The sequence below is a fragment of the Mesorhizobium sp. M7A.F.Ce.TU.012.03.2.1 genome (assembly GCF_004006095.1).
In the GTDB taxonomy this organism is placed as follows: Bacteria; Pseudomonadota; Alphaproteobacteria; order Rhizobiales; family Rhizobiaceae; genus Mesorhizobium.
In genome coordinates, this window is the sequence record NZ_CP034779.1 from 3,932,044 (window position 1) to 3,988,546 (window position 56,503).

The 56,503-nt window shown below is 65.1% G+C and carries 52 protein-coding genes and 1 pseudogene (1 of these 53 cut by a window edge); 31 read left to right on the plus strand and 22 right to left on the minus strand.

The genetic code is table 11. The annotated features are described in order from the left end of the window. Window positions 1–165, plus strand: the 3' portion of a protein-coding gene (locus EJ079_RS19185) for a diguanylate cyclase (protein ID WP_127809800.1). The gene continues 2,040 nt to the left of window position 1, outside the view; only the last 165 of its 2,205 coding nucleotides appear in the window; its start codon lies off the left edge, out of view; its stop codon occupies window positions 163–165. Window positions 166–480: 315 nt separating this feature from the next. Further along, window positions 481–1,947 carry a hypothetical protein gene (locus tag EJ079_RS19190; protein ID WP_127809801.1) on the plus strand — a complete coding sequence of 489 codons (1,467 nt, stop codon included), beginning with the start codon at window positions 481–483 and terminating at the stop codon, window positions 1,945–1,947. 279 nt (window positions 1,948–2,226) lie between these two features. Here the strand turns inward: EJ079_RS19190 and EJ079_RS19195 are convergent, their stop codons facing one another. The 6 genes from EJ079_RS19195 to EJ079_RS19220 all read right to left on the minus strand — a co-directional run bounded on the left by EJ079_RS19195 (window position 2,227) and on the right by EJ079_RS19220 (window position 9,874). Then, on the minus strand, window positions 2,227–4,011 hold the full coding sequence (locus tag EJ079_RS19195; RefSeq protein ID WP_127809802.1) for an ABC transporter ATP-binding protein: 1,785 nt from the start codon (window positions 4,009–4,011) through the stop codon (window positions 2,227–2,229). 9 nt (window positions 4,012–4,020) lie between these two features. Further along, a complete protein-coding gene (locus tag EJ079_RS19200; protein WP_127809803.1) occupies window positions 4,021–5,055 on the minus strand; it encodes a glycosyltransferase in 1,035 nt (344 codons plus the stop codon). A 4-nt stretch (window positions 5,056–5,059) separates the two neighbouring features. Then, window positions 5,060–6,166: a glycosyltransferase family A protein gene (locus tag EJ079_RS19205; protein ID WP_127809804.1), complete on the minus strand. Its 1,107-nt coding sequence runs from the start codon at window positions 6,164–6,166 to the stop codon at window positions 5,060–5,062. Continuing rightward, on the minus strand, window positions 6,163–7,329 hold the full coding sequence (locus tag EJ079_RS19210) for an acyltransferase (RefSeq protein ID WP_127809805.1): 1,167 nt from the start codon (window positions 7,327–7,329) through the stop codon (window positions 6,163–6,165). Before EJ079_RS19210 ends, EJ079_RS19205 begins: the two co-directional genes overlap by 4 nt. A gap of 578 nt (window positions 7,330–7,907) precedes the next feature. After that, window positions 7,908–9,149, minus strand: coding sequence for an ATP-binding protein (locus tag EJ079_RS19215; protein WP_127809806.1), 1,242 nt, complete (start codon window positions 9,147–9,149; stop codon window positions 7,908–7,910). Continuing rightward, window positions 9,146–9,874, minus strand: coding sequence for a response regulator (locus EJ079_RS19220; protein WP_127809807.1), 729 nt, complete (start codon window positions 9,872–9,874; stop codon window positions 9,146–9,148). Before EJ079_RS19220 ends, EJ079_RS19215 begins: the two co-directional genes overlap by 4 nt. 211 nt (window positions 9,875–10,085) lie before the next feature. On the opposite strand from EJ079_RS19220, the gene EJ079_RS19225 reads away from it, so the two are divergent. The 10 genes and pseudogenes from EJ079_RS19225 (at window position 10,086) to EJ079_RS19265 (ending at window position 21,753) form a co-directional block, all read left to right on the plus strand. Then, window positions 10,086–10,760, plus strand: a complete 675-nt coding sequence (locus tag EJ079_RS19225) for a hypothetical protein (protein ID WP_127327739.1) — start codon at window positions 10,086–10,088, stop codon at window positions 10,758–10,760. A gap of 169 nt (window positions 10,761–10,929) precedes the next feature. After that, the gene (locus EJ079_RS19230; protein WP_127270464.1) at window positions 10,930–11,136 is read left to right on the plus strand and encodes a hypothetical protein; all 207 of its coding nucleotides are present in this window, start codon (window positions 10,930–10,932) and stop codon (window positions 11,134–11,136) included. Between the two features lie 303 nt (window positions 11,137–11,439). Next, entirely contained in the window at window positions 11,440–12,651 is a 1,212-nt protein-coding gene (locus EJ079_RS19235; protein WP_164873969.1) for an efflux RND transporter periplasmic adaptor subunit, read from the plus strand. A gap of 4 nt (window positions 12,652–12,655) precedes the next feature. Then, window positions 12,656–15,799 carry an efflux RND transporter permease subunit gene (locus EJ079_RS19240; protein WP_127809809.1) on the plus strand — a complete coding sequence of 1,048 codons (3,144 nt, stop codon included), beginning with the start codon at window positions 12,656–12,658 and terminating at the stop codon, window positions 15,797–15,799. Between the two features lie 12 nt (window positions 15,800–15,811). After that, window positions 15,812–17,301 (plus strand): annotated as a pseudogene (locus EJ079_RS19245) (efflux transporter outer membrane subunit). 166 nt (window positions 17,302–17,467) lie between these two features. Further along, window positions 17,468–18,550: a histidine kinase dimerization/phosphoacceptor domain -containing protein gene (locus EJ079_RS19250; RefSeq protein ID WP_127398128.1), complete on the plus strand. Its 1,083-nt coding sequence runs from the start codon at window positions 17,468–17,470 to the stop codon at window positions 18,548–18,550. A 221-nt stretch (window positions 18,551–18,771) separates the two neighbouring features. Further along, on the plus strand, window positions 18,772–19,653 hold the full coding sequence (locus EJ079_RS19255) for a DMT family transporter (RefSeq protein WP_127809810.1): 882 nt from the start codon (window positions 18,772–18,774) through the stop codon (window positions 19,651–19,653). Between the two features lie 207 nt (window positions 19,654–19,860). After that, window positions 19,861–20,712, plus strand: a complete 852-nt coding sequence (locus tag EJ079_RS19260) for an AraC family transcriptional regulator (protein WP_245481700.1) — start codon at window positions 19,861–19,863, stop codon at window positions 20,710–20,712. Further along, window positions 20,615–20,821: a helix-turn-helix transcriptional regulator gene (locus tag EJ079_RS33945; RefSeq protein WP_245481701.1), complete on the plus strand. Its 207-nt coding sequence runs from the start codon at window positions 20,615–20,617 to the stop codon at window positions 20,819–20,821. Before EJ079_RS19260 ends, EJ079_RS33945 begins: the two co-directional genes overlap by 98 nt. Before the next feature lie 221 nt (window positions 20,822–21,042). Beyond that, window positions 21,043–21,753 (plus strand): outer membrane protein, encoded by a 711-nt coding sequence (locus EJ079_RS19265; RefSeq protein WP_164762590.1) that lies wholly within the window; start codon window positions 21,043–21,045, stop codon window positions 21,751–21,753. Between the two features lie 158 nt (window positions 21,754–21,911). Here the strand turns inward: EJ079_RS19265 and EJ079_RS19270 are convergent, their stop codons facing one another. The 6 genes from EJ079_RS19270 to EJ079_RS19295 form a co-directional block, all read right to left on the minus strand. Next, window positions 21,912–24,209: a xanthine dehydrogenase family protein molybdopterin-binding subunit gene (locus EJ079_RS19270; protein ID WP_127809811.1), complete on the minus strand. Its 2,298-nt coding sequence runs from the start codon at window positions 24,207–24,209 to the stop codon at window positions 21,912–21,914. Beyond that, window positions 24,206–25,186 (minus strand): xanthine dehydrogenase family protein subunit M, encoded by a 981-nt coding sequence (locus tag EJ079_RS19275; RefSeq protein WP_127809812.1) that lies wholly within the window; start codon window positions 25,184–25,186, stop codon window positions 24,206–24,208. Before EJ079_RS19275 ends, EJ079_RS19270 begins: the two co-directional genes overlap by 4 nt. Beyond that, window positions 25,183–25,662, minus strand: a complete 480-nt coding sequence (locus EJ079_RS19280; protein WP_127327750.1) for a (2Fe-2S)-binding protein — start codon at window positions 25,660–25,662, stop codon at window positions 25,183–25,185. Before EJ079_RS19280 ends, EJ079_RS19275 begins: the two co-directional genes overlap by 4 nt. A 231-nt stretch (window positions 25,663–25,893) precedes the next feature. After that, a complete protein-coding gene (locus EJ079_RS19285) occupies window positions 25,894–28,152 on the minus strand; it encodes a xanthine dehydrogenase family protein molybdopterin-binding subunit (protein ID WP_127809813.1) in 2,259 nt (752 codons plus the stop codon). Further along, window positions 28,142–29,200: a xanthine dehydrogenase family protein subunit M gene (locus EJ079_RS19290; RefSeq protein ID WP_127809814.1), complete on the minus strand. Its 1,059-nt coding sequence runs from the start codon at window positions 29,198–29,200 to the stop codon at window positions 28,142–28,144. Before EJ079_RS19290 ends, EJ079_RS19285 begins: the two co-directional genes overlap by 11 nt. Continuing rightward, complete coding sequence (locus EJ079_RS19295; RefSeq protein WP_127322359.1) at window positions 29,197–29,694, minus strand: (2Fe-2S)-binding protein; 498 nt, start codon at window positions 29,692–29,694, stop codon at window positions 29,197–29,199. The genes EJ079_RS19290 and EJ079_RS19295 overlap by 4 nt, the downstream gene beginning before the upstream one ends. Window positions 29,695–29,984: 290 nt before the next feature. On the opposite strand from EJ079_RS19295, the gene EJ079_RS19300 reads away from it, so the two are divergent. Further along, a complete protein-coding gene (locus tag EJ079_RS19300) occupies window positions 29,985–30,605 on the plus strand; it encodes a TetR/AcrR family transcriptional regulator (RefSeq protein WP_127327753.1) in 621 nt (206 codons plus the stop codon). 56 nt (window positions 30,606–30,661) lie between these two features. Next, window positions 30,662–31,660 carry a bestrophin family ion channel gene (locus EJ079_RS19305; protein ID WP_127809815.1) on the plus strand — a complete coding sequence of 333 codons (999 nt, stop codon included), beginning with the start codon at window positions 30,662–30,664 and terminating at the stop codon, window positions 31,658–31,660. 63 nt (window positions 31,661–31,723) lie between these two features. Here EJ079_RS19305 and EJ079_RS19310 read toward each other — a convergent pair whose 3' ends face one another. From EJ079_RS19310 to EJ079_RS19320, 3 genes are all read right to left on the minus strand, one after another. Continuing rightward, window positions 31,724–32,728, minus strand: a complete 1,005-nt coding sequence (locus tag EJ079_RS19310; protein ID WP_127809816.1) for an NAD(P)-dependent alcohol dehydrogenase — start codon at window positions 32,726–32,728, stop codon at window positions 31,724–31,726. Window positions 32,729–32,777: 49 nt separating this feature from the next. Further along, window positions 32,778–33,038, minus strand: a complete 261-nt coding sequence (locus EJ079_RS19315; RefSeq protein ID WP_127267446.1) for a hypothetical protein — start codon at window positions 33,036–33,038, stop codon at window positions 32,778–32,780. A gap of 83 nt (window positions 33,039–33,121) precedes the next feature. Beyond that, entirely contained in the window at window positions 33,122–33,874 is a 753-nt protein-coding gene (locus EJ079_RS19320) for a thioredoxin family protein (RefSeq protein WP_013530710.1), read from the minus strand. A gap of 306 nt (window positions 33,875–34,180) precedes the next feature. Between EJ079_RS19320 and EJ079_RS19325 the strand changes: the two genes are divergently transcribed. From EJ079_RS19325 to EJ079_RS19335, 3 genes are all read left to right on the plus strand, one after another. Then, on the plus strand, window positions 34,181–35,401 hold the full coding sequence (locus EJ079_RS19325) for a helix-turn-helix domain-containing protein (protein ID WP_127809817.1): 1,221 nt from the start codon (window positions 34,181–34,183) through the stop codon (window positions 35,399–35,401). Window positions 35,402–35,437: 36 nt separating this feature from the next. Beyond that, complete coding sequence (locus tag EJ079_RS19330) at window positions 35,438–36,070, plus strand: PQQ-binding-like beta-propeller repeat protein (protein ID WP_127267443.1); 633 nt, start codon at window positions 35,438–35,440, stop codon at window positions 36,068–36,070. 162 nt (window positions 36,071–36,232) lie between these two features. Continuing rightward, window positions 36,233–37,063: an aldo/keto reductase gene (locus EJ079_RS19335; RefSeq protein WP_174800355.1), complete on the plus strand. Its 831-nt coding sequence runs from the start codon at window positions 36,233–36,235 to the stop codon at window positions 37,061–37,063. 73 nt (window positions 37,064–37,136) lie between these two features. Here the strand turns inward: EJ079_RS19335 and EJ079_RS19340 are convergent, their stop codons facing one another. Then, window positions 37,137–37,442, minus strand: a complete 306-nt coding sequence (locus EJ079_RS19340) for a hypothetical protein (RefSeq protein ID WP_013530714.1) — start codon at window positions 37,440–37,442, stop codon at window positions 37,137–37,139. A gap of 208 nt (window positions 37,443–37,650) precedes the next feature. On the opposite strand from EJ079_RS19340, the gene EJ079_RS19345 reads away from it, so the two are divergent. Then, window positions 37,651–39,153 carry an ATP-binding protein gene (locus tag EJ079_RS19345; RefSeq protein WP_127297074.1) on the plus strand — a complete coding sequence of 501 codons (1,503 nt, stop codon included), beginning with the start codon at window positions 37,651–37,653 and terminating at the stop codon, window positions 39,151–39,153. A 134-nt stretch (window positions 39,154–39,287) separates the two neighbouring features. Here EJ079_RS19345 and EJ079_RS19350 read toward each other — a convergent pair whose 3' ends face one another. After that, window positions 39,288–40,070, minus strand: a complete 783-nt coding sequence (locus tag EJ079_RS19350; RefSeq protein ID WP_127809819.1) for an SDR family oxidoreductase — start codon at window positions 40,068–40,070, stop codon at window positions 39,288–39,290. 188 nt (window positions 40,071–40,258) lie between these two features. Continuing rightward, a complete protein-coding gene (locus EJ079_RS19355; protein WP_127809820.1) occupies window positions 40,259–40,537 on the minus strand; it encodes an usg protein in 279 nt (92 codons plus the stop codon). A 332-nt stretch (window positions 40,538–40,869) separates the two neighbouring features. Here EJ079_RS19355 and EJ079_RS19360 point away from each other — a divergent pair, with 332 nt between their 5' ends. The 12 genes from EJ079_RS19360 to EJ079_RS19415 all read left to right on the plus strand — a co-directional run bounded on the left by EJ079_RS19360 (window position 40,870) and on the right by EJ079_RS19415 (window position 52,360). After that, on the plus strand, window positions 40,870–41,184 hold the full coding sequence (locus EJ079_RS19360) for a co-chaperone GroES (protein WP_127809821.1): 315 nt from the start codon (window positions 40,870–40,872) through the stop codon (window positions 41,182–41,184). Between the two features lie 56 nt (window positions 41,185–41,240). Next, window positions 41,241–42,872: a chaperonin GroEL gene (groL, locus tag EJ079_RS19365; protein ID WP_127809822.1), complete on the plus strand. Its 1,632-nt coding sequence runs from the start codon at window positions 41,241–41,243 to the stop codon at window positions 42,870–42,872. 69 nt (window positions 42,873–42,941) lie between these two features. Next, on the plus strand, window positions 42,942–43,169 hold the full coding sequence (locus EJ079_RS19370) for a hypothetical protein (protein ID WP_013530720.1): 228 nt from the start codon (window positions 42,942–42,944) through the stop codon (window positions 43,167–43,169). 92 nt (window positions 43,170–43,261) lie between these two features. Then, window positions 43,262–43,555: a DUF982 domain-containing protein gene (locus tag EJ079_RS19375; protein WP_127809823.1), complete on the plus strand. Its 294-nt coding sequence runs from the start codon at window positions 43,262–43,264 to the stop codon at window positions 43,553–43,555. 337 nt (window positions 43,556–43,892) lie between these two features. Further along, a complete protein-coding gene (locus tag EJ079_RS19380; RefSeq protein ID WP_127320456.1) occupies window positions 43,893–44,777 on the plus strand; it encodes an AraC family transcriptional regulator in 885 nt (294 codons plus the stop codon). A 252-nt stretch (window positions 44,778–45,029) separates the two neighbouring features. Next, window positions 45,030–46,109, plus strand: a complete 1,080-nt coding sequence (locus EJ079_RS19385; protein ID WP_127809824.1) for a sugar ABC transporter substrate-binding protein — start codon at window positions 45,030–45,032, stop codon at window positions 46,107–46,109. A 93-nt stretch (window positions 46,110–46,202) separates the two neighbouring features. Next, window positions 46,203–47,024: an ATP-binding cassette domain-containing protein gene (locus EJ079_RS19390; protein WP_127809825.1), complete on the plus strand. Its 822-nt coding sequence runs from the start codon at window positions 46,203–46,205 to the stop codon at window positions 47,022–47,024. Beyond that, window positions 47,021–48,280: a sugar ABC transporter permease gene (locus tag EJ079_RS19395; protein WP_127809826.1), complete on the plus strand. Its 1,260-nt coding sequence runs from the start codon at window positions 47,021–47,023 to the stop codon at window positions 48,278–48,280. Before EJ079_RS19390 ends, EJ079_RS19395 begins: the two co-directional genes overlap by 4 nt. Window positions 48,281–48,302: 22 nt before the next feature. Further along, complete coding sequence (locus EJ079_RS19400) at window positions 48,303–49,031, plus strand: SDR family oxidoreductase (RefSeq protein WP_127399316.1); 729 nt, start codon at window positions 48,303–48,305, stop codon at window positions 49,029–49,031. An 88-nt stretch (window positions 49,032–49,119) separates the two neighbouring features. Beyond that, window positions 49,120–50,721 (plus strand): FGGY-family carbohydrate kinase, encoded by a 1,602-nt coding sequence (locus EJ079_RS19405; protein ID WP_127809827.1) that lies wholly within the window; start codon window positions 49,120–49,122, stop codon window positions 50,719–50,721. A 146-nt stretch (window positions 50,722–50,867) separates the two neighbouring features. Further along, the gene (locus tag EJ079_RS19410) at window positions 50,868–51,890 is read left to right on the plus strand and encodes a cupin domain-containing protein (RefSeq protein WP_127398507.1); all 1,023 of its coding nucleotides are present in this window, start codon (window positions 50,868–50,870) and stop codon (window positions 51,888–51,890) included. Window positions 51,891–52,018: 128 nt separating this feature from the next. Further along, entirely contained in the window at window positions 52,019–52,360 is a 342-nt protein-coding gene (locus EJ079_RS19415; protein ID WP_127809828.1) for an excalibur calcium-binding domain-containing protein, read from the plus strand. Window positions 52,361–52,373: 13 nt separating this feature from the next. On the opposite strand, the gene dinB is transcribed toward EJ079_RS19415, so the two are convergent. Then, window positions 52,374–53,621, minus strand: a complete 1,248-nt coding sequence (dinB, locus tag EJ079_RS19420; RefSeq protein WP_127809829.1) for a DNA polymerase IV — start codon at window positions 53,619–53,621, stop codon at window positions 52,374–52,376. A 244-nt stretch (window positions 53,622–53,865) separates the two neighbouring features. Continuing rightward, on the minus strand, window positions 53,866–54,282 hold the full coding sequence (locus EJ079_RS19430; protein WP_127396726.1) for a helix-turn-helix domain-containing protein: 417 nt from the start codon (window positions 54,280–54,282) through the stop codon (window positions 53,866–53,868). Between the two features lie 103 nt (window positions 54,283–54,385). Between EJ079_RS19430 and EJ079_RS19435 the strand changes: the two genes are divergently transcribed. After that, on the plus strand, window positions 54,386–54,985 hold the full coding sequence (locus EJ079_RS19435; protein ID WP_127396727.1) for a dihydrofolate reductase family protein: 600 nt from the start codon (window positions 54,386–54,388) through the stop codon (window positions 54,983–54,985). 24 nt (window positions 54,986–55,009) lie between these two features. Here the strand turns inward: EJ079_RS19435 and EJ079_RS19440 are convergent, their stop codons facing one another. Together EJ079_RS19440 and EJ079_RS19445 are read right to left on the minus strand one after the other, a co-directional pair. Further along, window positions 55,010–55,753: a 2OG-Fe(II) oxygenase gene (locus EJ079_RS19440; RefSeq protein ID WP_127809831.1), complete on the minus strand. Its 744-nt coding sequence runs from the start codon at window positions 55,751–55,753 to the stop codon at window positions 55,010–55,012. Further along, window positions 55,750–56,304, minus strand: a complete 555-nt coding sequence (locus EJ079_RS19445) for a methylated-DNA--[protein]-cysteine S-methyltransferase (RefSeq protein WP_127809832.1) — start codon at window positions 56,302–56,304, stop codon at window positions 55,750–55,752. The genes EJ079_RS19440 and EJ079_RS19445 overlap by 4 nt, the downstream gene beginning before the upstream one ends. Window positions 56,305–56,503 lie beyond the last annotated feature (199 nt).

Consider the following 56,503-nt stretch of genomic DNA (forward strand, 5'->3'; position numbering starts at 1 on the left):
GCCTACCCCGAGCATGGCGTGGGCTGGGCCGAATTGACCAATGCCGCGGATCACGCGCTCTACGAAGCCAAGGGTAATGGGCGCGACCGGGTCGCCATCGCCCTGGGCAACGCGTCGGGCGAGCGACCTCCGATCCAGTTGGTACCAGTCCCGAAAAGCAGCTGAGACCGTTTGGGTTAGAGCACTCGGCCCGGCCCTGCGATAGTGATCTTGCGCCTGCCAAGAGATCAGGCGAGCTTCTCCGCTGCCCTCGAGGTCTCGCGCGGGCTCTTCTGAGCGGCCACGGTCTTGCCGTCCTTCAGACCTCCACACCGTCAGAGGAATCCGGCTCTTCCCGGCTGCGGCATTGGTTGTTCGGCCCCCAAATGTCCCAAATTTACCTTTGTGCCGACGGGGCTTCCCCTGCGCAAGCAGCGGATGTAAGGATATATTAGCAATTTGTTAAGTTCGAAGCGAGGTATGCGTAAGGGGAGTTTGGTGATGAACTTCAGAGGCCTGATCAAGCGTGCTGAAGACGTGGATAAAGCGATCCAGGACCTGCAGATCGATCTGGCGGACGCGCTGGATGCAAGTCTCGATGCCGACGACCTGGTGCCGCCAGAGAGCGACGATGTGCCGGATGCCCAGGCGGCAGCCGATGGCGGGCCACCCCAGGCCGACGCGGCAAATGACGACAATGCCGGGAAGGCCGACGCCGCGGGCGATGCGGACAGTTCCGAAACCGCGCCACGGCTGACCGCCCATACACAGACCCGGCTGGCTGCATTGAGCGCCTTCGAGGGTCTCTTCCATGACGCCAGGGACTATCTGGAGGAGATCAACGACAAGCTGTCGGAGATCGGCACCTCGCACCATCTGACGCGCGAATTCCTCAACATCCTCCACAGCGACATCCTGCGCGCCAACGAGCTGGAGGTTGCCAATGCGGCCCTGGCCGCCGAACAGAGGGCGCTGTCGGAGAAGCTGCACGATGCGACGAGAAAATTGCGCGAGCGTGAAGGCGCTTTCGAAGCGCTGCAGCAGCGCGAGACAAGCCTGGTCCAGGACCGGGAGACGCTTCGTGCGGCACTGGCCGCGGTGAGGCTGGAACTCGTGGAGACAGCCAATGCGAGCGCCAAACGCGAAGCGGAGTTCGGCGACATCGCCAAGCGGCTGACCGCCAGGACGGTCGAGGCCAACAGGCGCTTGCGCGAAAGCAAGATGCTGCGCGAAAAGCACGTCAACCTCTCGATCGAACTCGACAAGGCGCTGAAGCGGGAATCGCAGGCGCGCCACAGGCTCGACGAGCTGTCGACGATCCATGCCAGCGAAGCAGCGCGGCTGGCGGAGCTGCTGGCGGCGCTCGGCAAGAGCGAGAAAGAGGAGATGCGGCTGCAGAAGTCGCTCGAGGCCGCACAGGCGAAGCTGTCGGAGACGAACGAAGCGGCACGCATGATGGAAGGCGACAAGGAAGCCGAGCTGGCTCGCGGCCAGGCGGAAATGCGCGGGTTGAGCTCGGAGATTCAGAACCTGCAATCGCGGCTGGAGCAAACCTCGACCGAAAACAGCGAAGCCGCAGGCGAGATCGCCAGGCTCAAGAGCGAACTGAACGACGCCCTGGCCGAAAAGAAGATCGCCGATGAAAGATTGTCCGCGCTGAGCCAGGAGAGCGAAGGCGACAAGATGAGTCTTTCCAAGGTGAACGCCAACCTTTCTCAACTGACGCTGCAACAGGCGTCCGAACAGATACAGTTCGACGTGCAGAGGCAGGAATGCGAGGACCTCAAAGCAGAAATCGCCTCGCTCAATGCCCGGATCAAGGAACTGCTGCCCTACGAGCGGCTCCACAAGGCCACCAATGGCAGGCCGCGCGAGGACGGCGTGGTCGAGATAGCCGGGGCGATGGCGAAGAAAGCACGGACGACGGGCAGGCGGCGCATGCGCAGGAATGTCGGCGCCGCTAGCTGAAGTGTGGCGCTGAAGGGCTTCAGGCGACCCGCTTCAGCTCTTTGTGCATGGGAGGCCGGCACCTCACCCGGAGAGTAAGCCCAATGGGGCACCGGCCAGGCGGATCGACAGGTCCGCCGCACAGGTAAGGTAGCGCGCCTCGGTCCCGCACGGCATTGGTGCGATCACGGAAGGTGCCAGCGGCAATTCCCCAAGCTTCTGATTCGAACCTTTGCGATGACCCGCCGGCGGAGGCTTCAAACACGCCTGGGAAACGATCGCGGCCGTCGCGGTGCCTTCTCAGTCGAGCGGCTCGTGCTGATAAAGCTCGTCCATGCTGAGCGAGGCCAGGGCGCCGAAAGGGGCCTGCTTTTTCACGCGGCCGCCGCTCAGGATGACCACGTCGTCGCAGAACGAGATGGTGCTGTGGTGGTGGCTGATGACGATGGTCGTGCGGCGGCCGGCTCTCGACTTCAGGGTCTCGACGATGGCCGCTTCCGACAGCCCGTCCACCGCATTGGTGGCTTCGTCCAGGATGAGGAGATCGGGATCGCGGACCAGGGCTCTGGCCAAGGCGATCCGCTGCCTCTGTCCCGCCGACAGGTTGACGCCCCTGTAGCCGACCAGGGTCTCGTAGCCCTGAGGCAGCCTTTCGATGAATTCATGCGCTTCGGCCAGTCTTGCGGCAGCCTCGGCGTCGCCGGCAGTCGCGGCATCCTGGCCGTAGGTTATGTTGTCGAAAATGCTGCCATCGACCAGCTCCAGCTCCTGGCTGGCCAGGGCGATCTGCCGTCGCCACTGGCTGGCGTCGATCCGGTCGAGCGGCGATCCATCGACGAGGATGCTGCCGGTGTCCGGTTCGACGAAGCGGCACAGGAGATTGACGATCGTCGTCTTGCCGGCGCCCGAGCGGCCGATCAGCGCCGTCGAGCGGCCGCCGCGGATTTCGAATGTCGCCGCATGCAGCACCACCTCGCGCCGGTCCGTGCCGGAATAGGTGAACGTCACCTCGTCGAACTTGATGCCCTGGCGCAGACCGTGGAACGGCCCGTCGCCTTGCGGCGGTTGCGGCTTGCCGGCGGGATCCAGCAGCCATGTCACCTCTTCAAGCGATCCGCTCAGGCCCTGCAGTTGGCTCCACGACCCCTGCAGGGCCCGCATATGCGGCTGCAGCCTGTAGAGCAGGATGACGAACGCGATGATCAGCGGGAAACTCACCTGCGCCAGCCAGGCGCCGATCACCACCGCCAGGAACAGCATGGCGTGGAGAACCTCCGTCAGCGGCGGCAGCGCTCCCTGGCGCACGAGCAGCGTGAAGGAAGCGCGGCGAACCGCATCCGACGCCGTGTCGAATATCGCCTTTTCCCGGTTCTCCTGTCCGAAGATGCGGATCAGCCGTCCGGCATGCACAAGGTGAAGCATCTGCGAGGCGAGGTGGCCGTTGCGCGAAGCGACGCTGCGGCTGGGTTCCTTCAGGTTGGCCGAGAGGATGGCGTGCGCGATCTGGACGAGCGCCAGTCCGAGCGTGACCAGAAGCGTCATGCGCCACGAAAGCAGCAACAGGAAAGCCAGGAGGATGATGGCGGCCGATGCGCTGACGATGGCCGACAGCATGATCTGGATTGCATCGGAGGCCCGCCAGGATTCGTTGGAGATGATGTTGAGCAGGCGTCCGGGGCTTTGCCGCAGGAAGAACGGATAGCCGACCCGCAACAGCTGCTCCGACAGGGCGCTGCGGATGGAATGGCTTGCCTTGCCGGAGATGAAGGTCGTCAGCAGCGTGTTGGCGAAGGCGAAGACGTTCTTCAGGATGATCGAGCCGAGGATGGCGACCGAAATGACGATCAGCCGGTCGCGCTCGCTCAAGCCCGATCCGACATGCTGGAGGACGGCGGAGAAGCCGCCCATGCCGGCCGCATCCCCATGTCCCATGATGATGCCGAGCAACGGGATGATCAGGCCGATGCCGAACCCTTCGAGGACGGCGCTGACCAGGCCGAGTACCACCACCGCCGGAAGCAGGCGCAGTTGCCGCTTTCCGAACGCCCGGAACAGCATCGGCAGGCTTGGCGGCAGCATCGGCATTATAGCGTTTCACCTCGCCTGGGCATTGGCTTGCTGATCTTGCCGCACCGGCTCGGCCCGCGGCCGTCTGGCCAGCAGGAGAACCGCGAACCTGGCCGCGCCGAGCAAATTCATGGCGACGATCGGCCAGTGCGGCAGGTTGAGTTCACGATCGAAGGCGGGTCCTCCCGCCAATTCCCGGAAAGCCCCTCTTGCGGCCCAGTAGAAATGGCGAAGCAGCCAGGGCGCGTGGCGAACATGCTTCAGGCAGAGCCCGCCATTGCCCAGGCTGTAGTCGCGGTGCAGCTTTTCGATGGCTTTGCGATCCCGCCGGCCATGATGATGGAATATCGTCATATCAGGCACATACTCGACCGCGATGCCGAGCAGCATCGCGCGCACGAGATAATCGGTATCCTCTGCCGACCGCAATGGTCCGCCGGCGCCGAAGCGTTCGTCGAAATAGCCGATGCGGGCCGCGACGTCGCGGTGCATCGTCATGTTGCAGCCCAGCACGAAACCGCCGGGATGAACATCCGGCGTCAGCCGCTCGCGCGCCCACGACCGCTTGATGGTGAACGGCAAATCCCTGGCATCGCCAAGCTCGACACGGCCGCCCCGGATGAGCCATTGTTCCCCGGACGCATAGTGTCGCTCCAGATCGCGCAAATAGTCGCGATGGAGCGCGCAGTCATCGTCGACGAAGACCAGCACACGGCCGCGCGCGCGCCGCAGCCCGGCGTTGCGGGCGGCCGCCAGTCCGGGGCGCGGCTCGCAGACGGGCGTGAACGGAATGTCCGACGCAGTGGCGATGCTGGCCAGGCGTTCGGCCGTGCGGTCGCTCGAACCGTTGTCGACGACCACGAGTTCGGCGGCGAAGCCGGCATGTGCGCGGCAAGCGGCTTGCACCGACTTGATGCAGGCATCGAGCACGGCGACGCGGTTGCGGGTGCAGATGATGAAGCTGACTTCCGGCGCCGATCGGTCACGGCCGCGACCGGTCGGGGCAGGGTCAAGCGCCGTCGAACGATCGCGCTGCAGAGCTTGGTGGGCTTTGACGATCATGCCTTTAACTCAACCGATGAGACGCCAGAACCGCCGCGGCGGGCGCGGATTTGAAGAAGTACGCCATGGCATCGGCTTGTCTGGCGGCCGACAGCGAGGCGAGGCTGAGCCAGGGCGCCCAGGCGCCGGGCCGCAGCGCATATTGCTCGCGGCGCCGGATGGCGTTCCATTTCGCGGTCCGCGTCAGCAATTCATGCGTCAGCGCCGGCTGCTTTTCGTCGGCGACGAGCTGGTAGAGGAAATAGAACAGGTTCAGCGCGCCAGCCTCGAAGCTCGGCCGCGTCGCCGCCGGCAGCGAGCGGATTTCCTCCTCCAGCGCGACGATGAAGCTGGCCGCACGGGCGACCGTGTCGTGGCTGACCGCATCGCCGATGTCGCGCAGGTCCCGCGTGGCCTGCGCCAGGCCCTCGCGCTCAAGGTTCTCGGCCACGATGCGCAAATGCGTCCTGCGCATCTCCTTGACGTGCCGGCTGGTCACGCTTGCCTCATGGACGCGGTAGACGACCAGGTTTTCGGGCATCATGGCTGCCGGGTAACGGCCGGCCAGCCGCCTGAAAAGATCGAAATCCTCGGCGTGCCTGTAGATCGGGTCGTAGTGGAGAACGCTGTCGTCGATGACCTTCCTGTTGTAGACGACCGTCGGGTGCATGAAGATCGTGAAGAACATCGCCAATACAGGGATGCGGCCGAATTTGAACACCGGATCGGGCCTGCCGATGGCGATGCGGCCGCGGATCAACATGTCGACGCCGGCGCCGCAGAAGCCCAGTTCGGGCCGCCGCTCGAACAGCGCCACCTGGCGCGACAGACGCCAGGGATAGGCGACGTCGTCGGCATCCATCCGTGCGACCAGTTCGCCCCGGGCGAGCGCCAGCCCTTCGTTGAGCGTCGCGACGAGGCCGCGGTTTTCGCGCGAGACGATCGAAATGCGGCTATCGGCCTTTTGGCATCGCTCGAGTATCTCGAGCGAATTGTCGGTCGAGCCGTCATCGATCGCGATGATCTCCAGGCGACTGTGATCCTGCCGCAGGATGCTTCCCAGCGCGGCGGCGAGATAGGGGCCGGCATTGTAGACCGGCAACAGGACGGAGACGAGCGGCGCTGCGGTCATCGTCTTGCATCCGTGCGCTGGAGTTCGAGCGCCGGTGTGCGGCCATCGGGCGGTCCGACGGCCGCCGTCGCGAGCCAGCCGCCATGGCTGCCCTGTGCAGAGCGGGTGCGCGCGACATAGCGGAAGTGGCGCTTCAGGCTGTTGAGCGGCCTCTCGAAAACCACCCAGGAAATCCAGGCCGCGACAATCGTGGCCGTGCCCGCAACCAGGAATCGCCCTGGCCCTTGCTCCGAGACGTTGAGCGGAATCCAGGGCTGCGCCTTGACGGCGAGCGACAGCAATATCGGATGATAGAGATAGACGCCGTAGCTGATGCGGCCGAGGCCAAGCAGCGGCGGCAGTTCGGCAAGCTTGCCCAGGATGCCGCCAAGGCCGCGCGAACAGGTGGCGACGATGACCATCAGCGGCACCAGGGGCAGGACTTCCCGCAGCAGCCAGCGGGCCCATTCCAGTGTCGGATCGGCGGGCTCCGGGACTAACCACTCGATGGCAAGGAATGCGGCCGCGAAGGCAGGCCAGCCCAGCCGCATCCAGTGCGGCAGGCCGGCGCCCCTAAAATGCCAGCAGGCAAGCAGCGCGCCCGACGCCAGCGCATCCATGGATGCCGGCGGCAGCAGGTCGCGCGCCAGCGCCGGCGTGGCGGTGATCGGCCAATAGAAGCGATAGGCCAGCGACAGCGCGATGACAGCGATGCAGATGGCCTCGAAGCGGCGGCGTGGGGCCAGCAGGACGACCAGCGGCCAGGCAAGATAGAACTGCTCCTCGATGCTCAGGCTCCAGAAATGGCCCAGCACCCAAGGGTTCCAGTTATTGTGCTGCGCATACCAGAAGTTCGACAGATAAAGCGCATGCCAGACCAGCGACCCCCTGGACTGATCCAGGTCGACCAGCCAGACGAAACCCAGGACGGCAAAATAGGGCGGGAATATCCGCAACATCCGCCTGATGTAGAAGGAGCGCAGTGCAGGGCCGGTTTCGAATTCGGTGGCCGAGCGCGCCTCCAGGAGCAGGCGCGTGATCAGGAAGCCGCTCAGCACGAAGAACAGCCGCACACCAATATGGCCCCAGAACGAAGGTCCCTCCGCGAAGAAATGGGAATACAACACCATCGTTACGGCGATAGCTCTCAACGCATCAAGTTGGATGTCACGGGCGCTTCCCATCAGCGGCTTCCGCCGGCGTGATATCCGCGATGAGGCCGCCAGCCGGCCGTTTCGAGCGGCAGGCTAAGGCGGACGAGACCCGCCAAGGCACCCGCAAATCTGCGCATTGCGAGCACGGCCGGGCCGGGCTCGAAATCGACGGACGGACAACTCAAGCTGGTCAACCTGGCGGAATCCTCCACGGCGTATGTCCAGTCGCAAACGAGTCCCCCCAGGACATCGTTCGGCTACGGCATTGTGCAGCGCAACACAAAATATCTACCCGGCTGAAATACTTATGTGAGCAAGTGCTAAAAACTGACAAAACCGACCCGTTCTCGCCATTCCTGGCGAGTTTCCTCAGAATTAAACCCTGGGGTTTAAGCTGTGCCGATATTCCCGCCTCGGTTGATTGAGGAGAGCTCTTGGCTTGAGAGCCTAGTTCTTTGTTGGATCACAAGAAATTTTGCGATCTATATTTTGGCTATATGGGTTCGGTCCTGGCTCCGTGGAGATATGATTTGGAACATTGGCTTTGCGCGGTGCAGCATCGTCTCTGTTTTTTCGTCAACGCCGATTACTCGGCTGACCGCTAACCGTTACACCGCGTCGAACACCACCGTCTGTTCCAGCCCGCCGCCCCGGCGGTTTTCCAGCGTTATCGTGCCCCCGTAGCGCTCGACGATCTCCTTGGCGATGGCGAGGCCAAGACCGGCTCCGGGGACGGATTGCAGGCGGCCGGGGTTGACGCGGAAGAAGGGCTCGAACGCCTTGTTCAGGAGTTCCGTGGGTATGCCCGGGCCGTGGTCAGATATGGTCAGAACGGCGCGATTGTCGGCTGCGGCCAGGTCGATGCGGCACGCCTTGCCATGGGTGGCGGCGTTGACGATCAGGTTGCGCAAGGCGCGGCGCAGGCCAAGCGCGCCGGCCCGCACGCAAACCTTGTCCAGGTGCCCGATCGACACGGCATGGCCGAGCGATGCCATCTCGGCTTCGATATCGCGCACCGTCTTTGCCAGGTCGACCGGTTCGACGGCGTCCTGGTTCACCTCTTCGCGCACCAGACGGATGGCGCTGTCGGCGATGCGGTCGAGTTCGTCGAGGTCGTGAAGCCATTTGTCGCGTTCGTCGTCGAGGAATTCGGCGCGCAGCCGCATGCGCGTCATCGGCGTTCGCAGATCATGGCCGGCGGCGGCGACCAGCCGCATGCGGCTTTCCATGGCGGTCCGCAGCCGCGACGAGAGTTGGTTCAGCGCATGCGCGGTGGCCTTGACCTCGGCCGAGCCCACTTCCGGCACCGCCGCCAGCACGCCGTCCGATCCGATCTTGGAGACGGCGGCCTCCAGCATCTCGAGCGGGCGGATCAGCACCGAGGTGAAATAGACCGACACCGCCGTGGCGCCGGCGACGATCAGCGAGATCCAGCCGGCCAGAACCAGCCATTCGCGACGCGGCGGCTTGAGGTGCGGCACCTCCATGATCGCCCAGCGGCTGTCAGGCAGGTGCATCGATGCGATCTGGCCGGGTTCGTCCGCCTTCTCGTTGACGACCGCCGGGAAGTCGAGGCCACGGCGGTGCAGGATGTGGTTGAGCATCGCCGTTTCCGCACGAGCCACCTTGCCGCCCGCCGGATGGTCGGCGAATTGCACCCGCAGGACGTCGGGGACCGGCCCCGGCAAAAGCCGCACCACCAGTTCCATCTGTTGGGCAATCCAGGGCACGGTCAGTTCCGGCGGCGGTCCGCCGCCGCGCACGCTGATGACGGCGGCCGTCGCCAGGCCGACGACGCCGACGATCGAGGCGACCAGCAGCAGGATGAGACGGCGGCGCAGCGAATTCACGCGTGGCTCTCCACGGTCTCGACGCGCGCGGTGAGCTGGTAGCCGCCATTGCGCACGGTCTTGAACAGCGGCCCGTCGCCGGTGTCGGAAAATTTGCGGCGTAGCCGGCTCACCAGCACATCGACCGAACGCTCGAGCGGGTCGCGCTCGCGGCCTTGCGTCAGGTCGAGAAGCTGGTCACGCGACAAAAGCCGGCCGGGGCGGTCGAGAAACACCTGCAAGAGGTCGAACTCGGCGCCCGTAAGGTCGACGGCCACGCCTTGTGCATCCGTCACCTTGCGGGTGTCCGGCTCCAGCCTGTAGCCGGCGAAGCGGTAGGTACGCGCGCACGGGGAGGCGGGCGCCTCCTCGGGCGCCGAGCGCCGGAGCACGGCACGGATGCGGGCAATGAGCTCACGCGGGTTGAACGGCTTGCCGAGATAGTCGTCGGCGCCGAGTTCCAGGCCGATGATGCGGTCGACATCTTCCTTCAGCGCAGTCAGCAGGATGATCGGGGTGTGCGGCTTGCGGTCGCGCAAGCCGCGGCAGATATCGAGCCCCGAGCCGTCCGGCAGCATCACGTCGAGCACGATCAGGTCGAATTGGCCCGCACCAAGCCGTTGCTCGCATTCGCGCCGGTCCGCCGCCGCCGTGACGCGAAAGCCCTGGCTGTCGAGATAGCGCTGGAGAAGCGTCCTGATCTCGCGGTCGTCGTCAACGACGAGGATATGGGGTTGTGACTGCATCAATCGTGCCCTTGCCTTGGCCACGATTATAGGAGGAGCCGCGCCCGAGCGGCATGGAAAATTGCAACCGAACGTTTCCGGGGGCCCGAGGGAAACATTCGGAAACAAATTGCCCTTTTGCGGAAACCTTCGGCAACACGCCGACGCGAAGCGGACAAAGACGCTTCCTATCCTCTGAACTGTCCGAAGCATGAGAGAAAGGAACATCTTTATGCGAAGCAGACTTCTTGCGCTCGGCCTGTTTTCCGTCGCCGCAATTCACCCCGCGCTGGCAGCGCAGCCCGATCCCGGCGCCGGACCCGGCGAGCCGCCACCTGTCATGGCCATTCAGGACGGCCTGGATCACGGCCCGATGGCTGGACCCGGCCCGCATGGACCAATGCGGCCTGGCTCACAGGGTTTTGGCCCGCAGGGCTTTGGCCCCCGCCGCATGGGTCCGCCGCCGGAATTCATGCTGGCCGCCCGGCTCGCCGCGCTGGAGACCCGCGTTGGCATCCGCACCGAACAACTCGACGCCTGGCGCGACTACACCAGCGCGCTGCAGGCGGTGCTTTCGCCGCCTCAGCCTGACCACGGGCGGCCCGGTAGTGCTGAAGCGAAGGGTCCCGACGCGGCGGGTCCCGGCGGCAAGCCTGATCCTTTCGCGTTCCAGGAAAAGCTGGCCGACGATGTCACCGCCCGCGCGGTTTCGGCCGGTAAACTGAAGGACGCGATCGCGGAACTGCGTGCCAAGCTGACGCCCGAACAACTCGAAGTCCTCGCTTCGGCGGAACGCCCCCATGGATCACCCCCCGGTCCCTGGGGCGGGCCGCCGAACGATGCAGCCGGCCCCAGAGGCCTGCCCAACGATGGCAGGCAGCTCTCGCCCCAGCCCGGGAACGACTGACAACTCTGACCGACTGCACCGGCCGGCCCGGTACCCAACCCGTTCTCGGGCCGGCCGGTTCTCCGGGGGATGGCGGGCGTATCCCTGCCATCCCTCGTTTCAATCATCCAGTTCGAATGACGCCAATTCGAACCATGCCCAATTCGAACCATGCAATGGAAGCACGACAATGTGGGAAGCCATGATCATGCTGCGGCTGCTCGCGTCCGCCAGCCCGAGGCTCTCGTTCGGTCCTGCCGGGCGCGATATGCCGCTGGCCCTCCCGGTCGACACGCTGAAGGGCGCGATCCGCCTGCGCTTCGCCGCCTGGCGGCTGTCGCTTCCGCTCTCGCAGCCGCTCGACAACCATGGACATCATGACCGCAAGATCGCGTGAACTCCGGCAAGGCGCTTGGCATGTCCTCGCTGATCGGCATAATAATGTTGGTGGGCATCGCGGCCAGCTACTCGACCTTCGAGCAGCTCCGGCCGACGAGAAGGAGCGCGACATGAGCCGCTTCCAAGCATTGCTCGTCGCCGCCCGCCGACGGGTGCGGCCTATCATCATATGGATCGGCATGCCCCTCGACCAAGCGGTCCATTGCCAGCGCGTACGCAACTCCAGGGAAAGATCCAGGCCATGATTTCCAATCCTAGCCAGCCTCGTTTTTCGGCACGCCATCTGGCGCCCTGGGCCGCGATGTTCGCCGCTACCTTTCTGCTGGCGTCCTGCTCGCAGGAGGGCAGCGCCCCCACCGGCATGGGCGCGCCCGGCAAACCGGAAGTCGGCGTCGTCACCTTGCATCCGCAATCGGTGGCGATCACCGCCGAACTGTCGGGGCGCACGGCGGCTTCGCTGGTTGCCGAGGTGCGCCCGCAAGTGAACGGCATCATCCAGCAGCGCCTGTTCAAAGAGGGCAGCGAAGTTGCTGCGGGACAGCCGCTCTACCTGATCGATCCGGCAAGCTACAAGGCAGCCTATGACAGCGCGGTCGCCGCCCAGCAGAAGGCGCAAGCGGCGGTGCCGACTGCGCAGGCCAAGTTCGACCGTTATGCAGGGCTTTTGAAACAGAACGTTGTTTCCAAACAGGATTATGACGATGCCGCCGCCACGCTGGCGCAGGCTCAAGCCGATGTCGCCTCGGCCAAGGCCAGCGCCGAGACGGCGCGCATCAGTCTCGACCGCACCTCGATCACGGCGCCGATCGCCGGCCGCATCGACAAGTCCACGCTGACGCCCGGCGCGTTGGTGACCGCCAACCAGGACACTGTGCTGACCACCATCCGTGCCCTCGATCCGATCAATGTCGACGTCACGCAATCGAGCACCAACCTGCTCAATCTGCGCCAGGCGATCTCGGAAGGGCGGCTGAAGTTCAGCGGCCCCAATGTCAGCGTCAAGCTGAAGCTCGAGAACGGCACCATCTACACGCAGACCGGCAAGCTGGAATTCGCCGGCGCCAATGTCGACCAGACCACCGGCACCTTCGCGCTCAGGGCCGAATTCCCCAATCCCGATCGCTTGCTGCTGCCCGGCATGTATGTGCGGGCGCTGGTCGAGGAGGGCGTTGCCCAGAACAGTTTCCTGGTGCCGCAGCGCGCCGTCAGCCGCAACACCAAGGGTGAGGCCACGGCCATGGTCATCAATGCGCAGGGCAAGGTCGAGACGCGGGTGCTCGCGGTGCGCAACAGCGTCGGCAACAACTGGCTGGTGGATTCGGGTGTCGGCGACGGCGATCGTGTCATTGTCGAGGGCATGCAGCTGGTGCGCCCCGGCGGCGATGCGACGGGCGTTGAGGTGACGATCGACGAGACGACCGGCGAGGTCAAGGATCGCGGGCAGGGCACGTCCGCCGCACCGGCCGCGTCCAACGCTGCCAAACCGGCGCCTGCCGCCGCGGCCGGGAACTGAGGCGATGTCCGTATTCTTCATCAACCGGCCGATCTTCGCCTGGGTGATCGCCATCGTGATCATGCTGGGCGGGCTTCTGGCGCTCACCTCACTGCCGATCTCGCAATATCCGCAGATCGCGCCGACGACAGTCAACATCAGCGCCACCTATCCGGGCGCCGACGCGCAGACGGTCGAGAACTCGGTGACCAAGGTCATCGAGCAAGGCATGACCGGCATCGACAATCTGGACTACATGACGGCGACGTCGACCTCGACCGGTTCGGCCTCGATCACGCTGACCTTCACCACCGCAGCCGATCCCGACACCGCCCAGGTGCAGACGCAAAACAAGCTTCAGCTGGTGCAGTCGCAGCTGCCGCAGGTGGTGCAGAGCAATGGCATCACCGTCTCCAAATCCTCGACCGGCTTCCTTATGGTCATCGGCTTCGTCTCGACCGACGGCAAGATGAACTCGACCGATCTCGCCGACTATGTCGACGCCACCGTCAACGACACGCTGAAGCGCGTCGAAGGCGTCGGCTCGACGCAGCTGTTCGGCTCCGGCTATGCCATGCGCATCTGGCTCGATCCGGACCAGCTCGCCAAGTATGCCCTGATGCCGAGCGACGTGGCGACCGCCATCGAGGCGCAGAACACGCAGGTTTCTGCCGGCCAGCTCGGCGGCCTGCCGGCGCGCAAGGGCCAGCAGCTCAATGCCACGGTGACGGCCACGAGCCGGCTGCAGACCGCCGAACAGTTCCGCAACATCATCCTGAAGAGCCAAACCGATGGCTCGCTGGTTCGCCTCAACGATGTCGCCACCGTCGAACTCGGCGCCGAAAGCTACACGACGCAGGCCAACTACAACGGCAAGCCCGCGGCCGGCGTGGCCGTCAATTTGGCGACCGGCGCCAACGCCATCAACACCGCCGAAGCGGTGCGCTCGACGATCGCCCGGCTGAGCTCGACCTTCCCGCAAGGCGTCGAGGTCGTCTATCCCTACGACACTTCGCCTTTCGTGCGGCTGTCGATCGAGGAGGTGGTCAAAACGCTGGCCGAGGCGATCGTGCTGGTGTTCCTGGTGATGTTCATCTTCCTCCAGAATCTGCGCGCCACCATCATCCCGACGATCGCCGTGCCAGTGGTGCTGCTCGGCACGTTCGGCGTGCTGTCGCTGTTCGGCTATTCCGTCAACACGCTGACGATGTTCGCCATGGTGCTCGCCATCGGCCTTTTGGTCGACGACGCCATCGTCGTCGTCGAGAATGTCGAGCGCGTGATGCAGGAGGAAGGCCTGCCGCCGAAGGAGGCGACGCGCAAGTCGATGCACGAAATCACCGGAGCGCTGATCGGCATCGCCACCGTGCTTTCGGCCGTGTTCGTGCCGATGGCTTTCTTCGGCGGCTCGACCGGCATCATCTACCGGCAATTCTCGGTGACCATCGTCTCGGCGATGGTGTTGTCCGTGCTGGTCGCCCTTGTGCTGACGCCCGCACTTTGCGCCACGATCCTGCGACCGCCCAAGGACCATGCGACGCAAACGGGCCCGTTCGGCTGGTTCAACCGGGTCTTCGATCGCGGCACGCTTGCCTATCGCGACGGCTCGCACGGCATTATCAACCGGTCCTGGCGCTTCCTCGCCGTCTTCCTGGCCATCGTCGTTGCCGTGGGCTGGATGTTTGCCCGGCTGCCAAGTTCGTTCCTGCCGGAAGAAGACCAAGGCATCCTGATCACCAGCGTGTCGCTGCCGGTCGGCGCGACGCAGGATCGCACGGAGCGGGTGCTGGCAGAGGTGACCGACCATTATCTCAATCAGGAGAAGGACGTCGTCGACGGGGTGTTCACCGCTTCCGGCTTCGGCTTCGGCGGCGCAGGGCAGAATGTCGGCATTGCTTTCGTGCGGCTGAAGGACTTCGACCTGCGGAAATCGCCGGCTTCTGCCGCGCAGGCAATCGCCGGCCGGGCGATGGGCGCGTTTTCGAAGATCAGGGATGCGCAGGTCTTCGCGCTTGCGCCTCCCGCCATCCAGGGCTTCGGCAACACCAACGGCTTCGATTTCTACCTGCAGGACGTCAACGGTGCGGGCCATGACGCGCTGATCCAGACGCGCAACCAGCTTCTGAACCTGGCCGGGCAGAACAAGCTGCTCGCCAACACGAGGCCCAACGGGCAGGAAGACCAGCCGCAATTCTCGGTCGACATCGATCAGGAAAAAGCCAGCGCGCTGGGCGTCAGCCTGGCCGACATCAACAACACGCTTTCGACCGCCTGGGGCAGCGATTACGTCAACGACTTCATCGATCGCGGGCGGGTGAAACCGGTCTATCTGCAGTCGGACCCGAACTTCCGCATGCAGCCGGAAGATCTGGACAAATGGCAGGTCCGCAACGCCAGCGGGGCGATGGTGCCGTTCTCGGCCTTTGCTTCCAGCCATTGGACATTCGGTTCGCCCAGGCTCGAACGCTACAATGGATCGGCGGCTGTCGAGATCCAGGGCGCGGCGGCCACGGGCATCAGCTCGGGTGCCGCCATGGACGAGATCGACAAGCTGGTGGCGCAGCTGCCGGCCGGCTATTCCCACGAATGGACAGGGCTGTCGCACCAGGAGAAGCTTTCCGGCAACCAGGCGCTGTCGCTCTATGCGATCTCGGCCCTTGTGGTGTTCCTTTGCCTGGCAGCACTCTATGAGAGCTGGTCGATCCCGTTCGCGGTCATGCTGTCGGTGCCGATCGGCATCTTCGGCGCGCTGCTGGCGGCAAGCCTGTTCGGCCAGTCCAACGACGTCTATTTCAAGGTCGGCCTGCTGACCACGATCGGTCTCGCGGCCAAGAATGCCATCCTCATCGTCGAGTTCGCCATCGAGCGGCAGACCGCCGGGATGGGGCTCGTCGAGGCGACACTTGAGGCAGCACGACAGCGGCTGCGGCCGATCCTGATGACGTCGCTGGCCTTCATCCTCGGCGTGTTGCCGCTGGCGATTGCCAGCGGTGCTGGCTCGGGCGCGCAGAACTCGGTCGGCATCGGCGTGATGGGCGGCATGATCGCGGCGACCGTGATCGGCGTCTTCCTGGTGCCGCTGTTGTTCGTCACCGTGCGGCGCATCTTCAAGGGCAGGGCGGCCAAACCAGATACGGGCGAGACGCCGGTGACGGCCAACCAGCAATAAGGAAAACTTCACATGACAGGTTTGGAACGTGGCTCGGTGGCCGCGAGGCGGCTTCTTGCGCCTATGATTACCGCTGTCCTGCTCGCTGGATGCGTCGTCGGTCCGGATTATCAGACGCCCATATTGGCGATGCCAGCAAGCTGGAGCGGCCACAAGCCGACAAAGCCTGCCCAGCCGGCGCAACTGTCAAAATGGTGGCAGCGGCTGCGCGATCCCGAGCTGAACACGCTTGTCGAGGAAGCGGTTGCCGGCAATCTCGATGTCGCCACCGCCAAGGCAAAAATCCGCGAGGCGCGCGCCAGCTACCGCCAGAGTGCCGGCACGTTGCTGCCGTCGGTCGACGGCTCCGGCTCGGCCACCCGCAACAAGTCAGCCGAGACCACATCAGGCTCTGACGCCACCTACAGCGAGTACCAGGCCGGCTTCGATGCAAGCTGGGAACTCGACCTGTTCGGCGCCAACCGCAGAGGCGTCGAGGCCGCGCGCTACGGGCTGGACGCCTCGCAGGAGGAACTGCGCTCGACGCTTCTTACCCTGGTCGGCGATGTCGCTTCCTATTATACCCAGGCGCGCGGCTACCAGGCCCGCACGCGCTCGCCCGGCGCTCGGCCGCGTCGCAAAGGCAGACCGCCGAACTTACCCGCACCATGGCGCAGGCGGGCACGGCGACCGCCGCCGATGTCGCCAAGGCGATGGGGCAGGCAGCGAGCACCGAAGCCGCGGTGCCGACGCTGGAGGCAAGCTATGCCCAGGCCGTGCATCGTCTCGCCGTGCTGGCCGGCCGGCCGCCTGCCTCGCTCAGCGAGCGGCTGAAGCGGGTCGCCCCGATCCCTGCACCACGCCTGCCGATGCCCACCGGAATTCCCGCCGACCTCTTGCTTTCGCGACCCGATTTGCGCATGGCGGAACGCCAATATGCGCAATACACCGCCAAGATCGGCCAGGCAGAGGCCGCCCGCTATCCCTCGGTCAGCCTGACGGGAGACATCAGCACGGCGGCGCTGAAGCTTGGCGATCTCGGCAAGAATTCGTCGATCGGCTGGTCGTTCGGGCCGACGCTCAGCGTGCCGGTGTTCAATGCCGGTCAATTGCAGGCGGCCGTCGAGGTCGCCAAGGCGCAGCGCGATCAATATTTCATCGCATACCGGTCTTCGGTGCTGACGGCGCTCGAGGATGTCGAGAACGCGCTGGTGCTGTTGTCGCAGGAGCGCATCCGGATCGCCAAGCTCGCCTCTTCGGCGAAATCCTATGGCGATGCGGCGCGGCTCGAAGGCACGCTCTACAAGGCCGGCGAGACAAGCCTGCTCGATGTGCTCGACGCCCAGCGCTCGCTCTACTCGGCCGAGGACTCGCTGCTGCAAAGCCGCGTCCTGCTGGCGACCAACTACATCGCCCTCAACAAGGCGCTCGGTGGCGGCTGGGATGGCACGGTGGACAGTGCCAAGCCTGAGATCGTCGACGTCAAGACCGCGCCAAGGCTGGCGTCGAAGCCGGCCTCGTGAGCGGTTCCCAGAGCTCGGTCAAGTATTCCGAGGCGGCTACGCAGATTTCGAGATTGTGCGAACACACCGCTCGTGAGGGCGTGTGAAATGCCGCCTCGTGCTTTGGCGATGGCGGGGTGATCGCATCGCTGTTATTGATGGTGACCACACAGCACAGGCGCCGCAGATGACATCCGATACACAGAAGGCCGAAGCGGTCGGGCAGTTGCTCGAAACGCCGGACCTTGCCAGCGCGCTCGAAAGCGAACAGTTCAAGAAATTCCTCGACCAGGTACCGATCGCCATTGCCGTTTCGGACCTGGGTTCGAAGGAGCGTGTCGTCTATGCCAATCCGGAATTCGAGAAACTGTCCGGCCTCAAGGCGGCGACGCTCGCCCGGCAACACTGGGCGGCGCTTTCCGGCACCGGCCTGCACAAGCAGAAGGACCGGCCGCTGTTTGAGGCCGTGGTCGAGGACACCGATTTCATCGGCACGTTCCGGCTGGAGCGGACAGACGGCCAGCCGGCGATCGTCGACGTCTATTCCAACGTCATCGAGGACGACAATGGCAAGGCCTGCTTCCGGCTGGTGGCGCTGGTCGACGTCTCGGCCCATGGCGAAACGGAGGATCCGCGATCGATCGATGAGCGCATCCGCGAAAAGGACACGCTGCTGCGCGAATTGCAGCATCGGGTGAAGAACAATCTGCAGATGATCACCGCACTGATCCGGATGGAGACGCGCAACGCGGCCGAACCGGATCAGAAGCGTTTCGAGAGGCTGGCAGGTCGCGTCGATGCGCTGGCAATCCTCTACCAGACGCTGTCGGGGGACGATGAAAAGGATGAGGTCGATCTTGGTGTCTATCTCAGCCAGATCGCGTCGGCGGTGATGAACTCGCATGCGGTCGAGGGCATCCGCCTCGACATGAAGGTCGACACCTATCCGGTGTCGATCAATGTCGCCATGCCGACCGGGCTGGTGGTGAACGAACTTTTGACCAATGCGCTCAAGCATGCCTTCCAAGGGCGAGACGGCGGCACGATCACGCTGCACAGCATCGTCGACGGTGATGGCTGCCGCATCGTGATCGCCGATGACGGCATCGGCCTGCCGGACGGCGAGACCTGGCCCAAGAGCGGCAAGCTCGGCGCGCTGATCGCCCGCTCGCTGACCGAGAATGCCAAGGCGCAGTTCGACGTGAAGTCGAGCGCCGGCGAGGGCACTCAGGTGATCATCGTGTTCAAGCGCTCGGCTGCCACCGCCTGAAGCGTATCGTTGTCGTCGCGCTCTCGCATCTACAGGATCATCTCCAGCTATTCCTTGTGCACTGCGGCAATGAACGCTTCGCGGGCTGGGAGGCTCATGGCGTGCCAACAGTCCGTGCCCCAGCAGCCAGTCCGCCGCTGCCTCACGACAGGTTGGCCGGTTCGCCCTATCTCCATGCCGCCGGTCGGGTTTGGACCCGGCGGCATGGAGGATGGGATCACGTGACATCGACGCCGATTGCCAGTCGCGAAGCGGCGCCCTTGCCGGTCGCGGCACTGATGGGCGCCATGGTGTCGATCCAGATCGGCGCCACCTTCGCCAAGGGCCTGTTCCCGCAGATCGGCGCGCAAGGGACGACGACGCTGCGGCTGGTCATCGGTGCGCTGATGCTGATCGCGGTGCTGCGGCCCTGGCAGATGCGGCCCTCGCGTGCCACTCTGCCGTGGCTGGTCGCCTATGGGGTGACGCTTTGCGCGCTCAACCTCCTGTTCTACGCAGCGCTCGCCAGGATTCCGCTCGGCATCGCGGTGGCGCTGGAGTTTACCGGCCCGCTTCTGGTGGCGACCTTGAGCTCGCGGCGCGCCAGCGACTTTGCCTGGATCGCGCTGGCAGTGGCCGGCATCCTGCTGTTGTCGCCCTTCGTTCATTCCCTCGCGCCGCTTGATCCGATAGGGGTGATGCTGGCGCTGGCTGCCGGTGGCTTCTGGGCGCTTTATATCGTGCTTGCCCAGAAGGCCGGCGCGGAGCTTGGCACCCGCACCACTGCCTACGGCATGGCCATCGCCGCTGTGCTCGTGCTGCCCTTCGGTATCGCGCAGGCGGGATCCGCGCTGCTGTCGCCGTCGATCCTGGTCAGCGCGCTGCTGGTCGGGCTGTTTTCCAGCGCGTTGCCGTTCTTCCTGGAGATGGTGGCGCTGACCCGCATGCCGGCGCGCATCTACGGCACGCTGACCTGCCTGGAGCCGGGGCTGGGTGCGCTGGCCGGCTTCCTGTTCCTGCATGAAAGCCTGACCGCAACACAGTTGGCCGGGATCGCAGCCGTCGTTGTCGCCGCCTTCGGCACGGCGCTGACATCACGGCCGCCGGTGCCGTCGCCGGAGTAGGGTGGCGCGATTCGTCGGCACTGGGCATTTTCGAGTAATCCGAAATTCAACCAGCCCAATCCACGAAATTAAGCCAATCCTTGTCCAGGACGGCACTGGAATTGTCACCTGGCGCACAAGTATTTCCGGCTCTGGACAGACCGTGATCTGGTCCCATACGGTGCGTGTCGAAATGAAGACGCGATTGTAGAAAAGGCCGGTTGCCCCTTGCAAAAGAACGTCTTCTCATCGGCGGATCTGCCGCCGCATCTGGATCATCGCGCACGCTTCGCGCTCTGGCAGGACATCCATGTCGCCGAGATATGGTCGGTCGAATACACGATTTCGGAGAGACTGTCGTTCGAAGCCGCGATCGAAGCCACCGCTGTCGGCTCGCTGGTGCTTGGGCAGATGGCCGGGACGATCCGTCATGCCAGCCGCAAGGCGGGCAATATCGCCGCCGATGGTCGCGACGGCTATCTGCTGCTGGTGAACAATGGCGATACGGTGCTCAGCGGCACGCAGATTGGCCGCGATTATCACGTCGGCAAAGGCGAGGCCGCACTGGTCTCGGCTTCGGAAGCGTTGCAGATGACCGGCGGCGACAGCAATGTCTGGGCCAATGTGGTGCTCCCTCGTGCCGTGCTGGAAAATGCCTTCGCTCATATAGAGGATCGGCTGGCGTTGACCGTTGGAGCCGACAATGAGGCGCTCGGCATGCTCAAGCGCTATTGCAGCTTCCTGGAAGCAGGCCCGGCGCTGGTCTCGCCCGACCTCATCGGCCACGCCACCGAAACGATCGTCGACCTGATCGGCCTTGCGACCGGCGCCAAGGGCGAAGCGGCCGAACTGGCGGGCCTGCGCGGCCTGCGCGCGGCAAGGCTGCAGGCCATACTGCAGAAGATGCGGGATAATTTCGCCGATCCCGCCATTTCGGCGCAGGGCGTTGCCGGGCAATTGCGGCTCTCCGTTCGCTATGTCCATGACCTGCTGCAGGAAAACCGGGGTGAGCTTTGCCGAGCGCATTCTCGAACTGCGCTTGCAAAGGGCGCATCGCATGCTCCGCGACAGGCACAATGACCGCATGCGGATCAGCGAGATCGCGCTGCTCAGCGGCTTCTCCGACGTCTCCTATTTCAACCGCTGCTTCCGCCGCCGATTCGGCTCGACACCGGGCAGTGCCAGGTAGTTTCGTCGCCGCTAACCCCGCCGGATACACGACACGCCAATCGACTGAGGCCGAATGGCCACACCAGCCGGGAAAGCGCTGCTATGCTTTCCCCGACAATTCGGGTGCGGCCCAGCCCAAGACGCGGCGGGCGGACAATGCAACACCGGATTTCTCGACAACAGCTGGATCTCCGCAGCTCATTTGTGCGGTGGGGAAGCAACATGGGGCAGCAGACAACAATGAAAACTCTTCTTCTCGCAACGGCCTTCATTCTCGCGCCGCTCGGTGTGGCGTGTGCGGCTGATATCAATGAGGTTTCGCCTGTTGCATCCGGCTACGACTGGTCCGGACTCTATGCCGGCGTCGACATCGGCTACGCGGCCGGAAAATCCAATCTGTTCATCGCCGGCGGCGGACTGGGCGGGGCCACCGATCTCAATGTCTCCACCGATCCGAACGGATTTATCGGCGGTGTCCATATCGGCGCCAATTACCAGATGGAGAACAGCTTCGTGATCGGCGCCGAGGCCGACATCATGTACAGCAATATAGATGGGCTGACGGCCCTCGACGCCGGCGGCGGCGGTGTCACCACGTTGCTCAAGAGCGAACTCAAATGGTCGGGGTCGGCGCGGCTGCGCGCCGGCTATGCTTTCGATCGGACCTTGCCCTACATCACTGCCGGTGTCGCCGCGGCCAAGTATGAACTAATTGCGGTCAGCGCCGGTGGCCCTGCCGCCGAAGTAACGCTCCACAGCGACAGCCATGTCGGCTGGACCGTTGGCGCCGGCATCGAGCACGCCTTCACCGACAAGTGGATCGCTCGAGCCGAATATCGTTACTCCGACTTCGGCAGCCAGGATCTCTCGGTGGCAGCCGGTCTGCCTACGGAAACCCATGTCGACCTCCAGACGCAGGATATCCGGGTCGGGCTAAGCTACAAGTTCTGATTGCTGGTGCTACAGGTCTCCCTCGGGAGATGGCCGGCAGGCCAGGGGGCCGGCGGGGCTCGGCCTGCTGCCGCAGACGGGGGTCGGCGCTCTATACGCGACGACCCCCTCTGTTGCCTTTGGCGACATCTCCCCTCGAGTGGGAGATCAGCCGCTCTTCAGATCAGCTTCTCCAGCGTGATCGGCAAATCCCGCACCCTCTTTCCCGTCGCATGGAACACCGCGTTGGCAATCGCCGGCGCCACGCCGACAATGGCCAGCTCACCAACGCCCTTGCCGCCGAGCACCGAGGAATGCAGGTCGGGGATGCCGACCGAGATCACTTCGAAGTCCGGGATGTCGGCGTTGGTCGGCACGAGGTAATCGGCGAGGTTGTCATTGACGATGCGGCCGTGGCGGCGGTCGACGATGCCTTCTTCCAATAGCGCCTGGCCGATGCCCATGATGATGCCGCCCTTCCATTGGCTTTCGGCAAGTTTCGGGTTGTAGAGCCGCCCCGAATCCAGCGCCGACACCACACGCGATACACGCACCGTGCCGAAATCCTCGTCGACGCGCACCTCGATGAAATGCGCGCACCAGGAGTGGCGGGAATAGTCGCCCTCGGTGTGCGGCAGCGCCATGGCGATGGTGGTGTAGTTCTTGTAGCGCTCCTCTGACGTCGAGTTTTCCGGCATGGTGTCGCCGGTGGCTTCGATGTGGTCGCGGCCGACGCTTTTGAGCAGTTCGGCGATCGAGACATCGGGGCCGTCGCCACGCGGCGAAGTGATACGGCCATTGGCGACGACCAGTGTGTTGGCCTGCAACGCGTAGAAGGGCGAGCGCGGATCGCCGATGGCAAGGCCCACCAGCTGGTCGAGCGCTGAGCTCGCGGCCTTGTAGACGGCGCCGGTCATGACGCCGGCCAGCCGCGAGCCGCCGGTGACGCCGGCACGCGGAAAGCGGGAGTCTCCGAGCTTCACCACCACGTCGTCAGCTCGCACGCCGACCGTTTCGGCGGCGGTCTGCGCCAGAATGGTGTAGGTGCCCTGGCCCATGTCGATCGACGAGCTTTCGACCTCGACCGAGCCGTCGGCCAGGATACGCACGATCGCCTCGCCATAGGCGCGCCGAACCGGATAGGTGCCGGCCGCGACGCCCCAGCCGATCAACTGGGTGCCGTCGCGCATCGAGCGCGGTTCGGGCGAGCGCCTGGCCCAGCCGAAACGCTCCGCACCTGCGGCAAAAGCCTCGCGCAACTGCCGGGTAGACCAAGCCTTTTTGGCATGCGGATCCTGCTCGGCATAGTTCCGGAGCCGGATTTCCAGCGGATCGATGCCGACCTCGTAGGCGAGCTCGTCGATGGCGCTTTCGATGCCGAAGGCCGAGGGGTTTTCGCCCGGTGCGCGCATGGCGCCCGGCACCACCGAATTGACCCGCACGACATTCTGCTTCGAGGAGAAATTCGGCGTCGCATACATGATCGAGGTGACCGATCCCAGCGGCTCGACCCACATGCCGTCGATGGAGGTCTCATTGACGCCGCGATGCACGATCGACTGGATCTTTCCGTCAGCGTCGGCGCCGATCGTCACCGTCTGCCGCGTCGCGGCGCGACCACCGTAACCGGTGAAGGTCTGGGGCCGCGTCATCACCAGCCGCACCGGCCGGCCGAGCATTCTGGCCGCACATGCGGCCACCGCGCCATGGCTGAGCGCCAGTGCCTTGGAGCCGAAGCCGCCGCCAATATAGGGCGAGACCAGCCGCACGTTCTCGAACGGCACGTCGAACCATTCGGCATAGGTGCGCGCCATGCCATCCAGCCACTGGCTTGGCTCCCACACGGTGAGCTTGTCGCCCTCCCAGCGGGCGATCAGGCCATGCGGCTCCATCGGCGCCTGGTACTCGCGCGGCGTGTTGTAGGCGGCGCAGATGCGGACCGGTGCCGAGGCGAACGCACCTTGCGCATCGCCCCATTCCTTGGTCATGGCGTCGATCGGGATGCCGTCGCCAGCCTTGCCGTCGCTGAGGTCGACGATGGAAGGCGTCTCGTCATAGCTGACCTTTACCAGGGCCGCCGCCGCCACCGCCTGTTCGAAGGTCTCGGCGGCCACGGCAGCGACATGTTGACCCGAGAACGTGATGTCGCGCGCGAGCGGGCAATAGGGCTTGTCGGGCGGCGGTGTGCCGAACCAGTCCGCCGCGGTCTTCAGGCTGATGATGGTGTCCGGCGTCAGCACCTGCAGCACGCCGGGAGCGGCCTCGGCTGCCTTGGTGTCGATCGCGCGCACCTTGCCGGATGCAATCGTGCTCCCGACCAGCACGGCGTAAGCGAGGCCTTCGAGCTGCTGCTCGATGGCGTAATTCGCCGCGCCGGTGATTTTGGCCGGGCCGTCGACGCGCGACAGCCGGCCGCCGACGGCTTCGGCAAAAGCGCCGTCGGACGCATCCCCATGCCTGATGTTGTGAACGGTCATGCCGTCTCTCCCAATTTGAGGATGGCGCGGGCGACGACGCGCGGCGCCAGTTCGACCTTGTAGTGGTTGGCGCCATGGTCGACAGCGCCTTCGACGGCGAGCAGGCTGGCGGCGCGGACTGCGTCCGGCTCCAGCACCTCGCCTATCAAGGCCGCCTCGACGGCCCGCGCACGCCACGGCTTGGTCGCGACGCCGCCAAGCGCCACGCGCAGATCGCGGATCGTTCGGCCGTCGGGTTCGAACTCTATGCCGACAGCGGCACTGGCGGCGGCAAACTCATAGGATTGCCGGTCGCGGATCTTCAGGTAGGTCGAACGCCGGGCGGCCGAGCCGGGGATTTCAATGGCGGTGATCATCTCGCCCGGTTCGATCGCGTGTTCCTTATCCGGCGTGGTGCCGGGCAACAGGAAAAAGTCGTCGACCGGGATCTGGCGCTCGCCGAGATGAACTGTTGCGTCGAAGGCGACCAGCGCCACGGCGAGGTCGCCTGGATACATGGCGATGCAGGCGTCGCTGGCGCCGAGCACGGCGTGGCCCCTGGTGACGCCGCCTATGGCCGAACAGCCGCTGCCGGGCTCCCGCTTGTTGCAAGCGGAGAAATTCCCGGGATCACGGAAATAGGGGCAGCGCGTGCGCTGCATCAGATTGCCGCCGATGGTCGCCATGTTGCGGATCTGCGCGGAAGCCGCCTGCCACAGGGCTTCCGACACCGCAGGAAAGCGGCTCTTGATGTCGGCATGGTCGGCGACATGGCTCATCCTGCACAGCGCGCCGATGGTGGCGCCGCGTTCGTTCACCTCGATGCTGTCCAACCCCTTGAGATGAGCGATGTCGACCAGCGTCTCGGGCTCGGCGACGCCGCATTTGGCGAGATCGACCAGCGTGGTGCCGCCGGCCAAGAGCATGGCGCCGGGCAGGGCGGCCGCTTGGCGTGCCGCATCGACCGAGTTGGCGCGCACATACGAAAAATCCCTCATGATGCGACCTCCAAGGCGGCTTGGCGAATGGCGGCGACGATGTGCGGATAGGCGCCGCAGCGGCAGAGATTGCCGGCCATGTATTCGCGGATCTCGCCGTCGGAGCCGGCATGGCCCTCACGGATGCAGGCGACCGCCGACATGATCTGGCCCGGCGTGCAATAGCCGCACTGGAAGGCGTCCTGTTCGAGGAAGGCAGCCTGCACGGGATGCATTTCGCCCTCCCGTGCAAGCCCCTCTATGGTGGTGACGGTGCGGCCTTCGGCTTGGGCGGCCAGCGTCAGGCAGGCCAGCACGCGCTCGCCGTCGATATGCACGGTGCAGGCGCCACACTGGCCGTGGTCGCAGCCCTTCTTGGTGCCGGTCAGGCCGAGCCGGTCGCGCAAGGCGTCGAGCAGCGTCACACGCGGCTCGATGTCGAGCCCGTGAAGGTCGCCGTTGATGTCGAGATGGACCGGGATCGTTGTTTTCGTCATGGGCATCTGGCTCCAGTTGCTTGACGCGAAGTCGTTGATCTGATGTTGGGCCGGCGAGGAGCTAGCGCCCGCTGTCCGGCCCTTCGCTGTCGCTCCGGACCGTTCGGGCGTTCGGCCCTTTAAAAAGGTCCACTGGACCTTTTGATCCGCCCGAAGGCGGACCGGGCCTTCACCGTTCGACGGACGGGAAAGCCAAGCAATTGGCTTCCCGTCCGCTAGGCGGACCACTCCTCACCCCAGCAGGTCCTCGATGCGGATCGGAAAGCGCCGGGGTCGCACCCCGGTCGCATGCCAGACCGCATTGGCGACGGCGCCGGCCGTGCCGGTGATGCCGATTTCGCCGACACCCTTGATGCCAAGCGCGTTGACGTGAGGGTCGTCCTCGTGGACCAGCAGCGCCTCGACCGACGGAACGTCGGCATTCACCGGGACATGATATTCGGCGAGGTTGGCATTCTGGATCCGGCCCGAGCGCCGGTCGGTGATGGCTTCCTCATGCAGCGCGAACGAGACGCCCCAGATCATGCCGCCATAATACTGGCTGCGCACCAGCCTGGGATTGATGACCCGCCCGGCGGCGAACGCGCCGACCAGCCTTGTGACGCGGATTTGGCCGAAATCCGGATCGACCTTCACCTCGGCGAACACGGCGCCATGCGCGTGCTTGGCATAGGTCTCCTGGGACGCCGGGTCGGGGGCACCTTTGCCATGGCCCTCGATCTCGGTCAGGCCTGCACGTGTGAGGATCTCGGCATAGCTTTCACCGCGGCTTTCATCGTCGCGCCGATAGAGGCGGCCACCGCGCGCCAGCACGCCTTCATTGCCGGCGCCGTAGAGCGGTGAGTGCTCGTCACCGGTGGCGAGATCGGCGAGCCTGGCGATGACGGCGGCACCCGCATTGTGGATCGCCATGCCGGCCGTCGCCGTGTGGCCGGAGCCGCCGGCAATGCCTGCATTGGGCAGATCGGAACTGCCGGCCCTGAAATCGACCTGGTCGATATCCAGTCCCAGTCCGTCGGCGGCGATCTGGGCGAAGGCGGTCCAGGCGCCTTGCCCCATGTCCTGCGCGCCGGTCTCCATCAGGCCGCTGCCATCGCTTCTCAGCACGGCGCGGGCCTCGGCGTGGAACATCAGGGCCGGAAACGTCGCCGTGCCCATGCCCCAGCCGGTCAGGAAACCGTCCGCGTCGCGCATCAGCCGCGGCTGAAGCGGGCGGCTTGCCCAGCCGAACGTCTCGGCCGCTTGCCTGTAGCATTCGCGCAGCGCCTTGGAGGAAAACGGCTTGCCGGTCATCGGCTCGACCTCGGCATAGTTCCGCAGCCGGAACTCCAGCGGGTCCATGCCACAGGCGTGAGCCGCCTCGTCGATGGCGCTCTCCAGCGCGATCGAGCCGGTCGCTTCGCCGGGCGCCCGCATGAACAGCGGGGTACCGGTGTCCAACCGCACCGCATCGTGCGAGGTGGCGATGGCCGGGCTGGCGTAGAGCGTGTGCGAGGCATCCGCCGCCGGTTCGAAGAAATCGTCGAACGTGCTCGACGCAGTCTTGGCGTGATGGTCGAGTGCCGTCAGCCGCCCTTCGCCATCCATGCCCAAGCGCAGCGTCTGGCGCGTCGGCGCACGGTGGCCGACCGGGCCGTACATCTGCTCACGCCGCAGCACCAGCTTGACCGGACGGCCGACGAGACGCGCCGCCAGGATGCCGAGCACCTGCGGTCCGGAGATCATGCCTTTCGAGCCAAAGCCGCCACCCAGGAACGGGCTGCGGATGTGGACGTTTTCCGGTGCGATGCCGAACAGGCCGGCGATGCGGCCCTGCGCCATGGCAAGGCCCTGGCTCGGCGTGTCGATCGACAGTGTGTCGCCATTCCAGGCGACGACGATCGCATGCGGCTCCATGGCGTTGTGGTACTGGGCCGGCGTCTCGTAGGTGGCTTCGATCCGTGTCTTTGCCGATTTGAGGCCGGCCTCGACATCGCCCTTGTGCTGCACGGCCGGACCGCCGACGCCGACGCCACGCGGCACGAAGCTTTCAGCGCCGTCCAGGCCAACGCGCGCCGGCAGCACTTCATAGCGCGGCGACAGCAAAGCCGCCCCCTCGGTTGCCGCCTCCAGCGTCTCGGCGATTACCACGGCGATGCTCTGGTTGGGGTAGCGGACCTGATCGTTCTGCAGCAGGTCGAGCCGGAACATGAAGGGGTGGTCCTTGGCGTCCGGGTCAGCGGCGAGCGCCGGCCGGTTCTTGGGCGTCATCACCTCGACCACGCCCTGGTGCGCCTTTGCCGCCTCGATATCCAGAGCGGCAACGCGGCCGCGCGCGATGCTGCTGACCGCCAGCACGGCGTAGAGCATGCCGGGCGGGTGGTTGTCGGCGGCATAGCGCGCGGCTCCGATGACTTTCAGAAAGCCGTCGCGGCGGGTCAGCGGCTGGCCGATGCTGGAGCCCTGCCGGGCATGGGCGGGTTGCTGGTTGAGGCTGAGTTCAAGCGTCATGGCGCGCTCCGGGAATGTTCGAGAACGGGGAGGCAGGAAGGGCTGGCAGACGCTCGGGCGTTCCCGAAAGCGCAGATATCAGCGCCCTGACCACGATGCGGCGGGCAAGCTCGATCTTGAAGGCATTGTCGCCGGAGGGGCTGGCATCGGCCAAGGCAGCGTCCGCGGCGCTGGAGAAGGTCGCCTCGCTGGCGTCCGCGCCAAGCAGGACGGCTTCCGCCGTTCGGGCTCGCCACGGCTTGGCCGCGACGCCGCCCAGTGCCAGCCTTGCGGCGCGGATCTTGCCGCCATCGACGACGAGCGCTGCCGCGGCCGATACGACGGCAAAAGCATAAGAGGTGCGTTCGCGGACTTTCAGGTAACGGGCATTGGCGGAGAAGGAGGCCGCCTCCGCCGGCAGGCGCACCGCCACGATCAGGTCGCCGGGCTCCAGCGCATTCTCCCGCTGCGGCGTTTCGCCGGGAAGCCGGTGGAATTCCTCCAGTGTCACATGACGCCGGCCCTTCTTGCCCTCGATCTCGACCACGGCGTCGAGCGCCACCAGCGGCACGCAGAAGTCCGACGGGTGGGTGGCGATGCAGGCGTCGCTCCAGCCTAGCACGGCGTGCAGGCGGTTCTCGCCGCCCAGCGCATCGCAGCCGGCGCCTGGCTCGCGCCTGTTGCAGGCGCTGGCGGTGTCGTAGAAATAGCTGCAGCGCGTGCGCTGCAACAGATTGCCGCCGACGGTGGCGGCGTTGCGAAGCTGCGCCGAAGCACCCGACAGCAGCGCCTCGGCCACCGCCGGATAGGATTTCGCGAACGCCGGATCGTAGGCAAGGTCGGCATTACGGACCAGCGCGCCGATGCGCAGGCCACCATCGTCCAGCCGTTCGATGCGGTTGAGCTCCGGCAGCCGGGAAATGTCGACGATACGCTCGGGACTGGTGATGCCGCCTTTCATCAGGTCGAGCAGATTGGTGCCGCCGGCGAGATAGGCCGAACCCGGCTCGGCTGCCGCGGCGATGGCGTCGGGGATGGTGGCTGGCCTGATGTAATCGAAATCTCTCATGCCGCGGTCCTCCGGTCGGCTTTGACAAGCTGTTGCTGGGCTTCCAGGACCGCCTCGACGATGCCGCCATAGGCCGCGCATCGGCATATGTTACCGCTCAGCCCCTCACGGATGCGTTCGGGATCGTCGCCGGCCTGTGCCTCGGCGATCAGGCCGAGCGTGCTCATGATCTGGCCGGGTGTGCAGAACCCGCACTGGAAGCCGTCATGGGCGATGAAGGCGGCCTGCACCGGATGCAGTTCCTCGCCGTGGGCGACGCCTTCGATGGTCAAGACTTGGGCGCCGTCATGACTGACCGCCAGCGCCAGGCATGAGTTGATGCGCTTGCCGTCGACCAGCACCGTGCAGGCGCCGCACTGGCCGCGGTCGCACCCCTTCTTGGTGCCGGTGAGATCGAGCCGCTCGCGCAGCAGGTCGAGCAGGGTTACGCGTGGATCGACCTCCAGTTCGTGTCGGTGGCCGTTGATGGTGAGGGTGATGGGAAGGCTGGTCATGGGCGTCTGGCTCCAGTTGCTTGACGCGGATGGGATTGAACTGGTGCCTTGCCGCGGAAGGGCAAGGTAACCGTTCGGTCAGGTCTTGACGGCGAAAGCGGAGATGGCAGCGGATCTCCCGCGAGACAGGCGGGCAGGGGAGATGTCGGCTTGCGTGTTCGAAAGACGTGACATACCGGTTCCCCTGATTATATGATAAAGGTGCTCCACTAAAACGGAGGCGCCTCCGTTTAATACGTGGTGGCTGAACCGGCCGGGTTCAAGCCCCCTGACACGATGTGGAGAAAAAATTGGCCAGCGAGCCGTCCGCCATTGCTGAACAGAAGGCCGAGGCTGTAGACGCAAAGCCGTTGCGCGCCGATGCGCGGCGCAACCGCGACCGGCTGGTCGAGGTGGCGGTGTCGGTCTTTGCCGAGCGCGGCATCGATGGCTCGCTGGAGGAGATCGCGCGCCGCGCCGGCGTCGGCATCGGCACGCTCTACCGGCATTTCCCGACGCGCGAGCATCTGGTCGAGGTGGTCTATCGCCGCGAGGTGGAGGCGCTGTGCGCGGCCGCCGGCGAGCTTGCCCAGAAACATCCGTCCGATGTCGCGCTGGAACAGTGGATGCAGCGCTTCGTCGACTACATCGCAACCAAGCGCGGCCTGGCGACCAGCCTGCGCATCGTGCTCACCACCAATTCGACGCTGTTTTCCGACACGTTCGGCCGGGTGTCGCAAGCCTTGCGACAGCTGGTCGAAGCGGCGGTGGCCGACGGCACCATCCGCGGCGACGTCGACGCTTCCGACGTGCTGCACGCGCTGGGCGGCATCTACTCAGCGCCCGACACCCCCGAATGGCGCGACCGCTCCCGCCGGCTGGTCAAGCTGTTGATGGACGGGTTGCGGTTCGGGGCTGCAAAGGCACAATGAGGCGACGAGATTCCGCCCGTGCAAAACCACACCTGTCGATAAATTGAGGGGACCCGATGTATGTAGGCCGTTCCTACAAAATAGTGGATTTCGCGCTGTGGTCGCGGCGCAGCGTCATCTACATGGTGGTGGTGAGTGGACTGGCCGTGGCGGCCTACCGTCTTCCAGGCATCGCCGGGTTTTCGGTGCCATGGTCGGTGGTGCTGGTGCTTGGTACCACCGTGTCACTCGTTGCCGGGTTCAAGAATTCGCAGGTGTTCACCCGCAGCAGCGACGCGCTGCAGGCTTTTACGCAAATTACGGCCAGCAGCCGGTTGTGGTCCAATTTCTGCAGGGATTTCCTCGACGCGCCGACGGCCAGACAGCTCATCTATCGCCACATCGCCTGGATGACGGCGTTGCGTTTTTCCCTGCGCCGGCCAATGCCATGGGAATCCATGGCGCGGGCCGCCAATATCGAATACCGGCGGCGCTACCGCATCCATGAGGATGCGAGCTCGATCGCCGACGAATTGCGTCCGCTGCTCGCCGAACAGGCCGAGGACGTCCTGAAATCGCCCCAGCCGGCGATCGCCCTGCTCGAACGGCAATCTGCCCAGGTCAATGCGCTGTTCAAGGACACAAAGCTCCCTCCTCAGATCTATGGCGAACTGACCAAGCTGATCCGCGACTTCCATGACCAGCAGGCGCGCTGCGATCGCATCAAGAACAATCCCTATCCTCGGCAATACGCCATCGTCAGTTCGATGTTCGTGATGATCTTCTGCACGCTGTTGCCGTTCGGGGTCGTTCCCGTCTTTGCCGATATGGGCAAATTGGGTGGGGCGCTCGGGTCGATCGCGATCTGGTTGACGATCCCGTTCAGCACGCTGCTGGGCTGGGCCTACGTGTCCCTCGACCAGGTCGGCGAAAGCAGCGCCAACCCGTTCGAGGGCAACGCCAACGACGTCCCGATCTCGCAGATATGCCGCGACATCGAGATCGAGTTGCGCAGCGGGCTCGGCGAGGCCGATCTTCCCAAGCCCCTGCTGCCGGTCAACGACATCGCGACCTAGGCAGGATCAAGACGAAGGCGCGGACCCGAAGGTCCCCTTCATCGTGCTGCTGGCGGAGGCCGCTCAAACGTCGAGGCAGACCTTGCCGAAATGCTTTTGCGTTTCGTAATGCGCGAAGGCGGTGGCGATGTCCTGCAGCGGAAAATGGCGGTCTATGACGGGCTTCAGCCTGATAGTCTCTATCGCCCGGATCATATCCTCCTGGTCGGCCCGGCTGCCGATGGAAATGCCGCTGATGCGGATCTGGTTGGAAAACAGGGCAGGGATAGACACTTCCGCCGCAAAACCGGTCAGGACGCCGACCAGGGCGATGTGACCGCCCGTTCTGCAGGCCGCAATGGACTGCGCCAGCGTGGCGGGTCCGCCGACCTCGATCACGTGATCGACACCGCGTCCGCCCGTCAGATCCCTGGCCTTGCGACCCCAGTCCGGGACGGACTTGTAGTTGATGACGGCGTCGGCTCCGAGGCGCGTGAGCCTTTCCAGCTTCTGCTCGTCGGATGAGGTGGCGATGACCCGGGCGCCGGCGGCTTTGGCGAATTGTAGCGCGAACAGCGATACGCTGCCCGAACCGAGGACCAGCACCGCGTCGCCCGGCTTCACCTTGCCGCACACAACCAGGCCGCGCCAGGCCGTAACGCCCGTGCAGGTGAGCGACGCCGCCTCGACATGCGTATAGCCTGCCGGTGCCTTGGTGAAAGCGTGCGCCGGCATGCAGACATACTCGCTGGCGAAGCCGTCGAAACTGTCTCCCGGAATATCGCGCCGGGTGCAGGGCGTCATGTCACTGCCCAGCCACCAGGGATAGAAGACGCTGACGACACTGTCTCCGGGCTTGAGTGCATCGACACCGTCGCCGAGGGCAATCACTTCGCCGGCGCCGTCGGAGAGCGGAACGCGGCCGTCGGCGAGAGGCATCTTGCCTTGCACGGCAAAGTCGTCGCGCATGTTCAACGCGCAGGCCCGGATCCTGACCAGAACCTCGCCCGGCCCTGGCTGGGGCGAATTTTCCTCGACCAGGTCGAGATTGCCCAAGCCGCCCGGCGCTCTCAGCCTGACCAGTCTCATTGTCTTCTCCGATGTGTGGGGTGTCTGGAATTGCAATGGCGCGCTGCGCCTAGCGGGCCTGCCGGCCTGAGATCACCCGCAGCCAGGGCGCCAGATGAAAGGCGCTCATCAGCAGATACATCGCGGCCATGCCCGTGAGGGGCGAGGCGTCGATGCCCATGCACTGCATGGCCGCATCGCCGCTGAAGATGCAGGTGAGCAGCGCCATCACGGCGAAAGTCGGTGCCGCGGCAAGGCAAAGCCAGTCGGCCAGCCCGAGGGTGGCGGCTTCCGGGATCGTGCTGCCGGCACCGGTATGGATATCGCTCATCGCCTTGATCCTTGATGATCATGCCAGCCACGACAGGTTCCTCTCTCCACGGAGTGGGGAGAGGAACCCAGACTGAACAACCGTTACTGCTCGCCCTTGTCGCGGAATGCAGCCTCGCCGGCAGCAGACACTTCTTCCCATTTCTTGTCGGCCCCGGCGTCGTAATTGTCGTGCCAGTTCCACCAGGAATAGAGCGGGGTCTGCGGATAGCCTTCGGGCGAGTCTTCCCAGATTTCCTGGCGGCCGAGCGGCGTCGCGTCGAGATAGCTCCAGACGGTGCCCATCGCCTCGTCGCCGCGGCTGTTGATGAGATAGGTGCGGAAGATGCGGTCGCCGTCACGGATGAAGACGTTGTGGCCGTGCCATTCGTCGACGCCGAAGTCCTTGTCGAAACTGTCAGTGATTGTGTACCAGGGCATCTGCCAGCCCATCCGCTGCTTCAGCCGCGCAATGTCGGCTTGCGGGGCACGTGAAGCGTAGGCAAGCGTGGTGTTGCGGGCGTTGAGATGGGCGAGGTGGCCGACCTGGTCGGCGCCCAGCGAACAGCCGCGGCAGGCGTGATCGGGCCAGCCATGCACGCCGGGCTCGAAAAAGGCGCGGTAGACGATCAGCTGGCGGCGGCCTTCGAACAGATCGAGCAGGCTCGCTCTGCCGTTCGGCCCCTCGAACACATAGGCCTTGTCGACTTCCATCCACGGCATGCGCCGGCGCTCGGCGGCCAATGCGTCCTTGGCCCGCAGCGTTGCCTTTTCCTTCACCAGCATCTGTTCGCGGGCGGCTTCCCAGTCCTGCCTCGAAACGATCGGCGGGGTCTTCATTGCGATGTGCTTGGTCATTGGTCGTCTCCTTTGCCAGTCTGTTGTCGCTTGCTGTCAGCCAGAATAGGGCGGTGAAGCGCGGGGGTGGGAGTTACAAGTGTGACGGGATTTGCAGGAGCCGGCCCGTCGCAGCAGGGGTGGCGCATCCTCACGGTGCCTTCGGCCGCGTCATGGAGAGGAGTGTCGGTTGGCATTGTCGGTTCTCCCTTGGCGTGCCGCACGTTGCCGATAGAGTTGGCCGATGCGGCTTGCCGGTTCATGGTACGGATTTAAGTTAGGGCGGCGACGCACAAGGGTGGGAGTTACAAGTGTGACGGGATTTGAATGGATTCGCTGATCACCGCCGCGGCGCTGGCGCTGGCCGGAGGCGATCCGCTCGGCGCGCTGGATCGCGTCGCACTGCGCGAGGATCCGCCGGCGCTGGCGCTGCGCGGCATCGCCATGGCGCAACTTGGCGATCTTGATCGCGCCAAGGCGCTGCTGCGGCGTGCCGCGCGTGGCTTCGGCCCGAAAGAAGCGGTAGCGCGTGCGAGATGCGTCGTTGCCGAGGCCGAGATCGCGCTGGTCTCACGCGATCTCGGCTGGCCGGCCAAGGCTTTGGATGCGGCGCGGGCGATGCTGGAAAAGCATGGCGACCGGCTGAACGCAGCGCATGCCGGCCACCTCAAGGTGCGCCGCCTGCTATTGATCGGCCGTCTCGACGAGGCCGAAGACGTGCTGCGCGGGCTCGATCCGATGCCGCTTCCGCCGGCCTCGCGCGCCGCCCACGAGCTGGCCGTCGCCGGCATCGCGATGCGGCGCCTCAAGACGAAGCGGGCGCGCAGGGCGTTGGAGTGGGCACGCCACGCCGCCCGCCAGGCCGGCATTGCGGGGCTCATCGCTGAAGTCGATCGCGCATTCCTGGCGCTGGACACACCGGCGGCGCGGCTGATCGCGGCTGGCGAGCAGCGCTCGTTGCTGCTTGAGGACGTCGAGGCGTTGCAGGCGTCGCCGGCATTGCTGGTCGATAGCTTTCGCTATGTCGTGCGCCAACAGGAGAAAAGGGTCTCGCTGGCAACGCGCCCGGTGCTGTTTGCGCTGGCCCGTACGCTCGCCGAAGCGTGGCCAGGCGATGTGTCGAGGGCGAGGCTGATCGCTGAAGCCTTCGGCGGCAGGCACGCCGATGAATCGCACCGGGCACGGCTGCGGGTCGAGATCGGCCGGCTGCGCACCGAATTGCGCGGCCTGGCCGACATCGGCGCGACCAGCCAGGGCTTCGCGCTGGCGCCGCGCCAGGCACGCGAGGTGCTGGTGCTGGCGCGGCCGATCGAGGAGCGGCACGCGGCGGTGCTGGCTTTCCTTGCCGATGGTGAATCCTGGGCGAGTTCGGCGTTGGCGCTGGCGCTTGGCACCGGCCAACGCAGTGTGCAACGGGCGCTCGAGCAGCTTGGCGAGGCCGGCAAGGTGCAGTTTTTCGGTCACGGCCGGGCGCGCCGCTGGATGACGCCGCCGGTGGCGGGATTCACGACCACCTTGTTACTCCCGGCGCCGCTGCCGAGTGGTTAGTAAGGGACATCAGACCATCTCAGTGAGGACAAGGACATGAAACAGTCAGCGGCCGAAATTCTGCGCGAATACGGACCCTTTCCAGATGTGGAGAGGGTGCATGGGGTGAGTTTTGACGGCAACAATGTCTGGTTCGCCTCGGGCGAGAAGCTGAACGCCTTCGACCCGGAAAACGGCCAAGCGCTGCGCTCGATCGACGTCGCGGCGCATGCCGGCACCGCCTGGGACGGCCAGCACTTCTTCCAGCTTGCCGACGACCTGATACAGAAGATCGACCCTGATACCGGCCAGGTGCTGGCGACCATTCCGGCACCGGGCGGCGGCGGCGATTCCGGGCTGACCTGGGCCGAAGGGACGCTCTGGGTGGGGCAATATCGCGAACGCAAGATCCACCAGATCGACCCGGAGACAGGGGCGATCCTGCGCACCATCGAATCCAACCGTTTCGTCACCGGGGTGACATGGGTCGAGGGCGAGCTGTGGCACGCCACCTGGGAAGGCGACCAGAGCGACCTGCGCCGCGTCGACCCGCGATCAGGCAAGGTTCTGGAGAAGCTCGACATGCCGGCCGGCATGGGCGTGTCGGGACTGGAATCCGATGGCGGCGACCGCCTCTATTGCGGCAGCACATCCGCCGGGGTGGTGAGGGCGGTGCGCCGGCCGCGGTGAGGATGCGGCCGACGCCGAAGTCACACTTGCAGGCGCACTTCACACGGCAATTTGTCCGCTGTCGGCTGGTCGTCGCATCCTGTCGGACCTAGATAGGCTGTGCACCGGGCAGACCGCCCGGACCCGCTTTGCAAAGGATTCCCCGTGCCTGAACAGCCCATCATGCCCGAACAGATTGCATTGAACGACGGCTCCGCCATTCCCCAGCTCGGCCTCGGTGTGTGGCAGGTCGACCAAGACATCACAGCCGACGTGGTGGGTTGGGGCATCGAGGCCGGCTATCGCCTGATCGACACCGCCGAAGGCTATCAGAACGAGGAAGGGGTCGGAGAGGCGATCCGCAGCGCGGGCGTGCCGCGGGCCGAGCTGTTCATCACCTCGAAACTGCGCAACGGCGCGCACCAGCGCGACGCGGCTTTGCGCGCCTTCGACGAGACGATGGAGAAGCTCGGCGTCGAACAGATCGACCTGTTCCTGATCCACTGGCCTGTGCCCAGCCAGGACAAATATGTCGAGGCCTGGAAGATGCTGGTCGAACTCCGGCAGGCCGGCCGCATCAAGTCGATCGGCGTTTCGAACTTCAACCAGGACCATCTGGAGCGGATCATCGCGGAGACCGGCGTGACGCCCGTCGTCAACCAGATCGAGCTGCATCCCCAGTTCCAGCAGCGCGGTGTCAGGGACTTTCACGCCAAGCACGACATCCGTATCGAAAGCTGGAGCCCGTTGGGCAGCGGCCGGCTGCTCGGCGATCCGACCATTGCAGGCATCGCCAAGAAACATGGCAAGTCCGTCGCCCAGGCGATCGTCCGCTGGCATCTCCAAGAGGGGCTGATCGTCATTCCAAAGTCGATCCGCAGGGATCGCATCGCCGCCAATTTCGATGTCTTCGATTTTGAACTGGATGCCCAGGACCTGCAGACGATCCGCGGCATGGATTCGCCCGAAGGCCGCAACGGGCCCAACCCCGCCACGGCCGCGTTCCTGTTCTGAGGACTGCCGACCGCGAAGCTGCCAATCTCCCGCACGAGGGGGAGATTGGCCAATCTCCGGCCTCTCCGCGCGCTTAAATCCCGGACCCATCCAGCTGCTGGGCGTCTTCGCCTTCCCAGGGCGCTGGCATGGACGCGCGGCTGAGGTTAGCCGTCGGCAACGGCATCCAGCACTTCAGTTCCGGGTCGGCATATTCGATGACGCGCCCGGGCGAGGAGTCCGACGCGCGCCAGCCTTCCGAGGCGAACTGGTCAGCACGCGACCAATAGGCAAGGTCTACTTCCGCCGGTCCCTGTTCGGACGGACGCACCGTGACCAGGATGCGGCTGCCATCCTTCGGGGCCGTCGACATGTGGCGCCACCGTTCGGGCTCGTCCATCGCATTCCTCCTCGCACTCGTAGCGTTGGGTGGAGTGTCGCCTCGTGGTCCGAAGGGGTCAACCCAAAGTTTGCGCCAGGCATCGGCTGATGACCCCTCCAGGCGGTGCCTGCACAGTTGTGCGCAACACGCCGCAGGCGGTCATGCACGCTCGACGGGCTGTGACCCAGTTGATAAGCCCGTCTGCGAAAGGAGCGCCTGAGTCGAGATGACCGTTGCGATCGAGATGGGACAGACGACCGCGGGCGCCCCGGCGAAGCTGGATCTTGAGGAACTGCTCGCGACTCGCCTTTTGGTGCAGGGCAATTCAGGCTCCGGCAAGTCGCATCTGCTGCGGCGCCTGCTGGAGCAGAGCGCACCCTGGGTGCAGCAGACCATCATCGATCCCGAGGGCGACTTCGTCTCGCTGGGCGATCGTTACGGCCATCTGGTGATCGATGCCGAGCAGCATACCGAGCGCGGCCTGCAGGCGGCCGGCGAGCGGGCGCGCATGCATCGCGTCTCCACCGTGCTCAATCTCGAAGGACTCGACGCCGAGAACCAGATGCGACGTGCGGCCGCCTTCCTCGGCGGACTGTTCGAGGTCGCCCGTGACCACTGGTACCCGATGCTGGTGGTGGTGGACGAGGCGCAGCTGTTCGCGCCGGCGGTGGCCGGAGAGGTGTCGGACGAAGCGCGAAAGCTCTCGCTCGGCGCCATGACCAATTTGATGTGTCGTGGCCGCAAGCGCGGGCTGGCCGGCATCATTGCCACCCAGCGGCTGGCCAAGCTCGCCAAGAACGTCGCAGCCGAGGCGTCCAATTTCCTCATGGGCCGCACCTTCCTCGATATCGACATGGCGCGTGCCGCCGATCTTTTGGGCATGGAGAGACGCCAGGCGGAAGCGTTCCGTGATCTGGAACGCGGGCAGTTCATGGCGCTCGGTCCGGCGCTGTCGCGCCGTCCGCTGGGGCTGCGCATCGGCCCGACCGACACCAGCCCGCGCAACGGCACGCCGCGGCTCATGGCAATGCCGGAATCCGCGCTGGAAGACGCACGCGCGATCATCCTGGCGGCGCCGCCACCCGAGACGGTGCGCACGCCGCGCCGCCCGGCGTCGCCGGACCTGCTCGACCAACTGATGGCGGCCAAATCGGCGGCACTGGAAATGCGCCCCGAGCCGGCGGAGCCGCAAATCAGCGCCGAGGATCTGGCCGAGCGTCGTGAGCGCGTCGACCGTGTGCTGCGCGCCATCCTGGCGCAACCCGACGCCGGTTTTCGCGTGATCGGCGTGCTCTATCAGGAGTTCGTGGTCCGCTGCCGCATCGAAGGCCTGGCCTCGGTCGTGCCGGACCTGCCGGAGTTCCGCCGCATGCTGACGCGCGCCCGTGCCGGCCTTGGTTCCGAGACGACGCAGGATGACGCGTGGCGGGACGTTTCCGTCCGCGCGTCGCTGCTGCCCGACGACATGCAGGGCGTGTTCATGATGATCGCCCGTGCGGCGAAAGAGGGCTGGCCGTGCCCGAGCGACGCCGCGATCGCCCGCGCCTACGGCTCGCACTCGCTGCGCCGCGCCCGGCGCCTCTTGACTTATATCGAGGAGCAGGGGCTCATCGTCTGCCAACTCGACGGGACAGGCCGGCGCACCGTGACGCTGGTCGAATTGGCCTGGGCCACCGCACCGGGAGATCCGAATGCCGAGGAGGTGGAGCAGGGGAGCCTGGCGCTGTGAGGCGGCGCGGGTGCTTTGAGCGAATGGGGCGATAGGCTTTTTCAGTCACCGTCATCGTGACCAACTTCTGACGGCAACGGTGAAAGCGCCGACGCCGAAATGCGTCATGCAGGGCGCATGCGTTTCGATGGCGCTCACCGATTCGCCCCGATCACCCACTGTTCCTGGTCGACGAGCGTGCCGGTTATCGGCCCGGCAGCATCCGAAAGCAGGAAGACGGCGAGGTTGGCGATGTCGCTCGTCGAGAACAGGCGGCCGAAGGGTTGCGAGGCGTTGGCGGCATCGAGCCAGCCCGGCCCGTTGCCCAACGTGTCGGCCTGCATGACACGTTCGGCCGGCGTGTCGGTCCAGCCGACATTGATGCCGTTGACGCGGATGCGATCGAAGCGATGGGCATTGGCGGCGTTTTTGGTAAGCGTGGCCAGCGCGCCCTTGCTGGCGGAATAGACGGCGAGTTCCGGCGAGCCGCAATGGGCGTTGATCGACAGGATGTTGACGATGGCGCCGCCCTGGCCACGCTTCTTCATCTCGGCGATGGCCGCCTGCATGAGGAAGAACGGCGCCCGCGCGTTGACCGCAAACAGCGAGGCCCAGCCGTAGAGATCGGCGTCGAGGAACGAGGCCCGGTTGGTCAGCCCTGCGGCGTTGACCAGCGCATCGATGCGGCCGAAGCGCTCGACGCAGGCTTCCGCCAAGAGGGCAGGGGCCGCCGGGTCGGCGAGGTCCGCGGCGACGAAGACCGTCGGCGTGCCGAGCCGCGAAAGCTCTTCCGCCACGGCATCGCCGCGGGTCTTCTCGCGCCCGGTGACGAGCAGGCCGCCGGCGCCGCAGCGCGCCAGCGTCTCGGCGATGGCGCGGCCGATGCCTTGCGTCGAGCCGGTGACCAGCGCCACCTTGCCGTTGAGCTGAAGCTCCATTCCTCTTCCCCGCCTCGCATCTGGTTTCAGGCTAGCGCGGCAGGATCGTTTTACAACATGGAAATTGGAAATCTTGGAGCGGAGATTGTTGGCGCTGCGTGGGACCGGCAAGAGCCTGCTCCAACGTCGTCGCTCCCAACGTTGTCGCTCCGGGGGCGAAGCAGGAGCGGAGTCCGTCCCAAAGACCTCTAGTGGACCGTGATGATGCCCTCGACGGCCCGCCATTCCGAAGGCTGGATGAGCCGGTGATGAGCAACGCGGACCGAGTGCAGCGGACCGTCGAGTTCGCGCTCCCAATATTGGAGAAAGCCCTTGAGTTCGGGAAAGGCCGGAGCGAGATCATAGTCCTGCCAGACATAGAGCTGAAGCAGGCTCGGATGATCGGGCAGGTGATAGTGGATTTCGGCCGTCGTCAGGCCATAACCTTCCATTTGCAGGCGGAATTCGCTGCTGACCGTATCGGCCATGTCTTTCTCCTTCTCTCTCCGTTCAGGCCTCCAGCCCGCGACGTTCGTATTGAACTCGCCCGATGCCATGCCGGGACGATCGGTTCCTCTTCAAACAACGTCGCGAGAAGCTCGGGGGTTCCGAAAATAGCCGCGCCATAACAGTGCGTTGGCGCCCTTTCTGGTCGAATGGAAAAATTTTTTCGCCGGTCTCTTGAAACCGAAAAACGGCAAAACTAGCTCGATATACGCCGCGATGCCTGACGAAGGGTCGCGGCGTTCCGCACCGGTCCGATATTGCCGGTTCGGTGCGGAGGAACCTCAAAAACCTGTTTGTCCACGAGGAGAACGACATGGCGTTCCGTCCATTGCATGACCGTATTCTGGTCCGCCGCCTTGAAGCCGAGGAGAAGACCTCCGGCGGCATCATCATCCCCGATACCGCAAAGGAAAAACCGCAGGAAGGTGAAGTGCTCGCCGTCGGTCCCGGCCCGCGCGACGACAGCGGCAAGCTTGTCGAACTCGATGTCAAGGTCGGCGACCGCATCCTGTTCGGCAAATGGTCCGGCACCGAAATCAAACTCGACGGCGAGGATCTGCTCATCATGAAGGAAAGCGACGTGATGGGTGTCATCGATAAGATCGCCGAAGTGAAGAAGGCCGCCTGACGGCTTCTTCGTATACATCCAGTCAACGAATGCTGCCTAGATAAAGGAGTGATCCAATGGCTGCCAAAGAAGTGAAATTCCATACCGAAGCGCGCGAGAAGATGCTGCGCGGCGTCGATATCCTTGCCAATGCGGTGAAGGTGACGCTCGGTCCCAAGGGGCGCAATGTCGTCATCGACAAGTCGTTCGGCGCTCCGCGCATCACCAAGGACGGCGTCACCGTCGCCAAGGAAATCGAGCTTGAAGACAAGTTCGAGAATATGGGCGCCCAGATGGTGCGCGAAGTGGCTTCCAAGACCAACGACCTTGCCGGCGACGGCACGACGACCGCAACGGTGCTTGCACAGGCGATCGTCAGGGAAGGGGCCAAGGCGGTTGCCTCGGGCATGAACCCGATGGATTTGAAGCGCGGCATCGACAAGGCGGTCGATGCGGTGGTCGCCGAACTGAAGACCAATGCCCGCAAGGTCACCCGAAACGACGAGATCGCGCAGGTAGGCACCATCTCCGCCAATGGCGATGCCGAGATCGGCCGTTTCCTCGCCGAGGCAATGGAGAAGGTCGGCAATGAAGGTGTCATCACGGTGGAGGAGGCCAAGACCGCCGAGACCGAACTCGAAGTCGTGGAAGGCATGCAGTTCGACCGCGGCTATCTCTCGCCCTATTTCATCACCAACCAGGACAAGATGCGCGTCGAACTCGATGAGCCTTATGTGCTGATCCACGAGAAGAAGCTCTCCAACCTGCAAGCGATGCTGCCCGTGCTTGAAGCCGTGGTGCAGTCGGGCAAGCCGCTCTTGATCATCGCCGAGGATGTGGAAGGCGAGGCGCTGGCGACGCTGGTCGTCAACAAGCTGCGCGGCGGCCTCAAGGTCGCGGCCGTCAAGGCGCCGGGCTTCGGCGACCGCCGCAAGGCCATGCTGGAAGACATCGCCATTCTCACCGGCGGCACCGCGATCTCGGAAGATCTCGGCATCAAGCTGGAAAATGTGACGCTGCAGATGCTGGGCCGCGCCAAGAAAGTGGTGATCGAGAAGGAAAACACCACCATCGTCGACGGTGTCGGCCGCAAGGAAGAGATCCAGGGCCGTGTCGCGCAGATCAAGGCGCAGATCGAGGAGACCACCTCCGACTACGACCGCGAGAAGTTGCAGGAGCGGCTGGCCAAACTCGCCGGCGGCGTTGCGGTGATCCGGGTCGGCGGCTCGACCGAGGTCGAGGTCAAGGAGCGTAAGGACCGCGTCGACGATGCGCTGCATGCGACCCGCGCGGCCGTCGAGGAGGGCGTGCTGCCTGGCGGCGGTGTCGCGCTGCTGCGGGCAGCCAAGGCGCTCGATGCCGTGCAGACCGACAATGCGGACCAGAAGACTGGCGTCGATATCGTGCGCCGTGCCATCGAAACGCCGGTCCGGCAGATCGCCGAGAATGCCGGCGCCGAAGGCTCGATCATCGTCGGCAAGCTGCGCGAGAAAAGCGAATTCGGCTGGGGCTGGAACGCCCAGACCAACGAATTCGGCGATCTCTACGGCCAGGGCGTCATCGACCCGGCCAAGGTGGTGCGCACCGCTCTCCAGGACGCGGCATCGGTCGCCGGCCTGCTGGTGACCACGGAGGCGATGGTGGCCGAGAAGCCGAAGAAGGAAGCCGCCGCCCCGGCAATGCCCGCCGGCGCCAGTATGGACTTCTGAGGTCACGGCCAATCCGCCCGCTTCCCTGGCGGGGAGCGGGCGTCATCCGAAGAGAAAGTGGAGGTAAAGATGGATGCAATGGCTGGCCTCGGATCCGTACCGGCTCCTACGCACCAAGCGAAGGAATTCCTGGCCTATGAAACAGAATGCAGGAACGTGCTGAAGCCGCTGCTGGCAGGGCTGCTCGACATGGCTGAAGCTGCCGGCTGGAACCGGCGAACCGCGGCGTCGGCACTGATGTTCCTTGCCGCGCAGCAAGTGTCGGCAACATCCGAGGTATCCGCCGGCAGCGGTTGAACGGGAATCGGCCAGTCCATTCACCTATCCGCGGCGGGCCGCGCTCCCGGTGCTCGGCCCGCTACAGGCACAATCGAGAGGAGGCACAAGCCATGAATCGCGGGCAATTTGAGGAACCGGTCACCCTTCTGGTCGGAATGGGCTTTCCGAGGAAGATCGACAGCGTGATGGAAGCTTACGCACTGCTGCAGGACTGGCCGAGCGCCGGCCGCAACGGCGCCCATGCCGTCGCACTCAACGCTTGCAAGGCGGGCATCGTCGGCGAGATTGATTCGGAGACGGTGCGGGCCACGCTGGTCAGCTTCGCGCGCCGCCACGACATATTGGTGCCGGAGATGGTTTCGCCGCTCGCGACGGCGGCCGGTGGTGCGCTGCGCACGAGGTGAACTGACGATGACGGCGCTGCAACAGCGCCTGAACACGCTGTTCTTGCGATAGGCCAGGCGACCACGGAGACGCCGGAATTCCTTTCCGGGCGGGCGGCATCCTCGTTGGTCAATTGAGCGAACGCGTCAGCAAGACTGACCTGTTCTGCCCGAATAGCGCTTCTGAGCGCCGCCTCCCGGTTAAAAAAGTATCATCCGTTGTCTTGAATCGTGGTGGCGCCTGTTGTCATGAGCCGGTACCTTGGCTCTTGAAATGCAGAGCCGAAACCAATTCGGCCGGGTTAGGGAATTAGGCCGAACGCGGCAGATATCCGTGCCGGCCCGGGAGGAAACGGACATGGAACCGGACCTGGAAGTTGTCCAGATACGACGCGGTGAGTCCTTCAAGGCGTGGTCGCACGGCTACCCCTTCCACACGGTGCGCTGGCACTTCCATCCCGAATATGAACTGCATCAGGTGATCTTCACCAACGGCCGCTATTTCGTCGGCGACTTCATCGGCGAGTTCGAGCCGGGCAATCTGGTGCTGACCGGACCGAACCTGCCGCACAATTGGGTCAGCGATATCCCTAGGGACAGTTCGATCCCGCTGCGCGGCCGCATCATTCAGTTTTCCGAAAGTTTCATCGGCGATGCCATGCATGTGCTGCCGGAGTTGGCGGGACTTGCGGCTCTGCTCGAGGCGTCGCGGCGCGGCGTGCTGTTTTCCAGCCGCACCAGCAAGGCGCTGGCGCCGCTGATGGAAGAGATGATGCAGGCGCAAGGCGTGCGCCGCATCGAACTGTTCATGATGATCGCCGGCCTGCTCAGCCGCGCCCAGGAATTCCAGCTTTTGGCCAGCGCCAGCTACCGGCCCGATCCCTCCGGCTACATGACCGCCGGCATGAACAAGGCGCTCGCCTATATCAGGGAGAACCTGACGCAGTTGTTCGACGAGGCGGATCTCGCCGCCATCGCCGGCCAGTCGACCGGTGCGTTCTCGCGCTCGTTTCGCCGTCACACGGGCATGTCGCTGGTGCAGTATGTGAAGCGGCTGCGCATCAACCTCGCCTGCCAGATCCTGATGAGCGACGAGCAGGCCTCGATCACCGACATTTGCTACGAGGTCGGCTTCAACAATCTGTCCAATTTCAACCGGCAGTTCCTGGCGGAGAAGGGCATGCCGCCCTCGCGCTTCAGGCGCCTGCTGGCCGACAACATCAACGCGGGAAAAGCCGCTTAACGGAGGAGCCAGGGAGGAACCAAGGGAGGAATTTTTCTTTTGCATGACGACGTGAGCCGCGTGGAGCGGTTCGCGATGGAGCACACTTGTCTCAAATTTCCTCCGCTTAGCGGAGGATGTAGGCGCGGACTCGAAAGGCCGGCGCCGGACCCTAATTCCCAATTGCAGTTTGGGGCGAGGGCGGAGGCGTGTCTCCACACCAAAGCAGTCAACGACCTTCTTACAACCATATCCAGAAACGGAGAAGACCGAATGACCAAACTTTCATCTTCATTGAAGTCCGCTGGCAAGTCCGCCGGCATGGCAGCCCTTGCGCTGTCGCTGCTGGCTGGCACCGCCATGGCCGCCGAAGTCACCGACGCCACCGTGGCCTTCCTGATGCCCGACCAGGCCTCGACCCGCTACGAGCAGCATGATTATCCCGGCTTCGCCGCCGAGATGAAGAAGCTGTGCCCGGGCTGCAAGGTGCTCTACCAGAACGCCGATGCCGACGCCTCGCGCCAGCAGCAGCAGTTCAACTCGGTGATCTCGCAGGGCGCCAAGGCGATCGTGCTCGACCCGGTCGACTCGACCGCCGCCGCCTCGCTGGTCAAGCTGGCGCAGAGCCAGGGCATCAAGGTCATCGCCTATGACCGGCCGATCCCGACAGCGCCGGCCGATTTCTATGTGTCGTTCAACAATGAAGGCATCGGCAAGGCCATCGCCGACTCGCTGGTCGAGCACCTGAAGGCGCTGAAGGTCGATCCGGCCAGCGGCGGTGTGCTGCAGATCAACGGCTCGCCGACCGACGCGGCGGCCGGCCTGATCAAGAAGGGCATCCATGCCGGCCTCGACAACAGTGGCTACAAGATCCTGGCCGAATACGACACGCCGGAATGGGCGCCGCCGAAGGCGCAGCAATGGGCCGGCGGCCAGATCACCCGCTTCGGACCAAAAATCCTCGGCGTGGTTGCGGCCAATGACGGCACCGGCGGCGGCGCCATCGCGGCCTTCAAGGCGGCCGGCGTCGATCCGGTGCCGCCGGTGACCGGCAATGACGCGACGATCGCGGCACTGCAGCTGATCATCGCCGGCGACCAGTACAACACCATCTCCAAGCCGAGCGAGATCGTGGCGGCGGCCGCCGCCAACATCGCCATCAAGCTGCTTTCGGGCGAGACGCCGAAGGCCGAGATGACGCTGTACGACACGCCCTCGCAGCTGTTCACGCCGGCCGTGGTGACGCAGGAAAACCTGAAGGCCGAGATCATCGACAAGAAGATCAACACCGCGGCCGAACTCTGCGTCGATCGTTACGCGGAAGGCTGCAAGAAGCTGGGCATCGGGAACTGACCGCGACCCTTGCCCGCTCCGCTGCCTGGCCACCGTGCGGTGGCCAGGCAGCGCTCATCCGACATTTGAACCGGTTTTGAAAGGCTTCCTGGCATGATCGATACCCCGGACGAACCGGTTCCGGCAGGCGAGCTGGTGCTCAGCCTGCGCGGCGTTTCGAAGAATTTCGGCGCCGTTTCGGCGCTCACCGACATCGATCTCGATGTCCATGCTGGCGAGGTGGTGGCGCTGGTCGGCGACAATGGCGCCGGCAAGTCGACCCTGGTCAAGATCCTGGCCGGCGTGCATCAGCCGAGTTCGGGCACCATCAATTATCGCGGCCAACAGGTGACGCTTGCAGATCCGAGTGCGGCGCTGACGCTCGGCATAGCCACCGTGTTCCAGGATCTGGCGCTGTGCGAGAACCTCGACATCGTCGCCAACATCTTTCTCGGCCGTGAGCTCAACCCGCTGCGGCTGGACGAGGTGGCGATGGAAGTGCGCGCCTGGACGCTGCTCAACGAGCTATCGGCGCGTATCCCAAGCGTGCGCGAAGTGGTCGCTTCGTTGTCGGGCGGCCAACGCCAGACGGTGGCGATCGCCCGCTCGCTGCTGCTCGAACCCAAGCTCATCCTGCTCGACGAGCCGACGGCGGCGCTCGGCGTGGCGCAGACGGCGGAAGTGCTCAACCTGATCGAGCGCGTGCGCGACCGCGGCCTCGGCGTCGTCATCATCAGCCACAATATGGAAGACGTGCGCGCCGTCGCCGACCGCATCGTCGTGCTGCGGCTTGGCCGCAACAACGGCATCTTCACCCCCGATGCCTCGAACCAGGAACTGGTCAGCGCCATCACCGGCGCGTCGAACAATTCGGTATCGCGGCGCGCCGAGCGGAGACAGGCCAGGCAAGACCGAACCCAGGAGCCACGCCCATGAGCCGCGAAGCCGAACAGGCCGCCCCCGTGCCGCCGCAGCTCGACCGCGCCGATGTGCGCGTCAAGCACGAGGCGGGGATCGGCGGCGCCATCCGCAGGTTCTTCGACCGGGTCCGCTCAGGCGATCTCGGCTCGCTGCCGGTCATCGTCGGGCTGGTCATCATCTGGACGGTGTTTGCCAGCATCAACCCGATCTTCTTGTCATCAAGCAATCTGGTCAATCTGCTGTTCGATTGCTCCACCGTGGGAGTCATCGCGCTCGGCATCGTCTGCGTTTTGATGGTCGGCGAAATCGACCTGTCTGTCGGTTCGATCAGCGGCTTTGCCTCGGCTATGGTCGGTACGCTGTGGGTCAACCAGGGCTGGCCGGTGGCGCTCGCCATTCTGGCCGCTGTCGCCGTCGGCGGCTTTATCGGCGCACTCTACGCGCTGCTGTTCAACCGGCTGGGCATGCCGAGCTTCGTCTCGACGCTGGCCGGTCTGCTGGCGGTGCTTGGCCTGCAGCTCTACATTCTCGGCTCGACCGGCTCGATCAATCTGCCCTACGGCTCGAACCTGGTGAATTTCGGCCAGCTGCTGATGATGCCGAAGTTCGTCTCGTTCGCTCTGGCGGCCGTGCCCGGTATCGTCATGCTGGTCACCGGCCTGCGCACTGTCGCGCGCCGCCGCGCCGCCAACCTGTCGGCGCCGTCGACCGGCGGGCTCGTCACGCGCGCGGTCGTGATCACGGTCATCCTCGAACTCATCGTCTTCTATCTCAACCAGGCGCGCGGCATTCCGTGGATGTTCGGCCTGTTCGTCGGCCTGGTCATATCAATGCATTACGCGCTGACGCGGACCAAATGGGGCCGCTCGATGTCGGCGGTCGGCGGCAACCGCGAGGCGGCAAGGCGCGCCGGCATCAATGTGCGGCTGATCTATTCGAGCGCCTTCGTGCTGTGCTCGATGCTGGCCGCTTTCGGCGGCGTGCTGTCGGCGGCCCGCCTGGCCTCGGCCAGCCAGCAGGCCGGCACCGGCGACGTCAACCTCAACGCCATCGCGGCGGCCGTCATAGGCGGTACCAGCCTGTTCGGCGGTCGCGGCAGTGCGTATTCGGCGCTGCTCGGCATCATCGTCATCCAGTCGATCGCCAGCGGCCTGACGCTGCTCGATCTGTCCTCGTCGCTTCGGTACATGATCACCGGCGCCGTGCTTGCCATCGCGGTCATCGTCGACTCGCTGGCACGCCGCTCGCGTGTCTCCCATGGCCGGGCCTGAACCCATCAACAGGAAGCAAGACATGAGCGAAAAACTGTCCGGAAAAGTTGCCGCCGTCACCGGCGCGGCATCAGGCATCGGCCTCGAATGCGCCAGGCACATGCTGGCGTCCGGCGCCACCGTGGTGCTGGTCGACCGCGCCGAGGCGACGCTGAACAAGCTCTGCGCCGAACTCGGCCCCAAGGCGATCCCGCTGGTCATCGACCTGATGCAGCCGGCCAGCGTCGCCACCATGATGCCGCAGATTCTGGAGAAGGCCGGCCAGCTCGACATCTTCCATGCCAATGCCGGCGCCTATGTCGGCGGCGAGGTGGCGACCGGCGATCCCGACGCCTGGGACCGGATGCTCAACCTCAACATCAATGCCTGCTTCCGCTCGATCCAGGCGGTGCTGCCGCACATGATCGAGCGCAAGACGGGCGACGTCATCGTCACCAGTTCGATCGCCGGACTGGTTCCGGTGGTCTGGGAGCCGATCTACACGGCCTCCAAGCACGCCGTGCAGGCCTTCGTCCACACGGTGCGCCGGCAGGTCGCCAAGCACGGCCTGCGCGTCGGTGCGGTGGCGCCCGGCCCGGTGGTGACGGCGCTGGTCGACGACTGGCCGAAGGCCAAGCTCGAGGAAGAACTCGCCGCCGGTGGCCTGATGCAGCCGCGCGAAGTGGCCGAAGCGGTGATGTTCATGCTGACCCGCCCGCGCAACGTGACGATCCGCGATCTGGTGATTTTGCCGCAGAGCAATGATCTCTAAGCGAATAGGGAATAGGGAGTAGCGAATAGGGAAGAATCCAACGACCTACCTACTCGCTACTCGCTACTCGCCAAACCGAAGGTTTCACATGCCCCATTATCTCGGCATCGACGTCGGCACCGGCAGCGCGCGGGCCGGGGTGTTCGACCACACTGGAAACATGCTCGCCTCTGCCAAGCGCGATATCGAGGTCTGGCGCGAGGCCGGCGACATTGTCGAGCAGTCGAGCAACGACATCTGGCGGGCGGTGTGCGCGGCCACGCGGGAAGCGGTCGCTCAATCGGGCGTGGCGCCCGAGGCGATCGCCGGCATCGGGTTCGACGCCACTTGTTCGCTGGTGGTGCTGGGCGAGGGCGGCGTGCCGCTGCCGGTGAGCAGATCCGGCAATTCGGAACGCAACATCATCGTCTGGATGGATCACCGCGCGGTCGAGCAGACGCGCCGCATCAACCGCAGCGGCGAGGCGGTGCTGAACTATGTCGGCGGCGTCATATCGCCGGAGATGGAAACGCCGAAACTCCTTTGGCTGGCCGAAAACCTGCCCGACACGTTCAACGCCGCCTGGCAGTTCATGGACCTCCCCGATTTCCTCACCTGGCGGGCGACCGGCAGCCTTGCCCGCTCGGTCTGCACGGTGACTTGCAAATGGACCTATCTGGCGCATGAAAGCCGCTGGGACGAGGCCTATTTCCGCACCATCGGACTAGGGAGCCTGGCCGACGAGGCATTCGCGCGCATCGGCACGCAGATCGTGCCGGCGGGTGCCGCACTTGGCAGCGGGCTGACCGCGCAGGCGGCTGCGGACCTTGGCCTCGTCCCCGGCATCGCGGTAGCGGCCGGCCTGATCGATGCGCATGCCGGTGGCGTCGGTACGGTCGGTGCGCGCGGCGAGTTCGGCAGCGTTCTGTCGCGCATGGCCTATGTTTTCGGCACCTCGGCCTGCACCATGTCGTCGACCGCGGTGCCGGCCTTCGTCGACGGCGTCTGGGGTCCGTATTTCTCGGCCATGGTGCCGGGCCTGTGGCTGAACGAGGGCGGCCAGTCGGCAGCCGGTGCTGCTATCGACCATCTGGTGCGCATGCATCCCGCGGCTGGCGAAGCGACCGCCAAGGCGCAAGCCGAGGGGCTCAGCCTCAGCGCCTGGCTGTCATTGCAGGCGCAAGGCCGCAACGGGGCCGCAGCGACGCCGGCGCTGGTCGGCGGTATCCATGTGGTGCCGGAGTTTCTCGGCAACCGCGCACCTTTCGCCGACCCGGACGCGCGAGCGCTGATCGCCGGGCTCGATCTCGACACCAGCCTCGACAGCCTGGTCGGGCTCTATGTCGCCGGGGTCTGCGGGCTGGGCTATGGCGCGCGCCAGATCGTGCGGGCCGAGCATGACAAGGGCATTCCCGTCGACACCATCGTCGTCAGCGGCGGCGCCGGCCAAAGCCCGCTGGTGCGCCAGCTGCTTGCAGATACCACAGGCATGGTGGTGGTGGCCTCGACCTCGCCGGAACCGGTGCTGCTCGGCTCGGCGATGCTGGGCGCGGTCGCCGCCGGTGCCTACAAGGATCTGACGGGGGCGATGGCCGGCATGTCGGAACTCGGCGAGGTCTATCATCCCGATGCCACGCTGGCCGGCTGGCACGCCAAGCGCTTCGCGGCATTCGAGCTGCTGCAGCAGGCCAGCAAGGCGATCAGGGGTTGAAGCGAGCGATTCCTGTCTGGCTTTGTCAGGAGCGTCGCGAACACCGCTTGGCGGTTTAGCCGGAAGCTGGCAGCTTTGTCCTGTCGTGGATCCTCTAGCAGCATGGCAGTGCGACGAGGGCAGGGGGACAGGACCAGGGAGGCCCTATGGCAGACGATAAAGCGCCCGTGCCATTCGCATCGGACAGCGTGCCATGGACGGAATGGTCCGATGTGCCGCGCTTCGGTGTGCGCTACCGGCATCTGTCGCAGGCCGCCCTCGGCGAAAACCACCATGTCGGCGTGGCGATCGAGGAACTGCCGCCGGGCAAGCAGACGTCGCCGGCGCATTACCATATTTTCGAGGAAGAGCATGTCTTCATCCTCGAAGGGATGCTGACCGCTTATGTCGGCGACGCTGCCTACGCCATGAAGGCCGGCGACTACATCTGCTTTCCGGCTGGTGCTGCGGCGGGGCATTGCCTCATCAACACCGGCGACGCGCCGTGCCGCTATGTCATCGTCGGCGAGCGCAACCCGAATGACGTGGTCGTCTATACCGCCTCCAACAAGGTCCTGGTGCGGGCGCTGGGCAGGCGCGCGATCTTCGACCTCTCGGCAACCCGAACTTACTGGGACGGCGAGAACACCGGCCTTGCCGCCGGCGATCCGCTGCCGTCGGATGTGATGCCCGGTATCACCAAACCCCCAGCCGTGCCGATCCCGCCTGTCGCCAGCGATGCCGTCGAATGGAAGGTCGAGGGCGAAGGCCCGCGGTTCGGCGGCCGGTCCAGGCATCTGACCTATGCGGCTTTGGGACGACCAGACTATCATGTCGGCATGCTGATCGAGGCGCCGGCCCCCGGCATGCGCCTGGCGCCCAGGCACTACCACATGCTCGAAGAGGAGCACGCGCTGATCCTGGAAGGGCAGGTGACGCTGCTGCTTGGCGAGGAGCGTCACGAGATGAAGGCCGGCGATTATGTCTGCTTTCCCGCCGGCCTGGCGGTCGGGCATTCCTTCCTCAACAGCGGTACGGAACCGTGCCGCTATCTGATGATCGGCGAGAAAAATCCCAACGAGGTCTGCGTCTATCCCGATTCCAACAAGATGGCGGTCGACGCCTTGCGCCGGCGCGACGGCATTTTCGACATGGGAGCGGTGAGGCGGTACTGGGACGGCGAGGCATAGAACTGGCGTTTCGCTATCCAATAGCCGCGCTCTAAACGCAGGAAACCGTTCGGAGATGACCGTTATTGCTACTGTACCTGGGTGACGCTAGTCTGGTTCGGGCACTCCAACCGGGGAGTTGGCGGGGAATGCTCCTGCCATTCTTGCGACGGCCTTCACCCTATCACCGTCGCCGCCTTGGCAGGCTGAGATGGGTGGCCTTGTTTGCGCCGTTCATTCTGTTGTCGGGCTATATCATCTATGGCTTCATCGGCATTCGGTTTGATACATCTCTCTCGGTGCTGAGGCACCTTGCGGCATTCCCGAACTGCACTGCCGCCCGTGCCGTTGGCCTCGCCTCTGCGCATAGGGGCGAACCTGGCTATTGGCCGACTCACGATGCCGACCATGACGGCATAGCCTGCGAGCCCTGGCACGGGACAAGCTCTAGTGGCATCCGGGTCCATCGCTACTCGCGTACCGGCCCATAGCCTTGCCCTGGCCTCAAAGCTCCTTCTCCGCCAGCTCCCTGAATTCGTCGGGCACGGAGCGCGCGGCCTCCAGTGCCACCGTGCCGTAGCCCACCGCCTGTTTGCCAAAGCGTTCGCGGATCTTGTCGATGGCGCGGTCGGCGTCGAAGCGTGCCAGGCCTTTTCGGGTGCCCGGCCGGCGTTTCTCGTCGGCGAGGCCGAGCGGCAGTTCGAGCTGCAGCTCGAAGCTTTCCTCAAGATACGACACCGAGATCGCCAGCAGCGAGATCGTTCTTTCGTGGGGGTTGTCGGCGAGGACGCCGCGCACCAGATCGCCGGCGATCTCGGCCAGCATCGCGGTCGCCGAGATCGGCTGGTCAAGCGTGATCGAGCGCGTGACGGCGCTGAGATCGGCAAAGCGCACGCGTACCGTCACCGTGCGGCCGGGCCGCGCCTTGGCGCGCAGCCGGCTGGCGACACGGTCGGCCAGATGCAGCAGAGTGGGCACGATGATCCGCGCTACGGCGGGTTTTTGGCCCAGCGCCGATTGGGCGCCGGCCGAATGCGCGCGGCTATGCGTTTCGAGCTTTCGCGGGTCGCGGTTCCATGACAAGGCGGCGAGCTTTTCGCCGGCGGCGGGACCGAGCAGCCGTGTCAGCGCGCCGCTGTGCGTCCTGGCCAGCTGGCCGATGGTCTCGACGCCGATTTCCGCCAGCCTCGCCCTGGTCGCCGGGCCGACGCCCCACATCAGCCCGACCGGCAGGTCGTGCAGGAAAGCGAGCTCGCTGCCGGGGTCGACCACCACCAGCCCATCCGGTTTGGCCACCTGCGAGGCGATCTTGGCCAGATGCTTGGTGCGTGCTACGCCGATCGAGATCGGCAGGCCGAGTTCGGCCCGCACGCGGCGGCGGATGGTCGTTGCGATCTCCTGCGGCGAGCCGAACAGATGCGTGCAGCCGGCGACGTCGGCAAACGCCTCGTCGATGGAGATGCGCTCGACCACCGGGGTAAAATCGTCGAGCACCTTGATCGCCGCGTCGCCCAGCCGCTGGTAGTGGCTGAAATTGCCGCCGACGAAGATCAGCTGCGGGCACAGCTCACGCGCCTTGCGCCCCGGCATGCCGCCGCGCACGCCGAAGGCGCGGGCCTCATAGGAAGCGGCGAGCACGACACCGCCGCCCACCGCGATCGGCTTGCCGCGCAGCGACGGATCGAGCAACTGCTCGACCGAGGCGTAGAAAGCGTCGAGATCGGCATGCAGGATGGTGGCTGTCGTTTCCATCGACCGCACATCCGCAGTTGCTGATAGATTGGAACAAATAAAGAACAAAGGTGGATCGTTGTCAAGCAAGCTGTGGAAAGCTCCCCCTTCTCCGCTTGTGGGAGAAGGTGTCGCCGAAGGCGACGGATGAGGGGTGTTCCAGGGAACGCCAGCGTCTCACTCCGCTGGAACACCCCTCATCCGTCTCGGCGCTGCGCGCCGATCCACCTTCTCCCACAGGGGGAGAAGGGAAACAGCGCAACGCCTAGACAATATGCTCCGATCGCAGCGCCGCTTTCATCTTTTCCAGCGCCGCTTCGCCGCCTGCCGCCAATTCGCCGGCAATCCTGGCCAGCTTATCGTCGGCCTTGCGGTGCTTGCTGCCCCAGGCGCCGAGCGTCGCCAGCACCGGCAAGAGGTCGATGCCTGCTTCGGTCAGCCGGTAGACCGTTTTCAAGCCATGCGTCGGGTCGTCGCTTCTGGTGAGGATGCCTTCCTCCTGAAGCGTTTGCAGCCGCTCGGCCAGCGTGCGCGAGGAGATGCCTTCGTCGGATTGCAGGAATTCGCGAAAGTGCCTTTTGCCGGCGAAGGCCATGTCGCGGATGATGAGCAGCGTCCAGCGGTCGCCGATCAGTTCGAGCGACAGGTTGATCGGACAGCCGGATTTTTCGCGCGTCGACATCTACGGTTCCATTTTTAAATCACTTTACTATTGACATCGTTTTGGCCTTGCGTCAACGGTTGCAAATGTAAACTGTTTTGCGTTGGCCGTGGGGAGAATGACGGTGAAAAAGCTGGTCCTGCAGATGCAGATGTCGGTCGACGGCTTTGTCGGCGCCAATGAGGACCATCCCTGGCAGCTCTGGGAATGGGGCGACGACAGCGCCTGGGACGACGCGCTGAAGCAGGACTTCAACGCTGTCTTCGCAGGCGTCGATACCATCCTGCTCAGCCGCAAAATGGCACAGGAGGGCTACCTCACCCATTGGGACACTGCGGCGAAGAAGTTTCCGCACGATCCGTTCTACGCCTTTGCGCAGCGCATCGTCGACGCCCGCAAGGTGGTGCTCAGCGACAAGCTCGAGCAATCGGCCTGGGAGCCGGCTTGGGAGCGCACCAGTGTGGCCAGCGGCGACCTGCCGCGCGAGGTCAACGCGCTGAAGACGGGCGAGGGTGGCGACATTGCCGTGTTCGGCGGCGCCGGTTTCGCGTCAGCGCTGATCGCGGCCGGGCTGGTCGACGAGTTCCAGCTGTTCGTCAACCCGGCGGTGCTGGGGGCGGGCCGCCGGATTTTTGACCAGGGCGGTTTTAGGAACCTGCGGCTGCTCGGCTCGAAGGCCTATGCCTGCGGCATGGTGGTCAGCCGTTATGCACCGGCGGGGTGAAGGGAACCTCCATCTTCTCCCTGCTCACTTGGCATCGTGGAAAATAATCCCTACCGTGTGGCGCATGCCTGAGCGCAGCCGACTGACGCCATGGCGCAGGTTGACCCGGTAATTGCCTTTGGTGCCCTGCACCGGCCGGTTGTGGACGGCGAACACAACGGCGTCGCCCTGGCGCAGCGGCACCACTTCGACCCGGCTCTGCATGCGCGGCCGCTGCTCGGTCAGCGCGAACTCACCGCCGGTAAAATCCTGGCCCGGTTCGGAGAGCAGGATCGCCACCTGCAGCGGAAAGGCGAGGTCGCCATAGAGATCCTGGTGCAGGCCGTTGAAGTCGCCAGGCACATATTGCAGCAGCAGCGGCGTCGGCCGTGTCTGGCCGGCGGCATGGCACTGCTCGAGAAACGCGGCATGCGTCGCGGGATAACGCATGGCCTGCCCCATGCGCTCGTTCCACCGATTGGCGACCTCGGCCAGCCTGGGATAGAGCGCGCTGCGCAGGCCACCCAGGAGGTCGGGCAAGGGATAGCGGAAATAGCGGTACTCGCCCTTGCCGAAGCCGTGCCTGGCCATATGAATGTGGCTGCGGAAATGCTTCTCCTCGGGATAGAGGCCGGCGATCTGCCGGCATTCTTCGGGCGAGAGCAATTTCTCGATCACCGCGCAGCCGAAGCCGTCGAGTTCGGCAGCAAGGGCCGGCCAGTCGTAACCGGCGATGCGTGTCTGAGCAGCTTCGACCACCGATGCGGCAATTTTGGCATGGGCATTCATATCGTAGCCTCCTTGTCGAGCAGGGCGCGCTTGCGCCCGACGCCCCAGCGGTAGCCGGCCAGCGTGCCGTCGGCGCGGACAACACGGTGGCAGGGTATGCCCAGCGCAATCGCGTTGGCCGCACAGGCGGTCGCCACGGTGCGGGCGCCGTTCGGCTGGCCGAGACGCCGGGCGAGCGCGGTGTAGGTGATGGTGGCGCCGCACGGGATGCTGCGCAGCACGTCCCAAACACGCTGCTGGAATGGCGTGCCGTGGCGCAGGTCGAGCGGCAGGTCGAGGCCGACGCCAGGCATTTCGATGAAGCGCGCGATTGCGGCGAGATCGTCGCGCAGTGCGGCCTCGTCCTCGACCAGTACCTTGCCGGGGAAGCGGTTGGCGAGATCCTGCTCCAGTGTGTCAGCATCCGAGCCGATCAGGATGGCGCAGACGCCGATATCGCTGCGCGCCGCCAGGATTTTGCCGATGGGGGATTCGCCGATGGCATAGGCGATGGTGCCGAGGGCGGCGACGTTGCAGGCGGCCACCGGCATACCGGTTTGTATAAGGTTCATTGCCTTCACTCCTTTGTTTGCGGCTGAACCCTAGCCACGTGCCGGCCGTGTCTCACTCCGGTGCTTGCTTTCAAATTCAAATCTGCCTGAAGGCGCAAAGATAGGTGCTCTACGGCGCCCCCCTCTGTCCTGCCGGACATCTCCCCCACGGGTGGGGAGATTGGCTGTCATCACGGCCTTCTCCAATCTCCAACGTTGC

Bases quoted from the DNA above. Each gene is read 5' to 3' on its own strand.
- EJ079_RS19190 (WP_127809801.1), top strand. From the start codon at position 481: ATGAACTTCAGAGGCCTGATCAAGCGTGCTGAAGACGTGGATAAAGCG.
- EJ079_RS19195 (WP_127809802.1), bottom strand. From the start codon at position 4,011: ATGCCGATGCTGCCGCCAAGCCTGCCGATGCTGTTCCGGGCGTTCGGA.
- EJ079_RS19200 (WP_127809803.1), bottom strand. From the start codon at position 5,055: ATGATCGTCAAAGCCCACCAAGCTCTGCAGCGCGATCGTTCGACGGCG.
- EJ079_RS19205 (WP_127809804.1), bottom strand. From the start codon at position 6,166: ATGACCGCAGCGCCGCTCGTCTCCGTCCTGTTGCCGGTCTACAATGCC.
- EJ079_RS19210 (WP_127809805.1), bottom strand. From the start codon at position 7,329: ATGGGAAGCGCCCGTGACATCCAACTTGATGCGTTGAGAGCTATCGCC.
- EJ079_RS19220 (WP_127809807.1), bottom strand. From the start codon at position 9,874: ATGCAGTCACAACCCCATATCCTCGTCGTTGACGACGACCGCGAGATC.
- EJ079_RS19225 (WP_127327739.1), top strand. From the start codon at position 10,086: ATGCGAAGCAGACTTCTTGCGCTCGGCCTGTTTTCCGTCGCCGCAATT.
- EJ079_RS19230 (WP_127270464.1), top strand. From the start codon at position 10,930: ATGTGGGAAGCCATGATCATGCTGCGGCTGCTCGCGTCCGCCAGCCCG.
- EJ079_RS19235 (WP_164873969.1), top strand. From the start codon at position 11,440: ATGTTCGCCGCTACCTTTCTGCTGGCGTCCTGCTCGCAGGAGGGCAGC.
- EJ079_RS19240 (WP_127809809.1), top strand. From the start codon at position 12,656: ATGTCCGTATTCTTCATCAACCGGCCGATCTTCGCCTGGGTGATCGCC.
- EJ079_RS19250 (WP_127398128.1), top strand. From the start codon at position 17,468: ATGACATCCGATACACAGAAGGCCGAAGCGGTCGGGCAGTTGCTCGAA.
- EJ079_RS33945 (WP_245481701.1), top strand. From the start codon at position 20,615: ATGACCTGCTGCAGGAAAACCGGGGTGAGCTTTGCCGAGCGCATTCTC.
- EJ079_RS19265 (WP_164762590.1), top strand. From the start codon at position 21,043: ATGAAAACTCTTCTTCTCGCAACGGCCTTCATTCTCGCGCCGCTCGGT.
- EJ079_RS19270 (WP_127809811.1), bottom strand. From the start codon at position 24,209: ATGACCGTTCACAACATCAGGCATGGGGATGCGTCCGACGGCGCTTTT.
- EJ079_RS19275 (WP_127809812.1), bottom strand. From the start codon at position 25,186: ATGAGGGATTTTTCGTATGTGCGCGCCAACTCGGTCGATGCGGCACGC.
- EJ079_RS19280 (WP_127327750.1), bottom strand. From the start codon at position 25,662: ATGACGAAAACAACGATCCCGGTCCATCTCGACATCAACGGCGACCTT.
- EJ079_RS19285 (WP_127809813.1), bottom strand. From the start codon at position 28,152: ATGACGCTTGAACTCAGCCTCAACCAGCAACCCGCCCATGCCCGGCAG.
- EJ079_RS19290 (WP_127809814.1), bottom strand. From the start codon at position 29,200: ATGAGAGATTTCGATTACATCAGGCCAGCCACCATCCCCGACGCCATC.
- EJ079_RS19295 (WP_127322359.1), bottom strand. From the start codon at position 29,694: ATGACCAGCCTTCCCATCACCCTCACCATCAACGGCCACCGACACGAA.
- EJ079_RS19305 (WP_127809815.1), top strand. From the start codon at position 30,662: ATGTATGTAGGCCGTTCCTACAAAATAGTGGATTTCGCGCTGTGGTCG.
- EJ079_RS19310 (WP_127809816.1), bottom strand. From the start codon at position 32,728: ATGAGACTGGTCAGGCTGAGAGCGCCGGGCGGCTTGGGCAATCTCGAC.
- EJ079_RS19315 (WP_127267446.1), bottom strand. From the start codon at position 33,038: ATGAGCGATATCCATACCGGTGCCGGCAGCACGATCCCGGAAGCCGCC.
- EJ079_RS19320 (WP_013530710.1), bottom strand. From the start codon at position 33,874: ATGACCAAGCACATCGCAATGAAGACCCCGCCGATCGTTTCGAGGCAG.
- EJ079_RS19325 (WP_127809817.1), top strand. From the start codon at position 34,181: ATGGATTCGCTGATCACCGCCGCGGCGCTGGCGCTGGCCGGAGGCGAT.
- EJ079_RS19330 (WP_127267443.1), top strand. From the start codon at position 35,438: ATGAAACAGTCAGCGGCCGAAATTCTGCGCGAATACGGACCCTTTCCA.
- EJ079_RS19335 (WP_174800355.1), top strand. From the start codon at position 36,233: ATGCCCGAACAGATTGCATTGAACGACGGCTCCGCCATTCCCCAGCTC.
- EJ079_RS19340 (WP_013530714.1), bottom strand. From the start codon at position 37,442: ATGGACGAGCCCGAACGGTGGCGCCACATGTCGACGGCCCCGAAGGAT.
- EJ079_RS19345 (WP_127297074.1), top strand. From the start codon at position 37,651: ATGACCGTTGCGATCGAGATGGGACAGACGACCGCGGGCGCCCCGGCG.
- EJ079_RS19350 (WP_127809819.1), bottom strand. From the start codon at position 40,070: ATGGAGCTTCAGCTCAACGGCAAGGTGGCGCTGGTCACCGGCTCGACG.
- EJ079_RS19355 (WP_127809820.1), bottom strand. From the start codon at position 40,537: ATGGCCGATACGGTCAGCAGCGAATTCCGCCTGCAAATGGAAGGTTAT.
- EJ079_RS19360 (WP_127809821.1), top strand. From the start codon at position 40,870: ATGGCGTTCCGTCCATTGCATGACCGTATTCTGGTCCGCCGCCTTGAA.
- groL (WP_127809822.1), top strand. From the start codon at position 41,241: ATGGCTGCCAAAGAAGTGAAATTCCATACCGAAGCGCGCGAGAAGATG.
- EJ079_RS19370 (WP_013530720.1), top strand. From the start codon at position 42,942: ATGGATGCAATGGCTGGCCTCGGATCCGTACCGGCTCCTACGCACCAA.
- EJ079_RS19375 (WP_127809823.1), top strand. From the start codon at position 43,262: ATGAATCGCGGGCAATTTGAGGAACCGGTCACCCTTCTGGTCGGAATG.
- EJ079_RS19380 (WP_127320456.1), top strand. From the start codon at position 43,893: ATGGAACCGGACCTGGAAGTTGTCCAGATACGACGCGGTGAGTCCTTC.
- EJ079_RS19385 (WP_127809824.1), top strand. From the start codon at position 45,030: ATGACCAAACTTTCATCTTCATTGAAGTCCGCTGGCAAGTCCGCCGGC.
- EJ079_RS19390 (WP_127809825.1), top strand. From the start codon at position 46,203: ATGATCGATACCCCGGACGAACCGGTTCCGGCAGGCGAGCTGGTGCTC.
- EJ079_RS19395 (WP_127809826.1), top strand. From the start codon at position 47,021: ATGAGCCGCGAAGCCGAACAGGCCGCCCCCGTGCCGCCGCAGCTCGAC.
- EJ079_RS19400 (WP_127399316.1), top strand. From the start codon at position 48,303: ATGAGCGAAAAACTGTCCGGAAAAGTTGCCGCCGTCACCGGCGCGGCA.
- EJ079_RS19405 (WP_127809827.1), top strand. From the start codon at position 49,120: ATGCCCCATTATCTCGGCATCGACGTCGGCACCGGCAGCGCGCGGGCC.
- EJ079_RS19410 (WP_127398507.1), top strand. From the start codon at position 50,868: ATGGCAGACGATAAAGCGCCCGTGCCATTCGCATCGGACAGCGTGCCA.
- EJ079_RS19415 (WP_127809828.1), top strand. From the start codon at position 52,019: ATGCTCCTGCCATTCTTGCGACGGCCTTCACCCTATCACCGTCGCCGC.
- dinB (WP_127809829.1), bottom strand. From the start codon at position 53,621: ATGGAAACGACAGCCACCATCCTGCATGCCGATCTCGACGCTTTCTAC.
- EJ079_RS19430 (WP_127396726.1), bottom strand. From the start codon at position 54,282: ATGTCGACGCGCGAAAAATCCGGCTGTCCGATCAACCTGTCGCTCGAA.
- EJ079_RS19440 (WP_127809831.1), bottom strand. From the start codon at position 55,753: ATGAATGCCCATGCCAAAATTGCCGCATCGGTGGTCGAAGCTGCTCAG.
- EJ079_RS19445 (WP_127809832.1), bottom strand. From the start codon at position 56,304: ATGAACCTTATACAAACCGGTATGCCGGTGGCCGCCTGCAACGTCGCC.